The sequence below is a fragment of the Vibrio sp. WZ-1 genome (assembly GCF_052037695.1).
GTDB lineage: Bacteria > Pseudomonadota > Gammaproteobacteria > Enterobacterales > Vibrionaceae > Vibrio.
The window spans coordinates 1-41,803 of the sequence record NZ_JBQEQR010000065.1 but is presented as its reverse complement, the minus strand read 5'-3'; the positions used below and the strand labels follow the sequence as shown (position 1 = coordinate 41,803).

Here is a 41,803-nt window from a genome sequence, read left to right as displayed (position 1 = left end):
TCATTCTGAACAGCGAGGAACGAGCGTGATTCAGAATCTATTGTCAAAGTGCTCGGTTGGTTTGTTGCTATGAAAGATCTTCAGCGTTCGCTGTTATTAGATTCCTAGCCGCGCTTAGGCTTGCTGGAATGACGTGCTAGACTTTCTTATTAATAATCAGATTTTTAGGACGCTTTTGCTGAGTAAAAACCAAACAGTGTCATTCCCTAGAGTGAAGAATAACCGGGTAGGGGATCTATTTATTTCTCATTACTTTAAGTCGTCATTCTGAACAGCGAGGAACGAGCGTGATTCAGAAGCTGCTATCAAAGTGCGCTGTGGGCTCATTGCTACGAAAGACCTTCGGTGTACGTTGTTCTTAGATTCCTAGTCGCGCTTAGGCGTGCTGGAATGACGCGCTAGAGTTTCCTTATGGAAATCAGATTCTTGAGGTGATTCTTGTTGAGTGCAAACCAAACAGCGTAATTCCTTAGAATGAAGAATGAACGGGTAGGGGATCTCTTTCTTGCTCACTACTTTAAGTCGTCATTCTGGATAGCGAGGAACGAGCGTGATTCGGAATCTGCTATCAAAGTGCTCGGTTGATTTGTTGCTATGAAAGAGCTCCAGCGTTCGCTGTTATTAGATTCCTAGTCGCGCTTAGGCTTGCTGGAATGACGCGCTAGAATTTCCTAAGAAGAATCAGGTTCTTAAGGTGTTTTTTGAGTGCGGACCAAACAGTATTATTCCCTAGAGTGAAGAATAACCAGGTAGGGGATCTCTTTCTTGCTCACTACTTTAAGTCCTCATTCTGAACAGCGAGGAACGAGCGTGATTCAGAATCTATTGTCAAAGTGCGCTGTGGGTTTATGTCTATGAAGGTGCTTCAGCTTTGGTTGTCATTAGATTCCTAGTCGCGCTTAGGCTTGCTGGAATGACGTGCTAGAATTTCCTAAGAAGAATCAGGTTCTTAAGGCGTTTTTTGAGTGCGGACCAAACAGCGTAATTCCTTAGAATGAAGAATGAACGGGTAGGGGATCTCTTTCTTGCTCACTACTTTGAGTCGTCATTCTGAACAGCGAGGAACGAGCGTGATTCAGAATCTATTGTCAAAGTGCTCGGTTGGTTTGTTGCTATGAAAGATCTTCAGCGTTCGCTGTTATTAGATTCCTAGCCGCGCTTAGGCTTGCTGGAATGACGTACTAGAATCTCTTAAAATTCATCCTCAAAACAAAAGGGCTTCCAATCGAAAGCCCTTTATTGCTCATAGCAAGCTCTTTCTAAACACTTGGTTTTCTCAAGTGCTCTGCCAGTACTTTTGTGAACCTTGCTGCTTCGCCGCCGGTACATGCTCGGTGGTCGAATGTAATCGACAGCGGCATGGCTTTCACTGCTACAGCTTGTCCGTCTCGAATCACGACTTTCTCAATGATTCGACCTGCACCGACAATCGCGACTTGTGGAGGCGTGACTACTGGCGTTGCGTAAATGCCTGCAATTGCACCAAAGTTGGAGAGCGTAATGGTGGCGTGCTGCAACTGCTCACGACCAATCTTACGTTCACGTATGCCTTGTACGGTTTGGTCTAGCCAACGACGTACTTCTTGCGGATCGTACTCGTCAGCATGTCGTAGTACAGGTACGTACAAACCATGCCGGCTGTCTACGGCAATACCAATATTCACTGTGCTATGGACACAACGTGTCATGGTCTCAGCATCAAACCATGCATTCATGGCAGGTTCTTCCTGACACGCATGCACGATCGCTTGGACCAGACGAATACTGATATCCTCACTAGGCTTCCAGCCATCCAAGACGGCTTCTTCAGTAATGGTGACAGCCGCGACATTGTGGTGGGATTCCGCCATGGTCGATACCATGGTTCGGCGTGCACCTTTCAGCACTTCGGTCCCTGGGCGTTGTTTGCCAGCTTCGTCGTAGATATCGGAATCGACGATCAATCCATCAGGACCGCTGCCTTTAACCAACTCCAAATCCACCCCCAGTTTCTTCGCTAATAGGCGAGCAGAAGGAAGCGCAGTGATGAGGTTATCAGGCGATGGATTGTGTTCGCCTCCAATCCAAAAATCATCCACATTCACGCTGTGTGCATGCTGAGATACATTACCCACAACCGTAGCTGCATCAGCAGTTTGCTTCTGTTCGGAGACCGGTTGCTCTGCTCCAGTTTCATCGATCTCAAGAAGCAGAGCTCCAATGTTAATCACATCGCCTTCTTCACCGTGACGACTGACTATCCGGCCGCCATAAGGAGCGGGGACGTCCACGGTCGCTTTTGCGGTTTCGACGGTAAGCACCACTTGATCGAGCTTGACCATATCGCCAACACTGATATGCCATTTGACAATTTCTGACTCAGCGAGACCTTCGCCGAGATCGGGTAAGTTAAACGTCTTCATTTCCAATCCTCCACGAGTTCGCGCGCGGCGAGCACAATGTCTTCTTCCTGAATCATGTAATAATCTTCGTTGCGGTAGTACGGCATGATGGTATCCATGCCTGTGACGCGTTTTGGTGGCGCTTTGAGTAAGCACATCGCATGTTCGGCGGTTCTGGCTAGCAGTTCTGAGCCGACACCACAGGTTTTACTGGCTTCGTGTACCACCAAGAGTCGTCCGGTTTTTTCCAGTGAACGGAAGATGGTCGTGGTATCAATGGGTTTGATGCTGGCTAAATCAATCACCTCAACTTCGATACCCTGATTAGACAGCGTTTGAGCTGCTTGCAGTGATTCGACCACACACGCTCCCCAAGTCACTAAGGTAATGTCGCGACCTTTGCGAAGGGTAAAGCACGTGTCGAGAGGTAGTGCTTCGCCGTTATCAATCACTTCAGATTTCACGGTTCGATAGATACGTTTTGGTTCGAAGAACATCACCGGATCGTTGCTACGAATGGCTGCTAGGAGTAAACCGTAAGCGCGTTGCGGTGATGAAGGAATCACAACCTTAAAACCCGCTGTGTGAGCAAACAATGCTTCGATGCTTTCCGAGTGATGCTCTGGTGCGTGAATACCGCCACCAAAGGGCGCGCGGAATACTGCAGGGCAGGTGAGTCGGCCACGAGTACGGTTACGCATTCGCGCCGCGTGACACATTAAATGCTCCAGTGCAGGGAAGACAAAGCCTTGGAATTGAAACTCTGCCACAGGCCGTAAGCCTTGCGTCGCCATGCCGACAGTGACACCTCCAATGAGTGCTTCGGCAAGTGGCGTATCGATAACGCGCTTTAGGCCGTATTTTTGCTTGAGCCCTACAGTGGCGCGGAATACGCCGCCGTTGTCACCCACATCTTCGCCGAGGACGATGACATTCGGGTCGTGTTCCATTTCATGGTGCAGTGCGAGGTTCACTGCTTCAACCAACGTCAGTTCAGCCATGTTTCCCTCCCTGCATTCGCATTGCTTTGTTGATTAGCTCATCCCTTTGCGCATGAAGCTCTTGGGGTAGGGATTCATAAAGGAAATCGAAGCCAGTTTCAGGCGCTTGATTTGGCATGTTGAGATAACGTTCAACGGCGAGTTCAACTTGTTCTTTACAGTGTGCTTGCCACTCTCCCTCTTTCTCGTTATGCCAAACGCCTTGATTGGTGAGAAAGGCTTTAAGTCGACGGACGGGCTCATATTGCCAAGCCGTTTGAACTTCATCCTCGCTACGATAACGGGTTGCGTCGTCAGCAGTGGTGTGATCGCTCAAGCGGTAACTTACGGCTTCTATTAACGTTGCGCCTTTGCCTTTTCTCGCTCGTTCAAGGGCGGTCATTGTTGCGTCAAACACGGCGACTACGTCGTTGCCATCCACCGTAATACCGGGGATGCCGGCGCCTTTGGCTTTTTCTGAGAGAAATTTCGCAGCGCATTGCAAACTACGCGGTACGGAGATCGCCCATTGGTTGTTGTTTACGACGAACACCAGCGGAATGTTCCATGCACCCGCACAGTTAACCGATTCGAGGAAGTCGCCTTTTGATGTTGCGCCGTCACCACACATCACCAAAGCTGCCTCATGGTTGCCTTGGATCTTCAGTGCAGATGCAACGCCCACCGCATGAGTACATTGGGTGGCGATAGGCACGCAGAAAGGTAAGTCTCGGCTAGGGAATGGGCTGCCTTCGGGTGCGAAGTCGCTACCGCGTTCATCGCCCCCCCAATATTGCAGGTTCTTTTCCATACCAATCCCACGACACCACATGGCAGGCATGTCGCGATAGTAAGGAACAAAGACGTCACTGGCTTTTAGCGCTCTGCCTACGGCAATCCCAATGGCTTCCGAGCCAAGATGCGAAGGGTAGGTGCCTAATTTACCAGTGCGTTGCAGGGCAACCGCTTTGTTATCGTAGGTGCGAGTTAATACCATGTCTTGGTAGAACCCGACCAAGGTTTCTAGATCAGCCCAGTTGGGTAGTTGGCTGACGAGGTTCCCATCATGGTCGATAAACCGATGCATGGGTAATGCCTGAACGTTCATCTCAAGCTCCTTTTGACGCTGCGGGTCTTTTGGACTGCAGCTGCTCATAGTTAAATCAAAGTCTGTATGGGTACTCAGGCTTTGATATCAGCGCAAAAGGTCATACCTTGGATTGCAGTTGTTTTTGTTAGTTATCGACGCACCTCTTTTCCGTCTCTCTAGCAAAACCGTGTTGTGGTAAACACAAGGCGACATCTCATACTGCTGTTTACACCGCCTAATCCAATGATGAATCTTGGTATAACCAGATATAGTAAGTGTAAACAAATTGTTAAATCATGCTTTAATTTGAGTTGTCTTCATCAGTAAAGTTTCGCTTACACCACATTTTTATAGGATAAAACACTGCTTTTTGGAATTTTACGTTTTCAAAGTTGAAGGGATTCACTGAGCTTGACATGAAAATTGTAATAAAATTGTGCTGTGAAATTTCACACAGGATTCGTTTTAATCTGCAGGGTTTATGTATGAACTTTTGAGCTCTCTCGTCAAGGGAGGGACATTTGTCCTCTAGGTTTCGCCAAGACAGCGTTACCATAAACACGAAATTATCAATACAACAGAAAGGTGTTTCGTTCGAATCATTGGTAGTGGTCTGCAGGCATGGTGCTGCTCTCAACAACATAATCATGGCATGCTTTTGATGTCTGTACCCGCAGGATTGATGTTCGCAAAGTTGTTCATTCCTAAAACAGAACAACGATCGATGAAGTGCCAGATCTTCCAGATAATGAAAAACCGACGAGCTTTATTGGTGCAGGAGTGAAGAGGGCGATCGCAGGTAATTCTATTGCGGCAATTGTTGGTTTGTTCGTTTAGACATTTAAATTGAGTCGAGTTGCTCTAAAACGCCACCTTGTATTATTTACCGGTGGCGTTTTTTATTGGTTATGTTATACCGATGTTTCTTGGGTGCTAAGCGATGCACTTAGGGTATTTACCTAAAAATGAACAACCAGTTGGAGAGACGATGTATCACGCTCATATCTATTATCCTTTAATCCATGAACAGAAAGCGCAGCAACTGAGCGACCTCATCCGCGAGCAAAGACAAGATGTACTTCGAGTATTCCCACTTGTGAACAGACTTGTAGGGCCTCATAAAATGCCTATGTTTGAACTGCACATGGAGTCGGTAAGCGATGAGTTTGTATCGTGGTTAGATACGCATCGTGGTGACTTCTCCGTGTTAATTCATCCTGTCAGTGAAGAAGAGCTTATTGATCATACTGTTCGCGCTATATGGCTTGGTCGTGAGCTTGGTATTTTTGAAGATAAGTTAGACGCTTAAGCTGTAAAGTATCTCTCTCTCGGTAAGCGTGCCTAAGCAATGCGTGCTAAACCTAAATGTGAGGCGGTAGTAATTTGGCAACCTCAACAATAGGGATAATCATTAGTGCTTAATAAGGCGTTAAAGTTAATTTAACTCTTAATTTTTAGGGAAGTGCAGTATACGACCCCAACGCTATTGGCAATGAAAGTGACGTTTTCTGAGGGGGAGAGGTATGTTAACAATACTTCTAGTTGTACTTGCACTGTATATTTTTTGGCTGTTGTTCAGAAATGGTCCGGCTTTTGCTGAGCGCGCGCCTAAAAACGACAAGAGTTGGGTTGGTCCTACAAATAACGTAGAAGAGTGGCAGGGCTATTGTCACAATGTTTTCCAACCTTTTAGCTCTCAAACTTCGTTTTATGCCATTGCCTACTTTGCGAATTTTGTTGCGGCCGCGAATGCTATTTCATGGTCGACGGTCTATGAGGGAGACTACCCGGTTATCATAAGTCGTTTTGGTAGTTACTTTATCTTGTCAACGCACGATGCGCTGATTACTTCTGGCTTTGTTGCATTAGCTATTTTCATTATCAATTGGCAACTTGCGGTTCATTGTGCCGGTATTCTTAGTCAGTTCCTTGTCAGAGTCTTAATTATTAATCGCACGCGCTTTGTTGCAATCAGTTTGGTGTTTTGTAGCTATTTTGCCTACTTGTTAACGGTGGGCATTTTTTGGTTGTTCCAAGAGCGCTATTCCATTTGGGATGGTCTAAAATTTTCCCCAGTATTTTTCATTCTGGCACTTTTGCTTGCGTTTGGATTACCTTCAATGAAGCAGAAGCCTTCTAAGTGAATGATTTGGTATAGGAGGGTTAGCGCAGGTTCGACATGAAACTGCGTTATTCGCCTGTAGCATTTGTATAAGCATTGATGTAGCATTGCCGACCTTTTTCGTCAGTGGGAGGATTTATGTACATCGGCTTTGACTACGGCACCGCAAACTGTTCGGTGGCGAAAATGGAACAAGGAGAGCCTAAGTTGCTCAAGCTTGAGGGAGCTAATCCTTATATTCCTTCCACCCTTTCTGCGCCGACTCGTGAGTCGGTTTCTGAGCATCTTTTCCGACATCGTGACATCAAGCCTTTTGATCAGATCGGAGAACAAGTGTTGCGTCGCGCAATTAACTTCAATCGTGAAGAAAGTATTGAGCTTGAACTTGAAGATATGGCTTTTGGTCAAGCTGCGTTAGATCGTTATCTAGCAGATCCTCAAGACATATATTATGTGAAGTCTCCAAAATCATTTTTGGGCGCATCAGGTCTACGAGATGTGCAGCTGAGCTTTTTCGAGGACTTGGTGTGCGCCATGATGGACAATATTAAATCTCAGGCTGAGAATGATGCACAACAGACAATTGCTGATGCAGTTATTGGTCGTCCAATAAACTTCCATGGTCGTGGGGGAGAGATGGCCAATACTCAAGCGGAAGGTATTCTATTGCGAGCAGCAAAACGTGCTGGCTTTCGGAATGTAGAGTTTCAGTTCGAACCTGTTGCAGCAGGGCTGGAATATGAAGCGACGCTTGCGGAAGACAAAACGGTTCTTGTCGTCGATATTGGCGGTGGTACAACAGACTGCTCACTTATCCAAATGGGGCCATCTTGGCGCGGGAAAGCTGATCGTATGGCAAGCTTGCTGTCACATAGTGGGCAACGTATTGGTGGAAACGATCTAGACATTGCGTTGGCATTTAAAAAGCTAATGTTCCCGTTTGGTATGGAAAGCAAGATGGAGTCAGGCATTGTCATGCCAACGACTCAGTTTTGGAACCCAATTGCGATTAACAATGTTGAAGCTCAAAATGACTTCTATTCGCGTGAAAATCTAGCGGCATTGAAGTTGCTGCAAAAGCAAGCGCAAGAGCCACAGAAGCTTGCTCGCTTGCTAGAGGTATACCATGAGTCGCTTGGCTATAATATCGTTCGTCGTGCTGAAGAAGCGAAGGTGGCGTTATCTGAAGAATCATCCTATCGAGCAGGTATTAATTTATTATCTGAGTTGATTGAGGTTGACGTGTTGCGTGATGAGATGATTGATGCAATCGAGTCTCCAAAAACCAAAATGACTGAACTGGTTACAGAAGCCGTAAACCTCGCTGGGGTAAAACCCGATGCAATCTTCATGACCGGGGGCTCAGCACGTTCGCCAATCTTGCGTGAAGCAGTCCAAACCGTTTTGCCAAACATTCCCTTTGTTAGTGGCAACTACTTCGGCTCAGTAACAGCAGGTTTGGCTCGCTGGGCAGATGTGTGTTTTAAGTAGTTACTTCTTACTTCCTTTCTATACATACGCCTCGTACCTCTGAGGCGTTTCTATTTCTCATACGTGGCATATATTTTCCCAAAATGGTGGCTGCACATTATCCTTAATTTGTTGGTAAATAGTACAAAGTGAAGAACAATTCTTCGCTTGACTCTCGTTTACTGAATTATGACAGTAATTTTGTTGAGGATACGTTACTCTCTCGCACCTTTATATCGCTCGTAGCGCCCGAAAAATAAGGGCTCTGCGGAAAATTAAGAATTTCTAAGAATGAAATACGAACAACAAATCGGATATCGATATCCTAAAGGTCGATTTGCGATGGTGAGTGTTTACGCGTTCACTGGTGCAGCCATTTTAGCGTCGACCATTTTTTCTCTCCTATTGTTTTTGTCAATTGATGAAAACCCAATGATGCAAGCGCTGTTTGGTGGTTTGGCAATCATTTTTGAAGCGGGCAAGTTTTACGCTTGGTATGAGTATGGGGAACGCAGAGCTCACAGAAACTTTTCTGGTGCACTGACTGCTTTAGTCTTTTATCTGGTACTTGCAGCTATTTCGATTGGCGGCAGTATCGGTGGTATTAATAGTGCAACTAATACAGCGCAAAGTCATATATCGGTAGAACAAGCAAAAGTAGACGCGTACAACCGTCAAATCGCCTCTATTGACCAGCAGATCGAGTTGAATAATTTGGCTGCTGAGAAATATATTCAGATGGAGCGTATAGCAACCGGTGTTGCTCGTATTCAAGAGCAAAATAATAAGCTACGTGAAGAGCAACAGCGATTAGCAACAGAGCGCGATAGTTTACCTCCGGTTGCTCAAGGATCGGTAATTGGCCTGATCGACAGTTTAGCGAAAGCATTTGGTACGACATCGTCACAGGCGCAGTTAGGCTTAGTTGTGTTCTTGTCTATCTTGTTGGATTTCTTTGCGGCATTCTTTGTTGGTTTGATTGGTGAGGAACAACGCTTCCGTCATTATTTCAGACGTTACAACGGAGTTACGTTGGAAGCCATAAAAGACATTGAACCAGAACCAGCAGGATATTTGCCTCACATCAAAGAAGGGAATGAATCTGAAGCGAACGATTCATTAGAACCAGAAGAGCCAAAAACACTGTTAGAACAGGTGAGTGAGTCACTAAAGAATCACCAAATCACCTGTACCAAGAAGGCTGTAGCGAAACATTTCAGACTCTCAGCTGAAGAAGTCGATAAGGTGTTTGAAGAGCTAAGCGAACTCGGTTTGGTCGGTAAGAAAGCCAATCACCATTATCACTGGATTGGTCAGGCCGAAGCCGCTTAACACCATCCACATAAAAACGAAAGGGCGTCTAATTCAGACGCTCTTTTTGTTTCCTGTAAACCTATTAGTACCTTAGGTTAATCCGATATGATCTTCTTGGTGGTGTTTTGAAGCGGTTTTTTCTCTTTTTCAGGTATCACTGCATCAACAGCTTTACCTGCAACACCTTCATCTGGCAGTGCATCTTTCCCTGCTTCTACGGTGGTGTCTTTTAAGGCTTCTTTAGGTGTGCATCGACCACCGACACCCACAACGGCTTTTGTTGCGGTTGCTTTGGCCGCTTTTTCTGCGTCACAGTCAGGATCCATTAAACCAGCGTGGCTTGCAGTTGAAACAAATAAGAAAAGGAGTAGGGCAAGGTTACGTTTTTTCATTGCAGTTACCGTGTTCATTTAGACATTAATTGAGTGTAACTGACCCATGAAAAATTGCAGGGTAAGAAAAGTGCCGCCGAAGCGACACTCATAAAACAATGTTGAGACTTATGGCAATCAGTCGTTCGCGAGTTCGATTTCTCGTGCGATATTTTGATTGTTAATAATCACGCCATCGACATCAATGGTCGCACCGTCTAAGTTCGATTCTTGCACGCCTTTTAGTTGGGTATTGGTATCAATCACAACGGTTTTGGTCTGGAATTCTGGTCCATGGTCGTTTTGGCAAGCAAGAACAAAAGTTCGTGAGTCAGCATCGTAACTATTGACTAAACCTGTACACTCAAAAGAGTCCACTCGATCTTGTGCGTCATCATTCTGAGTTGCCGCAAAACTGCTTGCGGATATACAAGCACCCAACAGGATAATTAGTGGTAGTGTTATTTTACGCATTGTTATTCCCTCATCTGGCCATACGTATCTGTATTAAAAATTGACAAGAAAAGTTGATACGAGAGAGAGGAAGAAGCACTACTTATGCAGTGCTTCTGGGTTGTATTTATCGATTAACTGTTTCTTAATGGTCAGCTTCCCAAGGTTCAACCTCAAGTGCAACGTTAGCGTTGTTGATGATAGTACCTTCGACTTCTATGCGTTTATTTTCAATGTTAGAAAACGATAAACCATCTTCAAAGAGAGTATTGCCATTTACGATTACGCTTGAATTATCGATGGTATGGTTTAAGTCATTCCAGCAGTGATCGATATCAAAGGTCGCTTGATCGACACCGTTTACTTTATAGTTAGTTACCCAGCCAGAACATTCAAACTCGTTAACATTCCAGTCATCATCGTTATCGTCTGCCCAGTCTGGTTTCTCAAACTCTACGTGAGTCGCAACAGGTGTGTTCGCTGTTCCTAATACAGAAGTAACTTCAACCTCAGCGCCTACTGCCAAGTTTGAAATCAACGACGGGTTACAAGGTGCGTCATCATCATTTTGGAAGCAGGTTTTGCTATTAATTACAAACGTACCACGGTAGTTGAGTTCAAATGCACTCTGGTCTTGGTTTACCCAAGTAACGATACCTTCAACATCATTATCACCTGCTAATTGGTTGTAGTTTTCAATCTCTACATAAGAAGCATCGAAGACATTTCCATTGAAAGAACCTTCAGCTTCCACCCATTGACCAACTTGTAGGTCTGCAATGCGGTCATAAGCGACCGTGACATTTGCGCCAAGTTTGAACTCTTTCTTATTGATATCAATGCTTGAAATTCGACCTTCGATCTCATCTTTTTCAGAAAAATTGGATTCAAATTTCACTACTGAAAGAACTTTATATTGGTCGTTCGCTGCAGGTAGAGAAGAAACCATTACCCAGTCACCGCTTTCGATATCTGACTTATTTAGATCTGGATAGACTAGCTTGAAGCCATTGATGGTGAATGCGCCAGTGGCTTCATTGATGATCTGAATGTGGCCCGTCATAGTTGGTTCTAGTGTGACAACAACGGGTGCGCTAGAAGATTTTTCTTTTCCGGAACCGACTTGAACCATCATATTAGATTTAATCGAAGCCAGGTTGGTTTTTTTCCCGCCATACATCACTTCTGATACGCGGTAAGTGTAACCATTTACGGTAATTGAATCGTTTTTACTATTCACTGATTCTACTGTGCCGATAGCGGTGCTCGGTTTTGCTGTCGGTTGAGTAGAAGAGCTACCACTGCCTCCAGAACCGCCACAACCTGACAATGCCAACCCCACTGCTGCTACAAGCGCTAATTTTTTCATTATTTGGACCTATTTTTGAAAGCTTCTTTATGAATTTGGTTGTATCTTATGGCGCGTATTGTGAAGTGATCGTGAAGAAACGTGAGCCCTATGAAAATTTTAATTGTCGATGATAATCACAATGTCTCAGAGACCATTGCCGATTATTTGGAACTCGAGGGAATGACCATTGACTGCGCATACCATGGAGAGGCAGCGCTGAACTTAGTCCAAGAAAATCATTACGATGTGATTATTATGGATATTATGATGCCTAAACTTGATGGCATCAGTGCCGTTGCAAAGCTACGTCAAGAACAGCTTTGTGATACGCCTATTTTATTCCTAACAGCAAAAGATACGCTTGATGACAAAGTCGCTGCTTTTAATGCGGGTGGTGATGATTACTTAATGAAGCCATTTGCGATGCAAGAGTTGAGTTTGCGGATTCATGCACTTGCAAATCGAGGTCCAAGACAGGATATCGGTACGCTCAAATTTGCCGATATCAATTGTGATGTACGAACGAATGAGGTTACCCGCATGGGCGTTGCCATCAAGCTCAGTCGTATCCAGACCAGAATTCTTAAGTTACTGCTAAAACGTGCACCAGCAACCGTGTCCCGCTCAGAGGTTATTGATACGGTTTGGGGTGATGAACCACCTAGCAGCGATGCGTTAAGAAGCCACATCTATGGCTTAAGAACGGCACTTAACAAAGGTTTTGATGATTCCAGATTAGAGACTGTTCATGGACAAGGTTATCGACTCAAAGCATAAACAATACCCGAGTATTTATCGCAAGATTCGATGGGGATTCGGCATTATGACTTTTGCAATGTTTACATTGTTTTGGTCGTTGATTTACGTTGCCGAAAATAAGTTGGAAGTACTGAGCCTACACCATTGGCTTGATACTGAAGTGGAACTCTACAAAGACAACTACCAAAAAATGGGTTGGGATGCACCGTTACCCAATGTAATGGAGTTTGATACGTATTGGAGTGAAGCACCGACGCCAAGTTGGTTAATGTCTTTTAAAATTCCTGGGTTTTATGAGTATTTGCTCGGGGATGAAGACAAGCACTTTGTGGTGTTTGAGCACCCATCGGGAAAAGGGGTAATGTACATTGTCTTTCAAGATGATTCCGATGATTATCTTGATGAATACGAAAGCTCGTTACATCAATTTACCTTCCTGTTAGGAGGAGTGTTTTCAATAATCATGGTGGGTTATGGCGTTTATATGGTGCGTATTCTGTCCCGTCCGCTGGCGAAGATAGAAGATAAAATTGCTTATATGCCGCCAGACCAGCCAACCTTCAATGTCGATACCAATTTTAGCGAAACGCGTCACATAGAACAGACACTGCTGGACAGTAAGAACGAAATTGCAGGCTACTTTCGTCGTGAACAAGAGTTTAGCCGCTTTGCATCGCATGAGCTACGTACCCCAATCATGGTAATTAAAGGTTCAGCAGATATTCTAAGCAGGGTGCCTGAGCAACCACGTGTGGCACAGAAAGCCATCGCGCGAATGCAATCGGCAGGTGAGGAGATGCGAGTGTTGACCGAGGCCTTCCTATTGTTAGGTAAGGAGAAAATAGAGTCTCAGCATTATGGAGACCATGAATTGGTCTCATGTCTGAATAGACAGTTGGAAGAACTCGCTCCTCTGTTTGCTAAACAAGGTGCGGAGTATCAGCTAAAAGAGAGCGACAGTGGTGTAGTACATGCTCCGGAAAGTTTTGTCACCATTGTGATTAATAATCTGATTAAGAACGCGTTCAGCTACAGTGTGGGTGACATCGAGATCGAGCTTGTTGGTACTGAGTTGGTTGTTATAAATCGTCATGATGGCAATGAAACATACAACGCTGGATATGGCTGTGGCTTGGTGATTGTGGAGCGTATTTGTGAGCGAATGAAATGGCACTTTGAGCTTGAAGACGATGGAGTGAGGTTTACCGCGAGAATTAACTTCAACTCCGAACTCACTGAGTAACAAAAAGGCCTTGTCTTTGAACGACAAGGCCTTTAACTATTGAAAATGCGTAAGTAGTAGGAAACTACTGGATATCTAATAGTTCTACGTCAAAAATAAGTACGCTTGCTGGAGGGATAGGGCCTGAGCCACTTTTTCCGTAACCAAGAGTGCTTGGTACGAATAGGCGGATTTTCTCACCTACCACCATGTATTGAAGGCCTTCTTGCCAACCTTTGATCACTTGGTTAAGACCAAAAGAAATTGGCTCGCCACGATTTACCGAGCTGTCAAAAACAGTGCCATCAATAAGCGTGCCGTGGTAGTGTACTTTTACCTTGCTATTTGCAGTTGGATGAACATCGCCCGTACCAGCTTCTAAAACTAGATACTGAAGGCCACTTTCCGTGGTAATTACACCTTCTTTCTTGCCATTCTCTAGCAGGAACTCTTGGCCTTTAGCGAAGTTTTCATCTGCGACTTTGTGGTTTGTCCAAGTACGATAGATGAAGAAACCCGCAAGGATGAAAATAATAATAGGAAACAGAAACTTAGACACAATGGCTCCTTGTCTTATTTTGGTTGTTTTAGCAGATAGTTGATAGTGTCAGCCATAGCTTCGACAGTCTCATGACCACCGGTAATAACTTGGTATTTTCCATTTACAATGAAAGCTGGTACCGAGTTGATTTGACCACGGGTTGTGATTTCTTCTGCTTTGTTAATGTATTCAAATAGTCGAGCTTGTTGCGCTTCATCCAGTTGGTATGGGCTAACCAAGTTACGGGACTCAAACGCTTTTTCTACGGCTGATTGGCGCTGTTCGGCTGTTGCATCTGCCCCCATTTGAACTGCCGCAAATAAGTCTTCCATAAATGCCTTGTCGGGTGTGCCATCAAGCTGCATTACCGCAGTGTAAAAGATGATGGCACTAACTTGCGCACTCTCATTAAACGTCACATGCATTTTTTCTACGGACTGTTCAGTCAGCGATTCAATTTGAGGAACAAAAGTCTCCATTGTACGACAGTGGCCGCAGTTAAGTGAGAAGGCCTCGGTTAGAGGAGCAAGGTTGTATTCAGTGAGAGAAACTGGCAGTACATCATATTGTTTGCCCTGTTGTGGCTGATTGTTGCCGTTGTCACAAGCAGTCAGTCCGACAACCGCTGTGGCCAAAAGGACACCTTTAAGAAAAGATTTGAACATAAAATGGCTCTAAATTAAGTGGTTATGCTTTAGTTTATAGTCTAAAGCGCCAGACGAAAACCGTTTAAATAGATTGTTACACTAAGAGCTTTAAAGTGCTTCAAAACTAAGCGAGATGGCATAGATTGTGCTTCACTTTTGCACAAGCAACATAAAGTTATGGTTCTATTTGGCTAAAGCTTAGTTCAAGCCCGCCGATAAATATCATAAGTAACTACTGTATTGGGATTCGTATGAAGTATTGGTATTTGTTCATTTGCGGCATTTTAAGTGGGTGCAGTAGTCTTGACTCGGAGATGATTCCGGGAAACATGTTAGATGTTGCACCACGATCAAATGAGCAGTTAAGGCATCCAGAGTGGGGTTATAGCACGATACCTTATGTTTCGGCTAAACAGCACGTTACAGCGGTGAAGTACGATGAAAAAAAGCCTCAAGGCGTGACTTCCCTAGAGATGTACCTTGATCGCAATCAGATTGCGCATGAGGTGCTAGCTGGTGAGAATGTCATGATACGCTTGAAAGAAAAAATAAACTTTCAGTTTGATTCCTCTCGCTTATCAGCAAACTCTCAAAGTTGGATTCAAAATTTAGGCCAGTACCTATCAAGTCGTCCTGATGTCGATGTTGTGATTGATGGGCATGCAGATAGCTCTGGCGCAGAGTCATACAACGAGGGGTTATCCGAAAGAAGAGCGAAAGAAGTCGAAAGTCAGCTGCTTACAATGATTCCTCGACAGCGTTTGTTTTCTAGAGGTTTTGGTGAATTGGTTCCTAAGTGCAGCAACAGTAGCTCTATAGGAAAAGCCTGCAATCGACGTGTAGAACTCATGTTGATCGTCAATCAATAAAAAGAGGCACTGACTAGGTGCCTCTTTTGCCTTTGTTCTAGGGGGAACTTAGGCAAATTCTTTTTCGATGTACGCGACGATGTCTGACGACTCGTATAACCACTGTGTTTCACCCTCTTTTTCAATGCGAAGGCAAGGTACTTTCACTCGACCGCCACCTTGTTCTAGTGCTTCACGGTGTGCTGGGTCGTTTTTCGCATCACGTACTTCAATATTCACTGATTGACGCTTCATCGCGCGACGAACTTTTACGCAGAAAGGACAAGCTTCAAATTGGTACAGTGCGTAGTTTTTCGCTTTGTCATCAACACTTTTCTGTTCTTCTGTTGAGCGCTTTACGCCGCGAGGTGAGAATACTGCGTTGAGAAGTAGAATGATTTTTCCCAAAATCCAACGGATAAACTTCATAATGATCCCTTGATGTTCAGTGGATGAGTGTCCTTGAGTGTCATACAACGAACTTATTTCAGCGAAGAAAGTCGTTGCATGTGAGGGCGTAGTCTATCAGGTGTTTGGTTTTGACAAAACCATGTTTTTTATAAGTAAATTTGCATATTCAATTCGTTAGCCCGTTTGCTGTTGTGGGGGGGTATCGTTACCAAGATCGGAACTTAATATTAATTCGATATGTTCTGGGGGTATATTGACCAGATTTTGGCGAGTGGCGACGAAGTGGATGTCATGCCCAACAACTAGGTTTAAACAATCTTACTATGAGCATCAACTGAAACGAAAATAATACGTTTATCGCTAACTAAGATGGAGAAAGCTTGTCGCTCACGAGCGCTCTGTAACAACTAAACAAGTGATATTGCAAGCCTGAAAAATTATTCAAAATATTAAAACGTTAGCTAAAGGAGAGGGCTTCATCAGATTTGATGTTTACGCAAAAAGTCCACTGATGCCTGAATCATAAAGTTTGCTTGTGATAGAAAATATTGAAACTCTCGATTAATAATTTAAATCAAACGAATTCATTATTGATGGTATTCTTATTGTTTCACAAGGCTATCCAGCTGAAATTTTTGTCGTCGCCTTAGTATGGGTAACAGCATATTTACGTTCATAATTCTTGGCAAGGGATTAGATTAAAAGTAAAGCCTATTACAAATTTTAGATAACTTTTGTTGTCTGTGTTAATGAGAGGTTGGTTTCTGCTTGGTACGTTTGAACAAGAGGAGTTGTTCCTCTGATTTATTTGATTAAATCACAATTAAATCTTAATGAGCATAGTTATGTTACTGGTAGAAAATAATCCATTCCGATTTATCGGTGTCTTATCCAACGCGAAAGATAAAGAAATTCATAGGCAGAAAGCAAAGTTAAGTAAATATGCGAGTATTGGCAAAAGTATAAATACTGATTATGACTATGATTTCTTAAGCATAATTGAAAGAACAGATAGTTCTATAATTAAAGCATTTTCTCAAATAGATAAGCGGTACGACAAACTTGAACATGCTCTTTTTTGGTTTATAAACCTCAATCAGTTTGATGAGATTTCTTTGAGTCACTTAAATGAATCTTCATTTGGAAAAGCGATCGCAACTTGGGATAAGGTTACTCGTAATAGAAGTATCACCAAGAGTAACATTTCGTGCCTTAACAACATCTCGACCCTGCAGTTGACATCGTTGTTGTCAAATGAACTGAAGCTAGGCATAGCAAATAAATTTAAGGTTGTTCAATCTGACGCTTTCCATGTGATTGTTGCTGAAATTACAGATGAGACATTTTTAGTTGATAGCAAAGATTTGTGCATAAGATTAACTGAAAGTATCGTTAGAACGTTTATCGCTAGCAATAAGACTGATCTGGAAATTATTGACTTATTCTCACTTTGTGAGCAATGGATAGTTGACCACGTGGTATCTGTTTTTTGCGAACCTATTATATTTGGTATCGAAAGAAATATAGAAAAAACGAGGGCAAATGTTGTTAAAAATCCAGAAAGTGGTTATAGACTAGCAGTTGACCTATATAACGAGAATTTAATAGATTTAGAACGAATTGAGAGTTTTCTTGGTAGGAAAAACATTAAATTCAAGGCCATTTCAGAGGCACTATCGAAAGAGTTGATGAAGCTTGATATTGCTTATTTTAATGCACTTCATGAGACTAAAGAAGTATACGATGAATCTCTGGAGATATTGAGTCTTGCGCAATCACTAGCCACCAAAGACATAACTATTCGAGAGATTGAAGAAAGCATAAATGATATGCTTGCTAGGAAGGAAAACAATCGAGTTAATAAATATTATGACGATATTTATGATGATCTTTTAAATTTTAAGGATAGGCTTGTATCGATTGATAGTGTTATATCTCTGATTAATTTGTGCAAGCCTAAACTAGATTTCTTGACTGTAGAGCTAGGTCGTACTGAAGAATATATAAAAGTAAGTAGTCTAATTGTTAATGTTTGTTTGAATACTATTATTGACTGCGTAAATGAAGCTCAGGACGGGAAACAAACAAAAGAATTTTTGTCATCATTGTTTAATGTCGCGTATTCGACAATGTTAAAGCTATCTTTTTTTGATATGGATTACGACATAAAGCGTCGCTTTGATAAAAACTTTGAGATAATTCAAAGCCTAAAAGCAACTGCTGACGAGTGGACTAGAAAAAAAGAGGGGTGCTACATTGCTACTATGGCGTATGGAGATTATGAACACCCTCAAGTTGTTTACCTTCGCAAGTTCCGAGACGAAACGTTGTCAAAAACTAAACTAGGGAGGAATTTTATAAAAAGATATTATAAATATTCTCCATTGCTAGTTGAAAAACTTAAAGGTCATAATTTCATAAATCGAGTCATCAGAATCTGTCTTGATATTATTGTTAAGGTCATAAATAAATGAAAATGATTAAAAGTTGTATAATTACTGCGGTTTTGTTTGTTGGAGTATTTCACTCGCCTGTGCAAGCTTCAACTGATGAAACTAAACTCGACTCTTACGTTGTTCAGGACTCTGAGATTCATGAGAGAATTAATGATATAGAGGATTTATTGTCTTCGATTAAATATCAGTTAGAAACAAATTCTCAGAATATAAAAAATATCAAAACGAAAATTGATGTTTCTGAGGTTGTAAATTCTAATTTAGATAAGATAAATGCCCTATATATTAAACAGCAAGACTTATCCAAAAATCTTAGTATTCAATTGTCAAAGCAGAATATATTAATAAACGAACTTAATGCTGATCTAGAAAGTGTATATTCAGATGTTGACACTGCGGAAAGGCAGTTGTCTAAATTTAATAGTATGCTGGTGGATAGTAAAGTTGAGTTAAAAGGTATTGCCGATGATTTGACTATAAAATTGACAGAGGCCAATAACAATACGAATAGTATGGTAAATGATTTATCCAATGGTGCTCGTGATAAATTTACACTAGTTGGATTAGGATTGGTCGTTATGTTATTGATTGTTGGCATAGTCATTATCGTTCTAAGAAGACGAATTGAAGCGACTAGTATTGATATGGAACATAAGCTCCATTCAGCCAGGTTGTCACTGGAAGAAGAGAGTTTAAATCTAGACAATAAACTTCTTGAGGTATTTGAAAAGCAGCTGAATATTTCAAAAGAAAACAAAGCTTTAGCTGAAGCTCTACTGAGTGAAAATCAAGACGTTGTTGACGAATTAGATCACTCACTTTCTCTGAGAGTAGCGGATGAAATTACTCGTATGCAAAAGAACATTTCTCAAATGGATCCTAGCATCAAAGCAATTAAACCACTAATGAAGGGCTTAGAGCGTATTCGTAAAAATTTTATGGCCAATGGTTATGAAATAATCGATCTGTTGAACAAACCTTATGATGAGCGGATGAATATGGATGTAATTAACTATATTGATGATTCTACTTTGGAAAGAGAACAGAAAGTTATTGTTAAAGTTATTCGTCCACAAGTAAATTTTAATGGCGTGCTAATTCAGCGTGCTCAGGTTGATGTTGCAACAAACTGATAGAAAAATATGAAACGTTCAAATATAGATTATGGTATTGATTTAGGTACGACAAACTCAGCATTAGCGCGAATTGATGGAGGTAATTTAACGATTATCAAGTCGTTAGACGATCAAAGGGATACAACGCCATCAGCTGTAGCATTTAGCAAAAAAGGCGCAGTTCAGGTTGGTGCTCCGGCATTTCAAGTTTTTCGTCAAGAATGTTTAAAGAGTATGAAACGTGAGATGTCTTTTAACTCATATACCGAATTTAAACGTACCATGGGTACGGACGAAGCTCACGAATCTTCTCATAGAAACGAAAGTTTTTCATCAGAGCAATTGTCAGCAGAGGTATTGAAATATTTAAAAAGTTACGTATCAGATGAAAACATTGATGCTGCTGTAATCACAATTCCTGCCGCTTACACTATGAATCAGATCGATGCTGTACGCAGAGCAGCATCGTTAGCTGGGTTTAAATATATTGAAACTTTGCAAGAGCCTATTGCTGCAGCTATGGCTTATGGGGTTGAAGGAAAGGGCAAAGACGGCTTTTGGTTAGTGTTTGACTTTGGTGGTGGTACTTTCGATGCCGCTTTGGTTAAGGTCGAAGATGGTATAGTTAAAGTCATTGACTCTTCAGGTGACAATCACCTTGGAGGAAAAGACCTAGATTACGCAATCGTAGATAACCTGATCATCCCTCACATTAGAGAGAATTATGAAGTTGAACAATTACTGGCTGATCCAATCACAGCTAATAGTCTAAGGTCAGGCTTAAAGTATTTTGCAGAGCAACTTAAGAATCAACTTTCATTCAACGAAGAATATGAATTTTATGTGGATGCTGGTGATATTCGTGAGGATGACGATGGTGAAGAAATCGACATTGATTTAACAGTAACCCAAAAAGATTTACGTCCGATTCTCTCACCTGTAGTTCAGAGGGCCATCGATTTAAGTGTAGATCTTTTAAAGCGGAATAACTTATCGGGTGAACAACTAGCTTCATTGGTTTTAGTTGGAGGTCCTACGTTGTCTCCAATTCTACGTGATATGGTACGTGAACAGATTTGCCCCCCTGATACTAGCGTTGACCCAATGACAGTGGTTGCTCGAGGTGCAGCAATTTACGCTTCAACGGTATCTTTGCCCGATGCTATTGTTGACGCCAAACGAGACAGAACCAAGATTCAACTTGGGATAGATTATGAAGCATCGAGTGTTGAACTTACAGAATTCGTAACATTAAAAGTACTAGCTGATAAAACTGAAGGAGTAATTCCTGAGAAACTCTATGTGCAACTGTCACGAAATGATGGGGCTTGGAAGAGTGACAAGACAGAAATAGACCGCCGTGGTGAAGTGTGTGATGTCGAGCTTGAAGAGGGTAAGACAAACACGTTCAATATAGATCTGTTTGATTGTGTAGGAAACAGGATTGACTGTGAACCAACCTCTTTTGCTATTATCCAAGGTTCTGTACTGGGTAGTATGCCATTACCCTTGCACTTTGGACTTGAGATATTAGATATTGTGTCTGGTGATCTTGTTTTTTCTTCGTTAAAAGGACTGGAAAAGAACTCTACACTACCAGCAACTGGTGTTTGTAAAAGGGAGCTAAAAACACAAAAAGATATTCGACCAGGGATACTTTCTGATTTTATCAAGATTCCTTTGTATCAAGGGGAACATTACGCAGAGGGAACTCGATCTATCTACAATGAACACGTCTATGATGTTGTCATTTCGGGAGTAGATTTACCCAAGCTTTTACCAGCAGGTAGCAATGTTGAACTTATGGTCAGCATTGATCGCAGTCAAAATATAAAGGTAGAGGCCTATTTTGCTTACCTTGACTATACCTATGAGATTGAAGTTCCAACATCTGATGTTCAATCTATTTCGACGATTGCATTGGAAAAAGAGTTTAAACGAGCAAACGATGCAATTTGCAGCTTAGAGGAATCACCAGTTATACATTCACGCCTGGAAGAAGCTGAGCGACTATTTAATCTAAATCCTGACTCTGTTGATGCAAAAATGAAGGCCAGAGATGAACTACGAGAAGTACTCAAAGAAGTTGATCGACAAAGTAAAGGTGAAGCTTGGCCAAACTTGGAACGAAATATTAGGCTTGAGTTTAAACGCCTAGAAGAAGCTAATAATGATTTAGGAAATCATGATACTACTGAACAGGTTGATGTAATTCGCAGTGAGTTAGCTGAGGTATTGCAATCACAAGATCTAAAAGCGGGTAAGCATTTATTGGATACGATAGGTTCGTTGTTCTTTCAGATCACCAAGCGCTATCAACTTATGGGTTATATTCGCGACTTCGACAACCATTTCGAAGTGTATTGCTGGACGGATAAAGCTGAAGCGAGAGAGTTAATTAACCAAGGTCTCGAGTTAGTTGGCCAGCGTGCAGATGCTGATGAATTAGGCCCTGTTGTAGTAAGCCTATTGGAGTTGTTACCAGAAATTGAACGCTCTGAAATAGACGATAGTGTATTAGCAGGATAATGTGATGAGTAGCGACATTGTGGCGCTACTCAGCAGAGGCCAGCTTCTTTCCGATACTTATGAAGTTGGCTTTTTGCTTGAGTTAAGAAGCCATATCCAATCCTACCGGGTTACAAACGCATTAGGTCAGACTTTTGTTGTGCATTTGTTTACATCAAAAGATTCTTTCGACCTTTGTGCCAACCAAGTTGAGTTGATGAACGCATGCTCTACTGAATTTGCTCCTGTATTAGTCGCACAAGGTACTCATACTTTAAACAATCAAACGTTTCCTTTCATTGTTCAAACGTATGTGAGTGGGGAGTCTCTGAGTGACAGGATTTCTCGTCAAGGCAACATCTCGAATTCAGCCGCAAAAGCGATTTGTCTTGCTATTTTGCGAGGTTTAGAGTCTCTGCACTCAGGCAGACAGTCAATTGTTTGCAACAGCTTAAGCTGTAATTCAATCTTGATCGACATGAGTACATTTGAAGAGAGTTGTCACCTTTCTACTTTTGATTGTGCTCATTTTAATGGAGAGAAATGTCGGTCCGATCCAACTAGCGCCAATGCAATTTATTTAGCAACGGAAGCTATCGATGGATACGGAACGCCACAGAGTGATTTATTTAGTGTTGGTGTGATTTTGTATCGATTGCTTTACGATATGATGCCGTGGGATGCCTCATTTTCTACGCGTGATATTGATGTAAATGAGCTTCAATCTTTAATGGTTAAGGTACGAGAAAATGGTATTAGAATACCCATTATTACAAGTGTTTCAGGAAATAACCTGTTTGAAATTATTAAGCGTGCTTTAGCCGAAAAACCAGGCCAACGCTTCCAAACAGCCAAAGAGTTTATCGCTGCGCTTGAATACAAATCAAAGCCGGGAGTGGGGAATCTCAGGGTTGTTGAACCAGACCATAGCTCTAAGTCTTATGGATTTTCAGCTATAGCGGGGATGGAGGATTTGAAAGAAACCATTAAGACAGATGTCATAGACGCGATAAGAGAGCGTGATAAATATCTACGTTATGGGCTAGATATTCCAAATGGGTTATTGCTGTATGGTCCACCAGGTTGTGGTAAAACATTTTTTATAGAACGAATGGCCGAAGAGGTTGGCTTCACTCTTTTTTCACTCAAGCCATCAGATATTCAAAGCAAGTGGGTTAATGCAACTCAAGGTAATATAAAGAAATTATTTGACAATGCACGATCTAGTGCTCCTTCGATTTTGTTCATTGATGAATTGGATTCAATTGTACCGAGGCGCGACAATGAAAGTGTAAGTCATATGAATACCAGTGCGGTTAACGAGTTTCTCGCACAGATGAATGACTGTGGCAAGGATGGCGTATTTATCGTAGGAGCAACTAACAAACCAGAGTTAATAGATCCTGCTGTGTTGAGAACTGGTCGTATTGACAAAAAAATATATGTTCCGTTGCCGGATTGCCCTAGTCGAACTAAGCTGTTTGAAAAGTTGTTATTAGGGCGCCCTATAAAAGATGATGTCAATATTGATGAATTGGCATTAAAAACCGAGAATTACGTATCGAGTGATATAAAGTTTATTTGTGATGAAGCTGCAAGAATAGCTCTAAAAGGTAATCGAGATATAACCATGTCTGACCTTTTAATATCAATACAAAAAAATAAACCATCCTTATCTTCCAATGAACTATCTACTTACTTAAGTTCATTCTAATCAAAGTAATAAATAATGTCGAAATTAAACAAGAAGAAATTTATTCTATCAGCATCTACTGTTTTTCTTTTAGTAAACTCTTTATCAGCATACGCTCAACAATATAGAGTTCCGCCAACGTCTTCAACATATGGCCATGTTCCTGTTATCAGTGACGATAAAATGGAAGAATGTATTAAGCTTTATAATGAAGCAGAGTGGCTATCTGATAAATTAAGCTCTATGCATGTTGACCAATATAACTCTGATTCTGTAGATAATTACAACAGACAGGTTAATGTTCACACTAATATGATACGTCGTTTTAACTCAGAGTGTGCGGGAAAACAGTCAAGATCAGCATATGAAGCTGCTCAGAGATTGAATACTCATTAACCCAATAATAGTTAATTATTTCTTACTCTAAATATCATTAAACTTGAATTTGCAGGCCTAAATAGACACATATCAATCGCAGTTGTAAATGTAAATAAGTCTGCAACTTCTCGCTGCACTCAATTAAAATCTTATTGTTAGCAAGGTAAGTGCAACCTTTCCAGGGAACTAATAAGTCTGTTGAGGAATGCATTTTATACAGCCTACTTTCGTGAAGCTTTGTACGACAAATTCATTAGTCACAGCAGGATATGCTTAATGATAAAGTTCTATTGTTTTTCAAAGTGCACAACTACCAATGCTCAAAACTTTAACTGACCAATTTAGTGGCTACTGTGATCTCGTTGAACAGTACTGCCACCGTCTTCCCAGGTCGTTAATGATAGCGGCTAGACCAAAACTAAAACGATGCTGCTACAGAAAATAGCATTCTCGTATGCATCCAGAAGACCATATTGGCTGACATGTACAGAGAGAAACTGTATGGTTTAACGAAAGATTAACAGAAAGATCCGGTGAATTATGGGCTACGAGAACATTCTTAGTTATCATCAATGGACAATATATTGAAGCAGGACACCTACAAAAACATTCGAAGACGGTAAATCTAGAAGAATCTAGCCCAAATATGATCCAACAGGTACCAGGTAGAAAACTGGCTAACTGCCGGATTAAGTCTGAATTTGTAAATACTACAGTGTGTCATATTTTAGTTGTATTCGTGCATTGATCACTCTTTACTCCATAGCCTGAACATCCCCAGAATTCGCCAAACTTTCCTTGACGCTTTTTCATCGGGCGCCCACATTTGTTACATATTTTCAGTTTGTTGTTGCAGGCTGAGTTATTACAGATACTTGCATCTCTTGTGTCGATAGAAGGTGCTCTGCATTTACTGCATACTCGCGCCTTACCTACATCGCAGCCGAAACCAGAACTACAAGAGTAAAATTCACCAAACTTACCTTGAATAAGCCTTAGATATCCATCCTCACAGTTTGGGCATTTGAAAATTCTTCGGTATTGCTCTTGAAAGGCCGTGGAGGCTATGTTTAGCTCATATTTGGGAGCTAATAACTCTGTTATAAAGTCTGATGGTGCTGAGGGGTTTGCAATGATGTAGCATTTTTTTTCGCTCGGGTAATACCAACATAGAGTAGCCTGCGCTCCTCAGAGTGTGGATAGGAATTCAACGATGGAAGTAGAGCTTCGATTATTGCGTCATCTCGGTTTTCGTTCGGGAATCCACTCTTACCTTGGAAGAAACCAATCAGAATACAATTGTCAGCTTCAAGCCCTTTGGATTTGTGGAAACTCCAAAAATTGACGTTGTCAGTTAGCTGGACCTTTGATAAGGCAGTTTTTGTGTCGTTGAGTAAATAGTTGTATCGCGCAATTATCGCAATGCTGCCAACGACATCATTGGCCCTGATTTTTTTTACGACCTCTTCAACTCTGTCGTAGACACCATCTTACTTTCCGACTTTATCATCGAGCAGGAAAACTTGCGATTGGTCAACAACAGTATGGGTTTTAATGTGCTTCTCATACTGTTCAGGGTTCTCCATAATGAACTGACCAGCGGTATTAGCGATGCTATTAGTGTAACGAAATGTCTTTTGAAGCTTAGTGAGAGAGTAGGGGCCAATCATCTCATCGAAACGCGTGGTAAGTTCAAGCTTGCCACCTGAAAAGCGATAGATAGACTGCCAGTCATCTCCAACAATTGTGAGCGATGGTTGAGGGCCTTTAGAGATAATTGACTTAATAAACTCCATTCGTGCAGCAGAGATATCCTGAAACTCATCGACAAGTACATACTTCCATTCAGGCTGGTATTCATCATTATTAATAACTTGAATGACTCGAATGATCATGTCATCAAAATCGATAGCATTTTGGTGTTGCAGCTCTTTTACGTACCCCTGATGCAAAGCATCTAATAAAGCCGAGTATTTCTTAGGCTGTTGAATCTTGGATTTTTGAATCTCGCAAGAATCTCTGACTGCTCAAGCCGTTCCACCCTAATCGCACCGAGCGCTTTCGTCATCAAATCGCTCCATGATGAAAGTGCTTTTTGGTCGTTCAACTTTTGAAGATATCGCTCCCATTCATCAGCCTGGCTTTGATAGCTATCGTTCAATACCTTGCACAAATCTGCAATTTGTTCCAACCAAGAATCTCTAGGCTAGTGTTTAATCTGCTCTATTTTCGTTAAATGTCGGTCACCCTTATTCGAAGTATTACAACAGTAATCATAAAGACGTTTATTGGGGAATAAATGGAATTATATTTTGTTCAAATGCTTGCTCTGAATCTCAAGAGGCATCTGCCTTATATCTACATGATGTTAACCAGATATGCGGATTATCGTGCAAAGTCCAGTTAGGATCTGATGGGAACATGTCGAACAGATTTCGAATTAACTTTGACCTAGCGCTCCCAGAACTGCTGCTTACGTCAAAGTCTGAAGCACTCACAAAAGGCTTTGTGTTCTTATCGAATTAGAAATTAACCATTCCTATTGCGTGTATGACCCCATACTTTGCCTTTGGTAAAGGTGTTTCTTTTTTACGAGCTAATGCCGCTGTCAAGTAAAGGCAATACTCATCATCAAGGTTGCTTTTAGAGTATGCGGTAATAAGGCTTTCTACTTTTGAAAACCTTGGAGTTCTTTTGGTCGAGTGTTGCAGCGATGATATTGCCTCAAGCGTTTGTTGATTGTGGTGAAAACTAAAAGCATCACTAATGAAGTCAGAGAGGTAACTCCTTGTTCTTCATGTTCTCCAATAAGCGCATCCACCTAGATAGTTCGGTAAATAATCCGTTCCTACCCCGTGAAACCTTTGCATCCAGCCTCTTGTGCACATCATGTAGTTATTGACGTTTTGAATGTGGGGTTGTTTACCAATGACCCTTTGTGATTTGCTTGCTATGGTGTGGTAATGAGTTAAGCCATTTTCCTTAGCAAAGCTTCTGTATGAGTGAGCGCCATCCGAGCACAGAATCGAGTCGGTGTTTATAATGGGTTTCAATGCTTCACCAATTTTCTCTTTAGTTGGTCGTCCCAGCATTGTTTCAGTTAGACCACCGCTGCTATCTTTATCGGTAAGCACAGCAGTTTGGTCTTCTTTCTTGCGTTTATCGCACATGCCTCCGTGCTTTCTTGGCTCACGATGATGGATAGTTCGTTTTCCTTTGTAGCTTTCGAAGAAGAACATTTCATCTGCCTCAACAATCCCGAAGACTTCAGAAATTTTACTGATGGTTGGAGAGGCAGGGAAGTGATGCCACCCTCTAAATGCTGTTGTAATTGCTACACCTAGCTCTTTGTCGATTGGCGAATCGTTTACTCTCGGCTTTACACTCCACATTTCGACTTCACAACTTCCGCTTTCTCAAGCGAGCTAGTGGCGTTTTAGTCAGAGCATTGAAAGTCTTGTGGCACAGAGGCTCTCTAAATCGGTATCGTTGCAATCCTTATGTAAGTTGATAGAACCACAATGAGGACATGATACTTCATCCGACGATCTGCACTGATCAATTAACTTTGTAGTGAGTCTTTATGACTGATACTGTCAGCTTTATCTTCGATGAGACGAATTTGATGGTCAGTTGGTGATGGTCACTCATTAATTATTCGAGTAAATCCTTTAATCTCCATAATCATCCATTCTAAACCAGACTCTCTAGTTATAGCTCGATGTTTATTTATCAACAAGTAAAGTGAATAGAGCTGTTCATAAACAGTTGGATTTTTAATGTGTTGACTTTATTAGTTTTTATTTTTTGTGAAATCCAACGGATAAACTTCATAATGATCCCTTGATGTTCAGTGGATGAGTGTCCTTGAGTTTCATGCAACAGAGAACCTGCTGCATGAGAAGGGGTAGTCTAGCAGTTGTTCTGTTTTGACAAAACCATGTTTTTTATAAGGAAAACAGGCGCTTCATCCATCCAAAAAGCCCATGCGCTTTTGTGGGGTTAGCTTCTTTACCCATGTAGAAGCTTTGCATCAAATCAGTACGAAAGGCATCTAAATCCATTCGTTTTATCACGAGCTCATGTTGCAAAGTATTCTGGGTTTGCTCCGCGTGATCGTGAGCAAGGCTAAAGTCCATGTTAAGGTAACCTTGGGTATATAGCCATAAGTGCGTCACCAACACTAAGTCCTCGGCAGACTGATTAGTGAATTTCTCTGCGTGCTCTTCGCCTAGCGTATCATTCAGAACTTGCTGCATATTATGCGTTGACGTAGCCTGCTGTTCATACAGAGCACTGGCTTCGATGTGAGATTTTGTTAACAATCCAAGTAGGTGCAGGGCAGGCGCCGTATCAGGCTTGTTTTCACATACTCTTATGAACAAAGGGGCTTGCTCTTTTGTCCAGCGTCGTCTCGCTGCTTTATGCTTACTCACGAAAGGAATGTTCTTTATTCCCATTTCATGAATAAGTTCACTAAGAGGCGTCATGCGTCTGCAATTCCTTCAATGTTACTTCGATATGTTGTTCGTTAATGTCAACAAATAGGGAACTGCCAGTGATCATGACAGACAGGCTAGTACCACGATCGAGATGCTGGGCAATCATGTCAATTGCATCGTAATCTAAGCTTGCTACATTCACTGGAAGCATTCCAAACTTACCTGCCATCTTATCCCACCACACTGATGCTTTTGTGTTGTAGGTATAAACCTTTACATGCTTTGCAAGGCGAGTTGCTTTTTTGATGCGGTCAGGTTCAGGCTCTCCGATCTCAATCCAATGGGTAATAGATTGGTCGTCTTCTACATGCCACAGATCGGGCTCTTCTGTCGTAGAAAGACCTTTTGTGAACTCTAGCTCATCCTGGGCATTTAGGCAGAAAGCAAAGATGCGTGCCAGCATTCGCTGTGGTTTTTCAGAAGGGTGAAGGGCGATAGTCAGGTTTTTTGAGTCGTAGTAGTCGTTGTTCATATCAGAGATAGCGATACGAAACTTATAAATAGTAGGTTTTAGAGCCATGTTTTAATCAGTCTCAATGTGTGAGGAAGTTATCTCTGTCAATGTCTACGTTGTAGAAAATAACATTAGATATGATGCTAAATACCTAGGATTTTGAGGCATAGCGGGACAGTGGCATTAGGATACATCAACTCTCACGTCGAGTTTGCATTTTATTGAGTAAAGTTAATCTTTTCCTTTATCCGGAGAGCAATATCATGAAAGTTGGGCAAAAAAATAGCCAGCTAATAGCTGGCTACCATATCAAAATCTATAAGTCTTAAACTAGAGTGATTTTCTCAGCTTGTGGACCTTTTTGACCTTGAGTGATTTCGAATTCTACTTTCTGGCCTTCAACAAGAGTACGGAAGCCGTCACCTTGGATTGCAGAGAAGTGAGCGAAAACGTCAGGACCGTTTTCTTGTTGGATGAAACCGAAGCCTTTAGTTTCGTTGAACCACTTAACTGTACCAGTAGCTTTGTTAGACATGTCTATTTCCTAAATATCTAATATTGTGTAAATCTTCGCCTTTCAGGCGCTTATAGCGTGGAAAAATAAATTGCTATTGCGTACCACAGGACGGCGGACTTACTAATCATCCAACGAAATGTGAGAACAAAGAACTTTCTTTCTAGCCGACGTTGAGTCTAGGTTAAATTCAGAGAGAGTCAACATTTATCGGAAGGATACATGGAAATATTTGTATTTAGTCACTTTTTAACCACTGTTTTTTTGATGAAGTTGCAAATAAATGAAACAAGCATGAAGTTTTTCAAGAGATTTATGAATTTAATTCTACGAAATTGACTAGTTTGCGAAATTATTGTTCAATCTGGTTTGACCAATAAGGAGTGTTTATGAGTAATTCAAAACATAATCTCTGTCCGGATGAATTGAGTTTAGATACAGAATTTGGACGCGGGATAATCAAAGATAATGCGCTTAAAGCGGCAGTCACAAGCAAGTTATTCAGAACGAGAGTAGTAAAAGCAAAGAGAGGTAAAGGTAGTTTCAACCGGAAAGCGAAGCATAGAGGCAAAGAGCCCTATTCAAAGTTCTCAATTAAGTGGATTTTGAATAGGGCTTTTTCATGACCAGCAGAGCGGATTAACGTTCAATCTTTGGTGAGTATATCGAGTATGCAGTTACTTGCCCTGCGACAATGGCTGAAAACATAAATAGTGCGGATAGACCAATACTTGGGATCGGTAAGATAGATTGTTCAAATACGGATTGACTTGCACTTACCAAGACCCTACTACCAGGGACTAATATGATAATACCCTGAACAATGTAGATAGACCCGGTGAGTTCCATTTTCTTTGCTATCCATGTTCCGTAGAGGGTAATAAGAACCGTGGTTATCCAAGTCCCGACAACCCATCCACTATCAAACCCAAGATAGAACGGCCCCCACATTCCGAGCATTGCCACTGGTAATCCTAGTAATATATCGAGTGGGCGAGCGTTAAAAATAACGCCAAGGCAGGTTGATATTAGAAACAGGCCGCTAATATGCATCCAGGTTGGAATCTCATTGGTGTACGCAATAGATTGAGCCTGTCCCCAAATGGCCTCACCAATACTAAGTCCCATCGTGATGCCCACAAACAGCTTGATTAGAGTGAGTGCGCATTGCCCTAATAAACTGGTTCCGGATACCAAGTCGTTGAATGCGAGACATTCAAGTGAGTTAGCAATAGAGAGTCCGGGCACGAATAACACAATCGTTGCGATACACAACGCCCAGACAGGAATCGGCAAGCCAGTACTAGAAAGGTAAGCCACAATAATACCGGTAAGCAAGGCTGCGATAAATTCAACCGCAATCGCGCGTCTTGCACGGCAAACTTGCTGACAACCCCACACCATAAAACCAAGAATAAAGGCAAAGCCGACCGCTTCTAAAGTGCTGCCAACCAGCATCAAATAAGCTGGTGGAATGCCCATGTTCGCTAATGCTATAACCCATTTGGAGTAGCCAGCTGGTTCTGGTACGGGCTCGCTACTTGGCTGGTTAATACGGATGATGGTGTTTGCCAGCAAGCTTAAGTTGATTGAAGCCGGCTTGAGGCGTTTCAGCACAACTGCATTGTTGTCGTCTGGGAACTGATAATTGATGGCCGTTGGTGTTGCCTGGATCATTACATCAACGCCATGTTTTTGGGCGTAGTGTTGAGTGTATTTTTCTACTTTGTACGGCGCACAACCACTGCGATGGAGTGTATCGCCAATCTCAACAATTTTGTTTATTCGATATTGTGAAGGCATGATGAATTTTACTGCGAAAATTTTACGGTAAAGTTAACAAAGCTCACCTATTTCTTGAAGTTATTAATATAAGGGAAAAGCAGGACTGTGCACCAAGTCTGATGGCAAGTGGTAATTCGTAGATTATTTAATCAGACGTCCTAGATTTGGAGTTTTAGAAGTAGAAATAAATACTTTAGTGCGAGAGGTAGTGTACATTACTAATACAAATTTATAGAATTCTCAATATTGATATTGTGAATTAGATGTGTGTCACATTTGGTACTCAACTACATTTACATTATTTGCTATACCTAAGGTTGTAGCCCATCAGTATTAGTGTAGAGAAAAGGTATGATGTTGTACGTGCATAAAGTATTAACACGGCTTATCGTCGGGCAGTTATACCTTGCTCTCCTTATGGCGATCTCCCTCCCTTGTTTTAGTTACGCTCATGTTTCTGAGCCTAATGTTTTGGTTGTTACCAACTCTAAAGCATGGAAACCATTCTCTTACTTAACTGAAGATGGAGAGCCTGCCGGAATATTAATTGATTACTGGAAAGCCTATGCGGAAAAGAACCATGTTCGTATAGAGTTTTTGTTGCTTGATTGGGATGAATCTTTGCGCGCAATGGAAGAAGGTAAAGCGCATGTGCATGCTGGGCTTATTTACTCCAAACCAAGAGATGAGTATCTAGAATTTGGCGCAGTCATTATGCCCATTGATACGCAATTGTATCTTTCGACTGAACTGGTTGGTTTGAATGTCCAAGATGCATTAAAAGGGAAGACTGCGACAAGGATAGGAGTCGTTAAAGGAGGGTATGAAGAGTACTTTATCACCAATAAATACCCTGATTTAGTAGTAAGCACTTATGAAAATAATGAGTTGCTTCTGAAGGCTGCTGCGCGACAAGAGATCAAGTTGTTTATTGCGGATGAACAGGTGGTCAACTTCCATATAGCGACAACCAGTATGCTTTTTAGTTTTGTGCCAGTTATGCACCTCTACAGCCGAGATTTACGGATTGCAGCGGGAAGCTCTATTTCTATAGAAGCTTTGTCTCACCAGTTTGAAAATATTCCCCATTCAGAAAAAGATCGCATTATAAATCGTTGGACCAATATCCAGAGAGTATACCCAATGTATTTGCTGCCGATGGCTATTGTGCTGTTTTCGGCTGCTGCGATGTTTCATATTTTTAATTTGCGAAAAACCGTTCGCCAAAAAACGAAAGAGTTAACGCTAGCGAATAAAAAACTGTTAGAGCTAACTCTGACGGATCCATTAACGAAACTACAGAATCGACGTCATTTTATTGAGCAGTTATCTAGCTTTGGTGTGAGTGGCCGTAACCTAACACTGATGATATTCGATATTGACGACTTTAAGTCTATCAATGATAGGTTCGGACATATTTGTGGTGATGAGGTGATTCATTCTGTCGCAAATACTGCGAAGAAGATGATGCCAGAAGAAGTATCTCTTGCAAGAATTGGCGGTGAAGAATTCGCCATTATCTCTTCTAGTTTAACAGAGGCTCGTGCTCGACAACTCGCAGAAGAGCTGTGTGTTGCTGTAGCGGAGAATACAGTTGTGATTAATGAGCATGTTGTCAGTGTTAGCCTAGGATGCGCGTTCTATCCTTATTTTGATTCGCCCGTATCGTTAGCAGATGCGGATACCCTAATGTATCGGGCCAAGTCTGCAGGTAAGAATCGTGCGGTTTTCCAACGAGTATGTCGAAATAACGTGGAGCCCTTACTCCGAAAAGCTGAATAAAACTATGATCGGTCTCTCGTCTAAGCAACGCACCACCTTGCTATACTGATTTAAACTTCTTGTTTTTGTTTCTATTTCTGACTTTGACCCCATGGTTTTTATTGTCGAGGATAGTTATGCGTACTTGTTTGGTGTTTCTGTTATCCCTTCTTTATTCACTCTCAGTTTTGGCAGAAAGTGCTTCTGATATCGTCCAAAAATCTGATCAAGCCATGCGTGGTGATTCTAGTTACAGTGAATCCACGATGGAGATCATTCGCCCAAATTGGACTCGCTCTATGACCATGAAAAGCTGGACAAAAGGCACGGATTTGTCTTTGGTGTTGGTTACGGCGCCTGCTAAAGATAAGGGTAGTGCGTCTCTGAAGCGACAAAGAGAAATGTGGAACTGGGTGCCAAGTATTGAGCGGATCATCAAAATCGCACCGTCTATGTTGAGCCAGTCATGGATGGGATCGGACTTTACCAATGATGATTTGATCAACCAGTCTTCAATCGTGGTGGATTATCAACACGAGTTAAAGGCTGAGAAGGTGTTTGATGGTGACAACGTTTGGGTGATAGACGCCGTCGCCAAACCTGATGCTCCAGTGGTTTGGAGTAAAGTGACGTTATGGATTTCTAAGTCGACCTATCTGCAACGCAAAGTTGAGTTTTATGATGAGTTTGAAGAGCGAGTAAATGTGTTGACCACCTATGATGTGAAGGTGCTGGGAGGTCGAAAACTGGCAACCAGAATGGAAATGCAACCGCTCGATAAACCAGACAACAAAACCGTACTGACCACGCACCAAGCGCAGTTTGATTTTGAGATTGACGACAGTTTTTTTTCTCAGCAGAAGATGAAAACGTTACGTGACTAAACAAGCGTAAATTAATGGTTAGATGGAAATGAACCGATAGCTACAAATCAACGAAAGGGACGTAAAACGATGCTTGTGAAACTCGCTTGGCGAAACCTTTGGCGACAAAAACGTAGAACATTACTCACGGCGTCTGCGCTAGCACTGGTGTTGTTTCTTTCTCTTATAACGCGAGCGTTTCAAGAAGGCAGTTATACCTCCAACATAAAAAATGCGGCCAAGTTTTACACAGGGCTAATTCAACTGCAAAACCCCGAGTTTAGTGATTCTTCCAGCATCGATGATGTCTTACCGCAGAGCACCATGTTCATTTCTGCGGCTAAAAACAATCCTAATATTGATGTGGTATTACCTCGGGTGGAATCCTTTGCTTTAGCCGCGAAAGATGAGCGTTCCAAGGGCGTGATGGTGTTAGGCGTTGAACCTGAGGCTGAAGATAGGTACTCCAATATCAGTGACAAGCTAATTAAGGGGGAATACATTCAATCAGGCCAGAAATCGGTGTTAGTCGGTGGGGGATTAGCAAGCTATCTCCAGCTCAATGTAGGCGATGAATTAGTTCTTTATGGTGTAGGTTACCGAGGTCAAACTGCAGCAGGTTTGTATCAAATCTCAGGCATTCTTCATTTCCCTTTGCAGCAACTTGATTCTCAGTTGGTGTATATGCCGCTCGATACCGCGCAAAACTTGTATTCGCTGGATGAACAAGTGACTGCTTGGGTCTTGAATACTGAGAGTTTAAGATCCTTACCTAATACCGTCGAACAGCTCAAATCCGATTATGGTAAAAATATCGCTGTTAAAGACTGGAAGGAATTATCACCAGAGATGGCACAGCAAATTGCCTTAGATAAAGCGGGTGGTATTTTCCTGATTTATATCCTCTACGGCATCGTTGGATTTGGTTTGTTCGCGACCATCTTAATGATGACCTTAGAACGACAACGTGAATTTGCTGTCATGTTAGCGACTGGAATGCTGCGTTCCAAGCTCGTCTTTCTACTTATGATTGAATCTCTGTTCATATCCGTAATTGGCATTGGCATTGGATTTTTAGTAAGTGCGCCGGTGTTGGGTTACTTCTATTTCAATCCGATAAAAATTACCGGTGATGCCGCCAAGCTCATGCTTGAAAGTGGCTTTGAACCCATTGTCCCCGTTTCGCTTGACCCTTACTTGCTGCTCAACCAAATAGCCGTTGTGTTGTTCATTCTTCTATTGTGTTTGCTTTACCCTATGGTTCGCATGCTTCGAATGCCTATTGCTTTAGGGTTAAAAGGAGGTACTTATGCTGGTTAAGTTAGCGTGGCGTAACTTATGGCGCAATAAGTTGAGAACATCAATCATGCTTGGTGCCATGGTACTTGGCTTGATGGGTGTTGTTGCCATGATGGGGTTTATGAACGGTTTGGTCGATAGCATGGTCAAGAATGCGATTTCCTGGCAAACCAGCCACTTGCAGATTCATCAACAGTCTTATTTGGTGAATCCCGATCTGAAAGAGGTGATTCCCGATGCGAATAAGATCGCCAAAGTGTTGGCGGGCAATCACGAAGTGAAAGCCATCTCCAAACGATTTTTAGCGGACGGAATGATAGCGTCTGCACGGAGTACGCGTGGTGTTCGTATCAATGGCATTAATATCGCACAAGAACAAATCATCACACCACTCGCAGCACATGTTGTCGATGGGAAATGGTTGAGTGAAGAGGGCCGAAACCCGATTTTGGTTTCAAGAAAAATAGCAGAACGTTTAAAGCTTCGAGTGGGATCTAAAGTCGTATTAACCCTTTCTGATATTAATGGTGAGGTTGCAGGAGCTGCATTTCGCGTACGAGGCATATTCAAAACACCATCGACCGGATTTGATGATGGTAACGTCTATGTTCGCAAAGCTGATTTAGAAAAGGTCGCAGGGCTGAGTGGTGCACACGAAATCGCAATACTGCTTACCTCTAACAGCGATGTTGAACTGAAACAGATACAGGCGTTTACTTACTCAATTTTACCACCAGAAACCAAGGGGCTCCTGACTGTGAGACCTTGGCAAGAAATCCAGCCATTGCTTTCTACCATGATGAGCACAATGGACGTCTCTAACCAAGTAATGCTGGTGGTATTTGTCCTCGCGATGACCCTTGGCATTATCAATATTATGCTGATGTCGGTGTTTGAACGGACTCGTGAATTTGGTGTGCTAATGGCGGTCGGGATGCAAAAGCACAAGATACGCTTGTTGATCGTATTTGAAACCTTGTTCCTAGGATTAAGCGGTTGTGCGCTTGGATTATTGGGAAGTGCGATTATGCTCAAAGTGCTGAGTCTCACCGGATTGTCACTTGCTAGTATGGCTGAAGGGTTAGGGGCTTATGGTGTGGATACCTTACTTTATCCGCGAGTATCGATAGCGGAATACCAAATGATCATCGTAGCAATCTTTGTTGCAAGCTTCATCGCAGCACTTTATCCAGCACGACAAATTTTAATGCGTCGACCGGCGGATGCCATGGCGGAGAAAAGTTAATGACAATTAAATTGGAAAAACTAACCAAGATTTACAACGCCGATGGTGATTACCCTGTGCATGCGGTGCAGTCCGTGGATTTAGAAATTAAGCAGGGGGAATTTGTTGCAATCATGGGGCCGTCTGGCTCCGGCAAAACAACCTTGCTGAATATGATTGGCGGTATTGATTCACCGACTTCTGGCATAGTTGAAATTGATGGCTGCCTAATTTCTTCAATGTCAGAAAAAGAGTTGATCGCTTATCGGCGCGATAATATTGGTTTTATCTTTCAAGATTACAGTTTGTTGCCTGTGTTAACCGCACTCGAGAATGTGGAATTTGTTATGCAGCTGCAAGGTAAAACTGAACGGGAATGCCGTGAGCGAGCTACATCCTTGCTTGAGCAAGTTAAGTTATCGGAGCAAATGAATAAGGTGCCAGGTAAGATGTCCGGCGGACAACAACAGCGAGTCGCTGTCGCCCGTGCACTTGCGCCCAAACCTCGCTTTGTCATGGCAGACGAACCAACTGCCAACCTAGACGCCAAAAGTACCGCGGAGTTGCTGGACATTATGGAGCAACTCAGTGAACAAGAGGGGACGACGTTTATCTTCTCCACCCATGACCCACGTGTAATTAAGCGAGCCCATCGCATCATCGTATTTGAAGATGGTCGTCTTGCACGTGACTTCAGCAATATAGATAACAGTGCAGAGAGGTCGCATGCGTAGTGATGTTCCTAAGCTACCTTCATCTGTAATCAAGGTCCTTAAACTGAAAGTACGAGTGGTGTTTATAAAGGCGTTAAGTGTTTTGGTGCTTAGTGTTATGAGTCGTTCTGCTCTTACCTCGGTGCCGGGATTAGTACCACAAAAATCGTGGGATTTAGATGGCTACATCAAATATATGGCGACCTACAGCGTACCGGATAACGTAGACAACACATTCGATAATCTGATGCACAATCGATTTAATTTTGAATACCGTTTCTCACCTAATTGGCGTGTGAATGTTGGGCTACGAAATCGTGCACTTTGGGGGGATTCTACCGACTTTCCTCGTTACGCTGATTTGATTGCGTGGGATTCTGGGTATTTCGACCTGAGTAAGAACTGGCTTGAAAATGACGTGCTGATAAATAGTCAACTAGACCGTTTATATCTGACTTGGCAGCAGGATGACTGGAGAGCGCAAGTTGGGCGTTTTCGTATCAACTGGTCAATGAATACGATTTGGAATCCAAACGACATTTACAACGCGTATTCGATCTACGATTTCGATTATGAAGAGCGGGCGGGTACTGATGCAGTAATGGTGAGTCGAGAGCTTGGTTTTGCCGGTGGGGTAGACTTGGTGTTCTCGCCTGCACGTGAATCAAGTCAGAACAGCGTATCACTTCGTTATTCAGCCAACCATTCCGGATGGGATTACCAGGTTATTGCAGGACGAGGACGGATTGATTATGTACTTGGTGCAGGCTTTGCGACGGATGTCTTTAACGCTGGGTTTCGTGGAGAGCTCACGTGGTTTGATCCCATCGATCCGGAAATTGAAGGCGAACCGACCAAAAAGACTACTGTCGGCAGTATCGAAGCGGATTACAGCTTTGGTGGAAAGCGTAGTTGGATGGGGCGCGCCGCGTGGTTGTTTATTTCAGAACCTCAAGATGCATCCAGCGCATTGGTGTATTTGAACCTTCCTCTTGATGCAAAAACCTTGAGCTTTACAAAAAACACGTGGTATGCAGATGTGAGCTTCGATCTTACGCCACTTAATCGTGTCACGTTATCGAGCAGCTACTATGATGACCATTCTTATTTCTTAGGGCTGTCGAGCAGTTACTCCCTCGCCAATGACTGGCAGCTACTGACTGTTGTTCAAAGGTTCGATGGAGATAGTGGGAGCTTGTTTGGCGCTACACCTGCAACCTTGCTATTTGCCAACGTAAGATACTCTTTCTAAGTAATGTTTCTCGAAGCTGTTTGAAAACACGAGCAACATATTACTTCACCATTTTCTCCTTCAAGTCCCACTTCCAATAGCAAATAACTTCCGGATGATACGCCAGTTTTAGCCAATTTGCTTATTGAGTTTGGCTATTGAAATCATAGCTAAAACCAAATTTTCTTCGTCGAGGCAGAGTCGTAATATGACTCCATCGGCAGCAAACACTGCAAAAGAATTTTTAACTTTATACCAATCTAGAAAGAACAGTTGGTCACTACGATTGGTATTACTCTTCTAGGAGCAAGATTATGAACAAACAAGCAAACCTAATTGGTCTAGATAGCGAACAATCAGCACAACTAGCTCAACAGCTCAATCAGCTACTAGCACACTACCAAGTGTTGTACATGAACTCACGTGGTTACCACTGGAATATCAAAGGTCAACAGTTCTTCGAACTTCACGTAAAATTTGAAGAGATCTACACTGATCTACAGACAAAAATCGATGAGCTTGCAGAGCGTATTCTTACTTTGGGCCATACTCCAGCGCATGCATTCAGCAACTACTTGGAAGCTAGTGAGATTAAAGAACATCAAAACGCGACTTCTGGTGAGGAGTGTGTACAAGGTTTGGTTCAAGGTTTTAGCGTTTTACTTCTAAAGCAACGTGAGATCCTACAAAACGCTGGTGAAGCAGATGATGAAGGTACAGCGGCATTGATGGGTGACTACATCCGTGAACAAGAAAAGCTCATGTGGATGCTTAACGCTTACCTACAAAGTTAAGCGACGCATCGTCCGAGTACTCACTTGGAAATGCATCAACAAGTCAGGAATAAGTCAAAAGGAGCACATTGGTGCTCCTTTATTTCTTTGTAATGAAACAAAAAATGAGCGCTATGTGTAAGCATTTGATTATATTTGGCTGATAAGTAAGCATTTGAACAAAAAGCGCTTTTCTTTTCCTACAGTTGTGGCATATTGAGGTTGTCTCTTCGATGCGCGGGCATCGTATAATGGCTATTACCTCAGCCTTCCAAGCTGATGATGCGGGTTCGATTCCCGCTGCCCGCTCCAATCTTCGACTTACCACGGTATCAATTTCATAAATCAATCTCGTTACCATGTGATGGTAAGGTTAAGCCATTTTTGCCCTCTATCCCAGCTAGAGTTAGTTTCTAGCCATCAGTTAGCTAACCAACGACCTCGCATTACATAGAATATCTTTGCTCCCCTCAAAATCGATGTGAACTCATGTCGACAATTTGAATTGTTAAGCTTTGTGGTCAACACTCGAATAAGCACCTATTAAACAATCTACTACCAACTCGTATTGAGAGAATTATGCTTTCGATAGCTCAAAGCCGTGTGTTGGTGTATCGAATAATTGTGAGAGGACTGATGTTATGTTGAAAAGAGCGATTGGCGCATCGTTACTGGCTCTGATGCTAGGCGCTTGTACTACGGTTAGTACCGATGTCGACAAGCAAGCCGACTTCACGCTGTATAAGACTTTTGATTTTGGTGAGAAAGGTTCGTCGCCAATGAGTCTTGACGCTCGTCGAATCGAAGATGCTATTGAAGGGCAACTACAGAGCAAAGGTCTTTCTATGGTTGAGGCAGGAGGGGATTTGTATATCCATCATGATATCCAGCAGGAATCTGAGCTTGTATCATCTGGTACTTCGTTTGGTGTGGGGTATGGCTGGAATAGTTTTGGAGTCGCTGTCTCTAGTCCAGAAAGGTATCGTGAAAGAAAGTATGGCAACTTAGTCGTAGAGCTTGTCGATAGCAAAGCGAATCAAGTCGTTTGGAAAGCCATTTCGAAACGTAAGCTGACGGAATCCATGAGTACTGAAAAGCGTGAAGAATTTATCTCAGAAGAAGTGCAAAAAATGTTTGAGTTGTACCCGCCAAAAGAGCAATAAAACGGCACTTTGATATCAAACTATGACCAAATTATTGTGATGTGAGAATTTCATTTGCATTGCGCTTCAAGTGGGGTTAAAACGTCTTATCGTTACGTTTGAGGCTCCTCTTGGTGCGTACCTTCCTGTTTGGTTTGCTCACTCTTGTTTTTTCCTGTTTGGTGTTTGCATCAGGCCAGAGTAGTGCTTTCCGACAATCCCATTTCGCTATGCCAGCAGGGCTGGAGCATATCGCCGAAGAAAAGCTCAGAACGACTTTCTTTTTCCGGGAGCTAAGCGCTTCTCTCCAAGGTCGCCAGCAACTCCGCTTAAATTCTACTCGTCCAATATCCACTCAAGATCGTCCGCTTCTTTACAATGAAACTGTTCGTACAACAAGCGTTTGGGTTTCGCAATCAGAGCAATCTCTATCAAGTGCTTTGCACTGTGTTTATGCAATGCTGCATAGCCTAATGGATACGAGCTACAATACTCGAGTGCGAGGCCTAGAAGAGGCGAACTTGCTGTACCGATTTATTCATTATCAATAGTCAAATCTTAAAAATTTGATTTATTGGAATAATTTGGAGAAGTATATGTTTGATTCTATTTTAGATGTCTTGTTAGCTCTATGGCACCAAGATTTTTCTGCTTTGATGGCGCCAGGTAGTGCGGGTTTGATCTACTTTGTAGTAGGCATGTTGATATTTTTGGAGAGTGGCTTTATACCAGCCGCTCCTTTCCCTTGTGATAGTGTGGTTGTTTTGTCTGGTACCCTTGCTGCTGTTGGGATTCTGGACCCGGTATTCATATTACTATTACTAACGGTATCTGCAGCATTTGGTAGTTGGGCTGCGTATTTTCAAGGAAAATGGCTAAACCGCCTCCCTAAAGTGCAAGGCTGGATAAATGCAGTGCCTGAAAGACGCCTTCATCAAGTGGACGTGCTTCTAGGTAAACACGGATTGATTGCGCTGTTTTGTGCTCGTTTCGTTCCTGTCGTGCGGTCATTGCTACCGTTAATGATGGGCATTAGGGGCAAGAAAGTGAACAAGTTTCACTATTTCTCGTGGTTAAGCGCATTGTTATGGACCTTGTTGCTTTGTGGCTTTGGTATGTTGTTACCGTTATTACCAGAAAACATCAGCAAATTAGTCACAATGGGGTTGATGGCAGCACCAGTAATCACGCTAACCATTGCCATTATGAGCTTCATTATTGTTAAAGTGCGTAAAATATGGAGCAAGTCGAAGGCAACTCCACAACTTCCTCAATAGCTTCATTTGTGTGTGACCCGTCCTGATATGGGTTGACACTTTTAGTTAAAACGCTCGATGAACTTCATCGGGCGTTTTGTATTTTAGAGCTGTATGTGGTCTCTGTTCATTATAGAGTTTCACAGACTCAGCGACCATTTTCTTAGCTTCATTC

The 41,803-nt window shown here is 42.3% G+C and carries 40 protein-coding genes, 1 tRNA gene and 2 pseudogenes; 24 read left to right on the top strand and 19 right to left on the bottom strand.

Going from position 1 to position 41,803, the window contains the following annotated elements; translation table 11 throughout:
• Positions 1-1,259: 1,259 nt before the first annotated feature.
• The 3 genes from ACTS60_RS08215 to pdhA are packed head-to-tail and all read right to left on the bottom strand — an operon-like array spanning position 1,260 to position 4,469.
• Positions 1,260-2,402 carry a dihydrolipoamide acetyltransferase family protein gene (locus ACTS60_RS08215; protein ID WP_440887847.1) on the bottom strand — a complete coding sequence of 381 codons (1,143 nt, stop codon included), beginning with the start codon at positions 2,400-2,402 and terminating at the stop codon, positions 1,260-1,262.
• Positions 2,399-3,382 (bottom strand): alpha-ketoacid dehydrogenase subunit beta, encoded by a 984-nt coding sequence (locus ACTS60_RS08210; RefSeq protein ID WP_440887846.1) that lies wholly within the window; start codon positions 3,380-3,382, stop codon positions 2,399-2,401. The genes ACTS60_RS08215 and ACTS60_RS08210 overlap by 4 nt, the downstream gene beginning before the upstream one ends.
• Positions 3,375-4,469 carry a pyruvate dehydrogenase (acetyl-transferring) E1 component subunit alpha gene (gene pdhA / locus ACTS60_RS08205; RefSeq protein ID WP_440887845.1) on the bottom strand — a complete coding sequence of 365 codons (1,095 nt, stop codon included), beginning with the start codon at positions 4,467-4,469 and terminating at the stop codon, positions 3,375-3,377. The genes ACTS60_RS08210 and pdhA overlap by 8 nt, the downstream gene beginning before the upstream one ends.
• Before the next feature lie 970 nt (positions 4,470-5,439).
• Here pdhA and ACTS60_RS08200 point away from each other — a divergent pair.
• The 4 genes from ACTS60_RS08200 (at position 5,440) to ACTS60_RS08185 (ending at position 9,375) form a co-directional block, all read left to right on the top strand.
• Positions 5,440-5,760, top strand: a complete 321-nt coding sequence (locus ACTS60_RS08200) for a DOPA 4,5-dioxygenase family protein (protein ID WP_440887844.1) — start codon at positions 5,440-5,442, stop codon at positions 5,758-5,760.
• Between the two features lie 214 nt (positions 5,761-5,974).
• Entirely contained in the window at positions 5,975-6,595 is a 621-nt protein-coding gene (locus tag ACTS60_RS08195; protein ID WP_440887843.1) for a hypothetical protein, read from the top strand.
• A gap of 116 nt (positions 6,596-6,711) precedes the next feature.
• The gene (yegD, locus tag ACTS60_RS08190) at positions 6,712-8,064 is read left to right on the top strand and encodes a molecular chaperone (RefSeq protein WP_440887842.1); all 1,353 of its coding nucleotides are present in this window, start codon (positions 6,712-6,714) and stop codon (positions 8,062-8,064) included.
• Between the two features lie 270 nt (positions 8,065-8,334).
• Positions 8,335-9,375: a Preprotein translocase subunit SecY gene (locus ACTS60_RS08185; RefSeq protein WP_440887841.1), complete on the top strand. Its 1,041-nt coding sequence runs from the start codon at positions 8,335-8,337 to the stop codon at positions 9,373-9,375.
• A 77-nt stretch (positions 9,376-9,452) separates the two neighbouring features.
• On the opposite strand, the gene ACTS60_RS08180 is transcribed toward ACTS60_RS08185, so the two are convergent.
• The 3 genes from ACTS60_RS08180 to ACTS60_RS08170 form a co-directional block, all read right to left on the bottom strand.
• Positions 9,453-9,749, bottom strand: coding sequence for a hypothetical protein (locus tag ACTS60_RS08180; protein WP_440887840.1), 297 nt, complete (start codon positions 9,747-9,749; stop codon positions 9,453-9,455).
• Positions 9,750-9,866: 117 nt separating this feature from the next.
• Complete coding sequence (locus ACTS60_RS08175; RefSeq protein WP_440887839.1) at positions 9,867-10,202, bottom strand: hypothetical protein; 336 nt, start codon at positions 10,200-10,202, stop codon at positions 9,867-9,869.
• Between the two features lie 124 nt (positions 10,203-10,326).
• Complete coding sequence (locus tag ACTS60_RS08170) at positions 10,327-11,550, bottom strand: DUF5666 domain-containing protein (RefSeq protein WP_440887838.1); 1,224 nt, start codon at positions 11,548-11,550, stop codon at positions 10,327-10,329.
• A gap of 90 nt (positions 11,551-11,640) precedes the next feature.
• Between ACTS60_RS08170 and ACTS60_RS08165 the strand changes: the two genes are divergently transcribed.
• Positions 11,641-12,309: a response regulator transcription factor gene (locus ACTS60_RS08165; RefSeq protein ID WP_440887837.1), complete on the top strand. Its 669-nt coding sequence runs from the start codon at positions 11,641-11,643 to the stop codon at positions 12,307-12,309.
• Positions 12,281-13,534, top strand: a complete 1,254-nt coding sequence (locus ACTS60_RS08160) for a sensor histidine kinase (protein WP_440887836.1) — start codon at positions 12,281-12,283, stop codon at positions 13,532-13,534. The genes ACTS60_RS08165 and ACTS60_RS08160 overlap by 29 nt, the downstream gene beginning before the upstream one ends.
• A 64-nt stretch (positions 13,535-13,598) precedes the next feature.
• Here the strand turns inward: ACTS60_RS08160 and ACTS60_RS08155 are convergent, their stop codons facing one another.
• The gene (locus tag ACTS60_RS08155) at positions 13,599-14,072 is read right to left on the bottom strand and encodes an FKBP-type peptidyl-prolyl cis-trans isomerase (RefSeq protein WP_138943321.1); all 474 of its coding nucleotides are present in this window, start codon (positions 14,070-14,072) and stop codon (positions 13,599-13,601) included.
• A 14-nt stretch (positions 14,073-14,086) separates the two neighbouring features.
• Positions 14,087-14,719 carry a thiol:disulfide interchange protein DsbA/DsbL gene (locus ACTS60_RS08150; RefSeq protein ID WP_440887835.1) on the bottom strand — a complete coding sequence of 211 codons (633 nt, stop codon included), beginning with the start codon at positions 14,717-14,719 and terminating at the stop codon, positions 14,087-14,089.
• 233 nt (positions 14,720-14,952) lie between these two features.
• On the opposite strand from ACTS60_RS08150, the gene ACTS60_RS08145 reads away from it, so the two are divergent.
• Positions 14,953-15,570: an OmpA family protein gene (locus ACTS60_RS08145; RefSeq protein WP_440887834.1), complete on the top strand. Its 618-nt coding sequence runs from the start codon at positions 14,953-14,955 to the stop codon at positions 15,568-15,570.
• Between the two features lie 48 nt (positions 15,571-15,618).
• Here ACTS60_RS08145 and ACTS60_RS08140 read toward each other — a convergent pair whose 3' ends face one another.
• The gene (locus ACTS60_RS08140; protein WP_071236500.1) at positions 15,619-15,978 is read right to left on the bottom strand and encodes a glutaredoxin family protein; all 360 of its coding nucleotides are present in this window, start codon (positions 15,976-15,978) and stop codon (positions 15,619-15,621) included.
• 827 nt (positions 15,979-16,805) lie between these two features.
• Between ACTS60_RS08140 and ACTS60_RS08135 the strand changes: the two genes are divergently transcribed.
• The 5 genes from ACTS60_RS08135 to ACTS60_RS08115 are packed head-to-tail and all read left to right on the top strand — an operon-like array spanning position 16,806 to position 24,128.
• Positions 16,806-18,434, top strand: coding sequence for a CFI-box-CTERM domain-containing protein (locus ACTS60_RS08135; protein ID WP_440887833.1), 1,629 nt, complete (start codon positions 16,806-16,808; stop codon positions 18,432-18,434).
• Positions 18,431-19,549: a hypothetical protein gene (locus tag ACTS60_RS08130; protein WP_440887832.1), complete on the top strand. Its 1,119-nt coding sequence runs from the start codon at positions 18,431-18,433 to the stop codon at positions 19,547-19,549. Before ACTS60_RS08135 ends, ACTS60_RS08130 begins: the two co-directional genes overlap by 4 nt.
• A 9-nt stretch (positions 19,550-19,558) precedes the next feature.
• Complete coding sequence (locus tag ACTS60_RS08125; RefSeq protein ID WP_440887831.1) at positions 19,559-22,060, top strand: Hsp70 family protein; 2,502 nt, start codon at positions 19,559-19,561, stop codon at positions 22,058-22,060.
• Between the two features lie 4 nt (positions 22,061-22,064).
• On the top strand, positions 22,065-23,753 hold the full coding sequence (locus ACTS60_RS08120; RefSeq protein ID WP_440887830.1) for an AAA family ATPase: 1,689 nt from the start codon (positions 22,065-22,067) through the stop codon (positions 23,751-23,753).
• A gap of 15 nt (positions 23,754-23,768) precedes the next feature.
• On the top strand, positions 23,769-24,128 hold the full coding sequence (locus tag ACTS60_RS08115; RefSeq protein WP_440887829.1) for a hypothetical protein: 360 nt from the start codon (positions 23,769-23,771) through the stop codon (positions 24,126-24,128).
• 702 nt (positions 24,129-24,830) lie between these two features.
• Here the strand turns inward: ACTS60_RS08115 and ACTS60_RS08110 are convergent.
• The 8 genes and pseudogenes from ACTS60_RS08110 to ACTS60_RS08075 all read right to left on the bottom strand — a co-directional run bounded on the left by ACTS60_RS08110 (position 24,831) and on the right by ACTS60_RS08075 (position 29,601).
• Positions 24,831-25,142, bottom strand: coding sequence for a topoisomerase DNA-binding C4 zinc finger domain-containing protein (locus ACTS60_RS08110; RefSeq protein ID WP_440887850.1), 312 nt, complete (start codon positions 25,140-25,142; stop codon positions 24,831-24,833).
• A gap of 68 nt (positions 25,143-25,210) precedes the next feature.
• Positions 25,211-25,579, bottom strand: a pseudogene (locus tag ACTS60_RS08105) (3'-5' exonuclease); the annotation flags it as partial.
• 21 nt (positions 25,580-25,600) lie between these two features.
• Entirely contained in the window at positions 25,601-26,101 is a 501-nt protein-coding gene (locus tag ACTS60_RS08100; protein WP_440887849.1) for a UvrD-helicase domain-containing protein, read from the bottom strand.
• Between the two features lie 345 nt (positions 26,102-26,446).
• Positions 26,447-26,722: pseudogene (locus ACTS60_RS08095) on the bottom strand (DUF6398 domain-containing protein).
• Between the two features lie 183 nt (positions 26,723-26,905).
• On the bottom strand, positions 26,906-27,502 hold the full coding sequence (locus ACTS60_RS08090; protein WP_440887828.1) for an IS1595 family transposase: 597 nt from the start codon (positions 27,500-27,502) through the stop codon (positions 26,906-26,908).
• A 555-nt stretch (positions 27,503-28,057) separates the two neighbouring features.
• A complete protein-coding gene (locus ACTS60_RS08085) occupies positions 28,058-28,600 on the bottom strand; it encodes a hypothetical protein (protein WP_440887827.1) in 543 nt (180 codons plus the stop codon).
• Positions 28,587-29,132 (bottom strand): YaeQ family protein, encoded by a 546-nt coding sequence (locus ACTS60_RS08080; protein ID WP_440887826.1) that lies wholly within the window; start codon positions 29,130-29,132, stop codon positions 28,587-28,589. Before ACTS60_RS08080 ends, ACTS60_RS08085 begins: the two co-directional genes overlap by 14 nt.
• Positions 29,133-29,391: 259 nt before the next feature.
• Positions 29,392-29,601, bottom strand: coding sequence for a cold-shock protein (locus tag ACTS60_RS08075; protein WP_005433440.1), 210 nt, complete (start codon positions 29,599-29,601; stop codon positions 29,392-29,394).
• 368 nt (positions 29,602-29,969) lie between these two features.
• Here ACTS60_RS08075 and ACTS60_RS08070 point away from each other — a divergent pair, with 368 nt between their 5' ends.
• Positions 29,970-30,206 carry an alternative ribosome-rescue factor A gene (locus ACTS60_RS08070; protein WP_440887825.1) on the top strand — a complete coding sequence of 79 codons (237 nt, stop codon included), beginning with the start codon at positions 29,970-29,972 and terminating at the stop codon, positions 30,204-30,206.
• A 13-nt stretch (positions 30,207-30,219) separates the two neighbouring features.
• Here ACTS60_RS08070 and ACTS60_RS08065 read toward each other — a convergent pair whose 3' ends face one another.
• Positions 30,220-31,383 carry a threonine/serine exporter family protein gene (locus ACTS60_RS08065; RefSeq protein WP_440887824.1) on the bottom strand — a complete coding sequence of 388 codons (1,164 nt, stop codon included), beginning with the start codon at positions 31,381-31,383 and terminating at the stop codon, positions 30,220-30,222.
• A gap of 336 nt (positions 31,384-31,719) precedes the next feature.
• Here ACTS60_RS08065 and ACTS60_RS08060 point away from each other — a divergent pair, with 336 nt between their 5' ends.
• The 11 genes from ACTS60_RS08060 (at position 31,720) to ACTS60_RS08010 (ending at position 41,649) form a co-directional block, all read left to right on the top strand.
• Positions 31,720-33,147, top strand: coding sequence for a sensor domain-containing diguanylate cyclase (locus tag ACTS60_RS08060; protein WP_440887848.1), 1,428 nt, complete (start codon positions 31,720-31,722; stop codon positions 33,145-33,147).
• Positions 33,148-33,263: 116 nt separating this feature from the next.
• Positions 33,264-34,010 (top strand): outer membrane lipoprotein-sorting protein, encoded by a 747-nt coding sequence (locus ACTS60_RS08055; RefSeq protein WP_440887823.1) that lies wholly within the window; start codon positions 33,264-33,266, stop codon positions 34,008-34,010.
• A 69-nt stretch (positions 34,011-34,079) separates the two neighbouring features.
• Positions 34,080-35,309, top strand: a complete 1,230-nt coding sequence (locus ACTS60_RS08050; protein WP_440887822.1) for an ABC transporter permease — start codon at positions 34,080-34,082, stop codon at positions 35,307-35,309.
• Entirely contained in the window at positions 35,299-36,534 is a 1,236-nt protein-coding gene (locus tag ACTS60_RS08045; RefSeq protein WP_440887821.1) for an ABC transporter permease, read from the top strand. Before ACTS60_RS08050 ends, ACTS60_RS08045 begins: the two co-directional genes overlap by 11 nt.
• Entirely contained in the window at positions 36,534-37,247 is a 714-nt protein-coding gene (locus ACTS60_RS08040) for an ABC transporter ATP-binding protein (protein WP_440887820.1), read from the top strand. The genes ACTS60_RS08045 and ACTS60_RS08040 overlap by 1 nt, the downstream gene beginning before the upstream one ends.
• Positions 37,240-38,478, top strand: a complete 1,239-nt coding sequence (locus ACTS60_RS08035; RefSeq protein WP_440887819.1) for a hypothetical protein — start codon at positions 37,240-37,242, stop codon at positions 38,476-38,478. The genes ACTS60_RS08040 and ACTS60_RS08035 overlap by 8 nt, the downstream gene beginning before the upstream one ends.
• 293 nt (positions 38,479-38,771) lie before the next feature.
• Positions 38,772-39,251 (top strand): Dps family protein, encoded by a 480-nt coding sequence (locus tag ACTS60_RS08030; RefSeq protein ID WP_045385706.1) that lies wholly within the window; start codon positions 38,772-38,774, stop codon positions 39,249-39,251.
• Between the two features lie 216 nt (positions 39,252-39,467).
• A tRNA-Gly gene (locus ACTS60_RS08025) sits at positions 39,468-39,542 on the top strand.
• Between the two features lie 329 nt (positions 39,543-39,871).
• Positions 39,872-40,393: a DUF4136 domain-containing protein gene (locus ACTS60_RS08020; RefSeq protein WP_440887818.1), complete on the top strand. Its 522-nt coding sequence runs from the start codon at positions 39,872-39,874 to the stop codon at positions 40,391-40,393.
• A gap of 113 nt (positions 40,394-40,506) precedes the next feature.
• Positions 40,507-40,923, top strand: coding sequence for a hypothetical protein (locus ACTS60_RS08015; RefSeq protein ID WP_440887817.1), 417 nt, complete (start codon positions 40,507-40,509; stop codon positions 40,921-40,923).
• Between the two features lie 45 nt (positions 40,924-40,968).
• Positions 40,969-41,649 carry a DedA family protein gene (locus tag ACTS60_RS08010; RefSeq protein ID WP_440887816.1) on the top strand — a complete coding sequence of 227 codons (681 nt, stop codon included), beginning with the start codon at positions 40,969-40,971 and terminating at the stop codon, positions 41,647-41,649.
• 45 nt (positions 41,650-41,694) lie between these two features.
• Here ACTS60_RS08010 and ACTS60_RS08005 read toward each other — a convergent pair.
• The coding region (locus ACTS60_RS08005; protein WP_440886874.1) for an integrase core domain-containing protein at positions 41,695-41,803 on the bottom strand (109 nt) is incomplete at its 5' end.

What these genes read in the sequence shown, in the direction of transcription:
- ACTS60_RS08030 (WP_045385706.1), top strand. Translation starts at nt 38,772, where the DNA reads ATGAACAAACAAGCAAACCTAATTGGTCTAGATAGCGAACAATCAGCA.
- ACTS60_RS08020 (WP_440887818.1), top strand. Translation starts at nt 39,872, where the DNA reads ATGTTGAAAAGAGCGATTGGCGCATCGTTACTGGCTCTGATGCTAGGC.
- ACTS60_RS08160 (WP_440887836.1), top strand. Translation starts at nt 12,281, where the DNA reads ATGGACAAGGTTATCGACTCAAAGCATAAACAATACCCGAGTATTTAT.
- ACTS60_RS08165 (WP_440887837.1), top strand. Translation starts at nt 11,641, where the DNA reads ATGAAAATTTTAATTGTCGATGATAATCACAATGTCTCAGAGACCATT.
- ACTS60_RS08115 (WP_440887829.1), top strand. Translation starts at nt 23,769, where the DNA reads ATGTCGAAATTAAACAAGAAGAAATTTATTCTATCAGCATCTACTGTT.
- ACTS60_RS08010 (WP_440887816.1), top strand. Translation starts at nt 40,969, where the DNA reads ATGTTTGATTCTATTTTAGATGTCTTGTTAGCTCTATGGCACCAAGAT.
- ACTS60_RS08210 (WP_440887846.1), bottom strand. Translation starts at nt 3,382, where the DNA reads ATGGCTGAACTGACGTTGGTTGAAGCAGTGAACCTCGCACTGCACCAT.
- pdhA (WP_440887845.1), bottom strand. Translation starts at nt 4,469, where the DNA reads ATGAACGTTCAGGCATTACCCATGCATCGGTTTATCGACCATGATGGG.
- ACTS60_RS08140 (WP_071236500.1), bottom strand. Translation starts at nt 15,978, where the DNA reads ATGAAGTTTATCCGTTGGATTTTGGGAAAAATCATTCTACTTCTCAAC.
- ACTS60_RS08135 (WP_440887833.1), top strand. Translation starts at nt 16,806, where the DNA reads ATGTTACTGGTAGAAAATAATCCATTCCGATTTATCGGTGTCTTATCC.
- ACTS60_RS08175 (WP_440887839.1), bottom strand. Translation starts at nt 10,202, where the DNA reads ATGCGTAAAATAACACTACCACTAATTATCCTGTTGGGTGCTTGTATA.
- ACTS60_RS08180 (WP_440887840.1), bottom strand. Translation starts at nt 9,749, where the DNA reads ATGAAAAAACGTAACCTTGCCCTACTCCTTTTCTTATTTGTTTCAACT.
- ACTS60_RS08150 (WP_440887835.1), bottom strand. Translation starts at nt 14,719, where the DNA reads ATGTTCAAATCTTTTCTTAAAGGTGTCCTTTTGGCCACAGCGGTTGTC.
- ACTS60_RS08145 (WP_440887834.1), top strand. Translation starts at nt 14,953, where the DNA reads ATGAAGTATTGGTATTTGTTCATTTGCGGCATTTTAAGTGGGTGCAGT.
- ACTS60_RS08060 (WP_440887848.1), top strand. Translation starts at nt 31,720, where the DNA reads ATGTTGTACGTGCATAAAGTATTAACACGGCTTATCGTCGGGCAGTTA.
- ACTS60_RS08120 (WP_440887830.1), top strand. Translation starts at nt 22,065, where the DNA reads ATGAGTAGCGACATTGTGGCGCTACTCAGCAGAGGCCAGCTTCTTTCC.
- ACTS60_RS08090 (WP_440887828.1), bottom strand. Translation starts at nt 27,502, where the DNA reads ATGTGGAGTGTAAAGCCGAGAGTAAACGATTCGCCAATCGACAAAGAG.
- ACTS60_RS08035 (WP_440887819.1), top strand. Translation starts at nt 37,240, where the DNA reads ATGCGTAGTGATGTTCCTAAGCTACCTTCATCTGTAATCAAGGTCCTT.
- ACTS60_RS08065 (WP_440887824.1), bottom strand. Translation starts at nt 31,383, where the DNA reads ATGCCTTCACAATATCGAATAAACAAAATTGTTGAGATTGGCGATACA.
- ACTS60_RS08195 (WP_440887843.1), top strand. Translation starts at nt 5,975, where the DNA reads ATGTTAACAATACTTCTAGTTGTACTTGCACTGTATATTTTTTGGCTG.
- ACTS60_RS08050 (WP_440887822.1), top strand. Translation starts at nt 34,080, where the DNA reads ATGCTTGTGAAACTCGCTTGGCGAAACCTTTGGCGACAAAAACGTAGA.
- ACTS60_RS08125 (WP_440887831.1), top strand. Translation starts at nt 19,559, where the DNA reads ATGAAACGTTCAAATATAGATTATGGTATTGATTTAGGTACGACAAAC.
- ACTS60_RS08045 (WP_440887821.1), top strand. Translation starts at nt 35,299, where the DNA reads ATGCTGGTTAAGTTAGCGTGGCGTAACTTATGGCGCAATAAGTTGAGA.
- ACTS60_RS08130 (WP_440887832.1), top strand. Translation starts at nt 18,431, where the DNA reads ATGAAAATGATTAAAAGTTGTATAATTACTGCGGTTTTGTTTGTTGGA.
- yegD (WP_440887842.1), top strand. Translation starts at nt 6,712, where the DNA reads ATGTACATCGGCTTTGACTACGGCACCGCAAACTGTTCGGTGGCGAAA.
- ACTS60_RS08055 (WP_440887823.1), top strand. Translation starts at nt 33,264, where the DNA reads ATGCGTACTTGTTTGGTGTTTCTGTTATCCCTTCTTTATTCACTCTCA.
- ACTS60_RS08200 (WP_440887844.1), top strand. Translation starts at nt 5,440, where the DNA reads ATGTATCACGCTCATATCTATTATCCTTTAATCCATGAACAGAAAGCG.
- ACTS60_RS08080 (WP_440887826.1), bottom strand. Translation starts at nt 29,132, where the DNA reads ATGGCTCTAAAACCTACTATTTATAAGTTTCGTATCGCTATCTCTGAT.
- ACTS60_RS08070 (WP_440887825.1), top strand. Translation starts at nt 29,970, where the DNA reads ATGAGTAATTCAAAACATAATCTCTGTCCGGATGAATTGAGTTTAGAT.
- ACTS60_RS08215 (WP_440887847.1), bottom strand. Translation starts at nt 2,402, where the DNA reads ATGAAGACGTTTAACTTACCCGATCTCGGCGAAGGTCTCGCTGAGTCA.
- ACTS60_RS08170 (WP_440887838.1), bottom strand. Translation starts at nt 11,550, where the DNA reads ATGAAAAAATTAGCGCTTGTAGCAGCAGTGGGGTTGGCATTGTCAGGT.
- ACTS60_RS08085 (WP_440887827.1), bottom strand. Translation starts at nt 28,600, where the DNA reads ATGACGCCTCTTAGTGAACTTATTCATGAAATGGGAATAAAGAACATT.
- ACTS60_RS08040 (WP_440887820.1), top strand. Translation starts at nt 36,534, where the DNA reads ATGACAATTAAATTGGAAAAACTAACCAAGATTTACAACGCCGATGGT.
- ACTS60_RS08185 (WP_440887841.1), top strand. Translation starts at nt 8,335, where the DNA reads ATGAAATACGAACAACAAATCGGATATCGATATCCTAAAGGTCGATTT.
- ACTS60_RS08075 (WP_005433440.1), bottom strand. Translation starts at nt 29,601, where the DNA reads ATGTCTAACAAAGCTACTGGTACAGTTAAGTGGTTCAACGAAACTAAA.